The organism is Mesorhizobium sp. WSM4837, from assembly GCF_055811435.1.
Map to the genome: position 1 here is coordinate 57,672 of NZ_JBVVQE010000015.1, position 56,174 is coordinate 113,845.

49 protein-coding genes (2 of these 49 cut by a window edge) are annotated in these 56,174 nt (G+C 63.0%); 26 read left to right on the forward strand and 23 right to left on the reverse strand.

The window, feature by feature from the left end; translation table 11 throughout:
• From dnaE to AC0L3D_RS11285, 3 genes are all read left to right on the forward strand, one after another.
• On the forward strand, positions 1 to 1,835 hold the 3' portion of the coding sequence (gene dnaE, locus AC0L3D_RS11275) for a DNA polymerase III subunit alpha (RefSeq protein ID WP_473644399.1). It extends 1,645 nt beyond the left edge of the window; only the last 1,835 of its 3,480 coding nucleotides appear in the window; its start codon lies beyond the left edge, outside the window; its stop codon occupies positions 1,833 to 1,835.
• Between the two features lie 100 nt (positions 1,836 to 1,935).
• The gene (locus AC0L3D_RS11280) at positions 1,936 to 2,946 is read left to right on the forward strand and encodes a methyltransferase (RefSeq protein WP_473644350.1); all 1,011 of its coding nucleotides are present in this window, start codon (positions 1,936 to 1,938) and stop codon (positions 2,944 to 2,946) included.
• 103 nt (positions 2,947 to 3,049) lie between these two features.
• Positions 3,050 to 3,853 (forward strand): potassium channel family protein, encoded by an 804-nt coding sequence (locus AC0L3D_RS11285; protein WP_128168985.1) that lies wholly within the window; start codon positions 3,050 to 3,052, stop codon positions 3,851 to 3,853.
• Positions 3,854 to 3,956: 103 nt separating this feature from the next.
• On the opposite strand, the gene AC0L3D_RS11290 is transcribed toward AC0L3D_RS11285, so the two are convergent.
• Positions 3,957 to 4,838: a DMT family transporter gene (locus tag AC0L3D_RS11290; RefSeq protein ID WP_473531049.1), complete on the reverse strand. Its 882-nt coding sequence runs from the start codon at positions 4,836 to 4,838 to the stop codon at positions 3,957 to 3,959.
• A gap of 154 nt (positions 4,839 to 4,992) precedes the next feature.
• On the opposite strand from AC0L3D_RS11290, the gene AC0L3D_RS11295 reads away from it, so the two are divergent.
• Positions 4,993 to 5,499 carry a hypothetical protein gene (locus AC0L3D_RS11295; RefSeq protein WP_473476899.1) on the forward strand — a complete coding sequence of 169 codons (507 nt, stop codon included), beginning with the start codon at positions 4,993 to 4,995 and terminating at the stop codon, positions 5,497 to 5,499.
• A gap of 101 nt (positions 5,500 to 5,600) precedes the next feature.
• Here AC0L3D_RS11295 and AC0L3D_RS11300 read toward each other — a convergent pair whose 3' ends face one another.
• On the reverse strand, positions 5,601 to 6,929 hold the full coding sequence (locus tag AC0L3D_RS11300; protein WP_473644351.1) for a DNA polymerase IV: 1,329 nt from the start codon (positions 6,927 to 6,929) through the stop codon (positions 5,601 to 5,603).
• 68 nt (positions 6,930 to 6,997) lie between these two features.
• Here AC0L3D_RS11300 and AC0L3D_RS11305 point away from each other — a divergent pair, with 68 nt between their 5' ends.
• The 3 genes from AC0L3D_RS11305 to AC0L3D_RS11315 all read left to right on the forward strand — a co-directional run bounded on the left by AC0L3D_RS11305 (position 6,998) and on the right by AC0L3D_RS11315 (position 9,495).
• A complete protein-coding gene (locus tag AC0L3D_RS11305; RefSeq protein ID WP_128244814.1) occupies positions 6,998 to 7,573 on the forward strand; it encodes a GNAT family N-acetyltransferase in 576 nt (191 codons plus the stop codon).
• A gap of 123 nt (positions 7,574 to 7,696) precedes the next feature.
• A complete protein-coding gene (locus tag AC0L3D_RS11310) occupies positions 7,697 to 8,419 on the forward strand; it encodes a DUF6065 family protein (protein WP_473644353.1) in 723 nt (240 codons plus the stop codon).
• A gap of 581 nt (positions 8,420 to 9,000) precedes the next feature.
• The gene (locus AC0L3D_RS11315; protein ID WP_287228538.1) at positions 9,001 to 9,495 is read left to right on the forward strand and encodes a hypothetical protein; all 495 of its coding nucleotides are present in this window, start codon (positions 9,001 to 9,003) and stop codon (positions 9,493 to 9,495) included.
• Here AC0L3D_RS11315 and AC0L3D_RS11320 read toward each other — a convergent pair.
• Together AC0L3D_RS11320 and AC0L3D_RS11325 are read right to left on the reverse strand one after the other, a co-directional pair.
• Positions 9,477 to 10,268: an anti-sigma factor family protein gene (locus AC0L3D_RS11320; RefSeq protein WP_473644355.1), complete on the reverse strand. Its 792-nt coding sequence runs from the start codon at positions 10,266 to 10,268 to the stop codon at positions 9,477 to 9,479. The genes AC0L3D_RS11315 and AC0L3D_RS11320 overlap by 19 nt on opposite strands.
• Positions 10,265 to 10,807 (reverse strand): RNA polymerase sigma factor, encoded by a 543-nt coding sequence (locus AC0L3D_RS11325; RefSeq protein WP_473644357.1) that lies wholly within the window; start codon positions 10,805 to 10,807, stop codon positions 10,265 to 10,267. Before AC0L3D_RS11325 ends, AC0L3D_RS11320 begins: the two co-directional genes overlap by 4 nt.
• Before the next feature lie 125 nt (positions 10,808 to 10,932).
• Between AC0L3D_RS11325 and AC0L3D_RS11330 the strand changes: the two genes are divergently transcribed.
• Positions 10,933 to 12,357 (forward strand): S8 family serine peptidase, encoded by a 1,425-nt coding sequence (locus AC0L3D_RS11330; RefSeq protein WP_473644359.1) that lies wholly within the window; start codon positions 10,933 to 10,935, stop codon positions 12,355 to 12,357.
• 150 nt (positions 12,358 to 12,507) lie between these two features.
• A complete protein-coding gene (locus AC0L3D_RS11335; RefSeq protein WP_473644361.1) occupies positions 12,508 to 14,001 on the forward strand; it encodes a hypothetical protein in 1,494 nt (497 codons plus the stop codon).
• A 24-nt stretch (positions 14,002 to 14,025) separates the two neighbouring features.
• Here the strand turns inward: AC0L3D_RS11335 and AC0L3D_RS11340 are convergent, their stop codons facing one another.
• Positions 14,026 to 14,325, reverse strand: coding sequence for a DUF3572 domain-containing protein (locus tag AC0L3D_RS11340; protein ID WP_027156292.1), 300 nt, complete (start codon positions 14,323 to 14,325; stop codon positions 14,026 to 14,028).
• Positions 14,326 to 14,574: 249 nt separating this feature from the next.
• Here AC0L3D_RS11340 and AC0L3D_RS11345 point away from each other — a divergent pair, with 249 nt between their 5' ends.
• Together AC0L3D_RS11345 and AC0L3D_RS11350 are read left to right on the forward strand one after the other, a co-directional pair.
• Positions 14,575 to 14,931: a response regulator gene (locus AC0L3D_RS11345; protein WP_287247952.1), complete on the forward strand. Its 357-nt coding sequence runs from the start codon at positions 14,575 to 14,577 to the stop codon at positions 14,929 to 14,931.
• Positions 14,932 to 14,964: 33 nt separating this feature from the next.
• Complete coding sequence (locus AC0L3D_RS11350; RefSeq protein WP_023801084.1) at positions 14,965 to 16,338, forward strand: PleD family two-component system response regulator; 1,374 nt, start codon at positions 14,965 to 14,967, stop codon at positions 16,336 to 16,338.
• A gap of 389 nt (positions 16,339 to 16,727) precedes the next feature.
• Here the strand turns inward: AC0L3D_RS11350 and rpmG are convergent, their stop codons facing one another.
• The 7 genes from rpmG to topA form a co-directional block, all read right to left on the reverse strand.
• A complete protein-coding gene (gene rpmG / locus AC0L3D_RS11355; RefSeq protein WP_006201775.1) occupies positions 16,728 to 16,895 on the reverse strand; it encodes a 50S ribosomal protein L33 in 168 nt (55 codons plus the stop codon).
• A gap of 242 nt (positions 16,896 to 17,137) precedes the next feature.
• Positions 17,138 to 17,593: a YqfO family protein gene (locus AC0L3D_RS11360; protein WP_473644363.1), complete on the reverse strand. Its 456-nt coding sequence runs from the start codon at positions 17,591 to 17,593 to the stop codon at positions 17,138 to 17,140.
• Positions 17,594 to 17,698: 105 nt separating this feature from the next.
• Positions 17,699 to 18,874 carry an MFS transporter gene (locus tag AC0L3D_RS11365; protein ID WP_023801086.1) on the reverse strand — a complete coding sequence of 392 codons (1,176 nt, stop codon included), beginning with the start codon at positions 18,872 to 18,874 and terminating at the stop codon, positions 17,699 to 17,701.
• Between the two features lie 21 nt (positions 18,875 to 18,895).
• Positions 18,896 to 19,630 (reverse strand): NUDIX hydrolase, encoded by a 735-nt coding sequence (locus AC0L3D_RS11370; RefSeq protein ID WP_473644365.1) that lies wholly within the window; start codon positions 19,628 to 19,630, stop codon positions 18,896 to 18,898.
• Positions 19,631 to 19,703: 73 nt separating this feature from the next.
• Positions 19,704 to 20,156, reverse strand: coding sequence for a DUF983 domain-containing protein (locus tag AC0L3D_RS11375; protein WP_023801088.1), 453 nt, complete (start codon positions 20,154 to 20,156; stop codon positions 19,704 to 19,706).
• Positions 20,156 to 22,462, reverse strand: a complete 2,307-nt coding sequence (gene rnr, locus AC0L3D_RS11380) for a ribonuclease R (protein WP_023801089.1) — start codon at positions 22,460 to 22,462, stop codon at positions 20,156 to 20,158. Before rnr ends, AC0L3D_RS11375 begins: the two co-directional genes overlap by 1 nt.
• A 6-nt stretch (positions 22,463 to 22,468) precedes the next feature.
• Complete coding sequence (gene topA / locus AC0L3D_RS11385; RefSeq protein ID WP_128168997.1) at positions 22,469 to 25,108, reverse strand: type I DNA topoisomerase; 2,640 nt, start codon at positions 25,106 to 25,108, stop codon at positions 22,469 to 22,471.
• Positions 25,109 to 25,537: 429 nt separating this feature from the next.
• Between topA and AC0L3D_RS11390 the strand changes: the two genes are divergently transcribed.
• Positions 25,538 to 26,284: a cytochrome c biogenesis CcdA family protein gene (locus AC0L3D_RS11390; RefSeq protein WP_023801091.1), complete on the forward strand. Its 747-nt coding sequence runs from the start codon at positions 25,538 to 25,540 to the stop codon at positions 26,282 to 26,284.
• A gap of 68 nt (positions 26,285 to 26,352) precedes the next feature.
• On the opposite strand, the gene AC0L3D_RS11395 is transcribed toward AC0L3D_RS11390, so the two are convergent.
• Positions 26,353 to 28,035 (reverse strand): caspase family protein, encoded by a 1,683-nt coding sequence (locus AC0L3D_RS11395; protein WP_473644368.1) that lies wholly within the window; start codon positions 28,033 to 28,035, stop codon positions 26,353 to 26,355.
• A gap of 383 nt (positions 28,036 to 28,418) precedes the next feature.
• Here AC0L3D_RS11395 and glmU point away from each other — a divergent pair, with 383 nt between their 5' ends.
• From glmU to AC0L3D_RS11410, 3 genes are all read left to right on the forward strand, one after another.
• The gene (glmU, locus tag AC0L3D_RS11400; protein ID WP_473644370.1) at positions 28,419 to 29,780 is read left to right on the forward strand and encodes a bifunctional UDP-N-acetylglucosamine diphosphorylase/glucosamine-1-phosphate N-acetyltransferase GlmU; all 1,362 of its coding nucleotides are present in this window, start codon (positions 28,419 to 28,421) and stop codon (positions 29,778 to 29,780) included.
• Positions 29,781 to 29,937: 157 nt separating this feature from the next.
• Complete coding sequence (gene glmS / locus AC0L3D_RS11405; protein WP_027155143.1) at positions 29,938 to 31,761, forward strand: glutamine--fructose-6-phosphate transaminase (isomerizing); 1,824 nt, start codon at positions 29,938 to 29,940, stop codon at positions 31,759 to 31,761.
• A gap of 79 nt (positions 31,762 to 31,840) precedes the next feature.
• The gene (locus AC0L3D_RS11410; protein WP_128186074.1) at positions 31,841 to 32,599 is read left to right on the forward strand and encodes a DUF502 domain-containing protein; all 759 of its coding nucleotides are present in this window, start codon (positions 31,841 to 31,843) and stop codon (positions 32,597 to 32,599) included.
• Here the strand turns inward: AC0L3D_RS11410 and recG are convergent.
• A complete protein-coding gene (recG, locus tag AC0L3D_RS11415; protein ID WP_473644372.1) occupies positions 32,551 to 34,659 on the reverse strand; it encodes an ATP-dependent DNA helicase RecG in 2,109 nt (702 codons plus the stop codon). The two genes, AC0L3D_RS11410 and recG, sit on opposite strands and share 49 nt — an antisense overlap.
• A 310-nt stretch (positions 34,660 to 34,969) precedes the next feature.
• Here recG and AC0L3D_RS11420 point away from each other — a divergent pair, with 310 nt between their 5' ends.
• The 4 genes from AC0L3D_RS11420 to AC0L3D_RS11435 all read left to right on the forward strand — a co-directional run bounded on the left by AC0L3D_RS11420 (position 34,970) and on the right by AC0L3D_RS11435 (position 40,651).
• The gene (locus AC0L3D_RS11420; RefSeq protein WP_128169001.1) at positions 34,970 to 35,257 is read left to right on the forward strand and encodes an FAD assembly factor SdhE; all 288 of its coding nucleotides are present in this window, start codon (positions 34,970 to 34,972) and stop codon (positions 35,255 to 35,257) included.
• Positions 35,258 to 35,270: 13 nt separating this feature from the next.
• Positions 35,271 to 38,768: a transcription-repair coupling factor gene (mfd, locus tag AC0L3D_RS11425; protein ID WP_473644374.1), complete on the forward strand. Its 3,498-nt coding sequence runs from the start codon at positions 35,271 to 35,273 to the stop codon at positions 38,766 to 38,768.
• 307 nt (positions 38,769 to 39,075) lie between these two features.
• Entirely contained in the window at positions 39,076 to 40,449 is a 1,374-nt protein-coding gene (locus tag AC0L3D_RS11430) for a class II 3-deoxy-7-phosphoheptulonate synthase (RefSeq protein ID WP_091593609.1), read from the forward strand.
• A 73-nt stretch (positions 40,450 to 40,522) separates the two neighbouring features.
• A complete protein-coding gene (locus AC0L3D_RS11435) occupies positions 40,523 to 40,651 on the forward strand; it encodes a hypothetical protein (RefSeq protein WP_473644401.1) in 129 nt (42 codons plus the stop codon).
• Here AC0L3D_RS11435 and AC0L3D_RS11440 read toward each other — a convergent pair.
• Both AC0L3D_RS11440 and AC0L3D_RS11445 read right to left on the reverse strand, forming a co-directional pair.
• The gene (locus tag AC0L3D_RS11440; protein WP_473644376.1) at positions 40,648 to 41,436 is read right to left on the reverse strand and encodes an RES family NAD+ phosphorylase; all 789 of its coding nucleotides are present in this window, start codon (positions 41,434 to 41,436) and stop codon (positions 40,648 to 40,650) included. The genes AC0L3D_RS11435 and AC0L3D_RS11440 overlap by 4 nt on opposite strands.
• A complete protein-coding gene (locus AC0L3D_RS11445) occupies positions 41,396 to 41,770 on the reverse strand; it encodes an antitoxin Xre/MbcA/ParS toxin-binding domain-containing protein (protein ID WP_473644378.1) in 375 nt (124 codons plus the stop codon). Before AC0L3D_RS11445 ends, AC0L3D_RS11440 begins: the two co-directional genes overlap by 41 nt.
• A 235-nt stretch (positions 41,771 to 42,005) precedes the next feature.
• Here AC0L3D_RS11445 and AC0L3D_RS11450 point away from each other — a divergent pair, with 235 nt between their 5' ends.
• The 3 genes from AC0L3D_RS11450 to AC0L3D_RS11460 all read left to right on the forward strand — a co-directional run bounded on the left by AC0L3D_RS11450 (position 42,006) and on the right by AC0L3D_RS11460 (position 43,558).
• Positions 42,006 to 42,425 (forward strand): GFA family protein, encoded by a 420-nt coding sequence (locus AC0L3D_RS11450; protein WP_473644380.1) that lies wholly within the window; start codon positions 42,006 to 42,008, stop codon positions 42,423 to 42,425.
• A gap of 93 nt (positions 42,426 to 42,518) precedes the next feature.
• Positions 42,519 to 42,878 (forward strand): diacylglycerol kinase, encoded by a 360-nt coding sequence (locus AC0L3D_RS11455; RefSeq protein ID WP_091593617.1) that lies wholly within the window; start codon positions 42,519 to 42,521, stop codon positions 42,876 to 42,878.
• A 98-nt stretch (positions 42,879 to 42,976) separates the two neighbouring features.
• Positions 42,977 to 43,558, forward strand: coding sequence for a hemerythrin domain-containing protein (locus AC0L3D_RS11460; protein WP_473644382.1), 582 nt, complete (start codon positions 42,977 to 42,979; stop codon positions 43,556 to 43,558).
• 3 nt (positions 43,559 to 43,561) lie between these two features.
• On the opposite strand, the gene AC0L3D_RS11465 is transcribed toward AC0L3D_RS11460, so the two are convergent.
• A complete protein-coding gene (locus tag AC0L3D_RS11465) occupies positions 43,562 to 44,149 on the reverse strand; it encodes a DedA family protein (protein ID WP_473644383.1) in 588 nt (195 codons plus the stop codon).
• Positions 44,146 to 44,709 (reverse strand): DUF1003 domain-containing protein, encoded by a 564-nt coding sequence (locus AC0L3D_RS11470; protein WP_128169008.1) that lies wholly within the window; start codon positions 44,707 to 44,709, stop codon positions 44,146 to 44,148. Before AC0L3D_RS11470 ends, AC0L3D_RS11465 begins: the two co-directional genes overlap by 4 nt.
• A gap of 89 nt (positions 44,710 to 44,798) precedes the next feature.
• On the opposite strand from AC0L3D_RS11470, the gene AC0L3D_RS11475 reads away from it, so the two are divergent.
• The 4 genes from AC0L3D_RS11475 to gltX all read left to right on the forward strand — a co-directional run bounded on the left by AC0L3D_RS11475 (position 44,799) and on the right by gltX (position 51,372).
• Positions 44,799 to 45,512: a DNA-3-methyladenine glycosylase I gene (locus AC0L3D_RS11475; RefSeq protein WP_419693458.1), complete on the forward strand. Its 714-nt coding sequence runs from the start codon at positions 44,799 to 44,801 to the stop codon at positions 45,510 to 45,512.
• 145 nt (positions 45,513 to 45,657) lie between these two features.
• Positions 45,658 to 47,370, forward strand: coding sequence for an NAD+ synthase (locus tag AC0L3D_RS11480; RefSeq protein ID WP_473644385.1), 1,713 nt, complete (start codon positions 45,658 to 45,660; stop codon positions 47,368 to 47,370).
• Between the two features lie 522 nt (positions 47,371 to 47,892).
• Positions 47,893 to 49,698, forward strand: a complete 1,806-nt coding sequence (locus tag AC0L3D_RS11485; RefSeq protein ID WP_473644387.1) for an ABC transporter ATP-binding protein — start codon at positions 47,893 to 47,895, stop codon at positions 49,696 to 49,698.
• Positions 49,699 to 49,998: 300 nt separating this feature from the next.
• Entirely contained in the window at positions 49,999 to 51,372 is a 1,374-nt protein-coding gene (gene gltX / locus AC0L3D_RS11490; protein ID WP_473644389.1) for a glutamate--tRNA ligase, read from the forward strand.
• Here the strand turns inward: gltX and AC0L3D_RS11495 are convergent.
• From AC0L3D_RS11495 to AC0L3D_RS11515, 5 genes are all read right to left on the reverse strand, one after another.
• On the reverse strand, positions 51,290 to 52,441 hold the full coding sequence (locus AC0L3D_RS11495) for a DUF2865 domain-containing protein (protein WP_473644391.1): 1,152 nt from the start codon (positions 52,439 to 52,441) through the stop codon (positions 51,290 to 51,292). The two genes, gltX and AC0L3D_RS11495, sit on opposite strands and share 83 nt — an antisense overlap.
• A 326-nt stretch (positions 52,442 to 52,767) precedes the next feature.
• A complete protein-coding gene (locus tag AC0L3D_RS11500) occupies positions 52,768 to 55,110 on the reverse strand; it encodes an NADP-dependent malic enzyme (protein ID WP_473644393.1) in 2,343 nt (780 codons plus the stop codon).
• A gap of 364 nt (positions 55,111 to 55,474) precedes the next feature.
• Entirely contained in the window at positions 55,475 to 55,849 is a 375-nt protein-coding gene (locus tag AC0L3D_RS11505; RefSeq protein ID WP_473627829.1) for a PIN domain-containing protein, read from the reverse strand.
• Positions 55,849 to 56,067, reverse strand: a complete 219-nt coding sequence (locus tag AC0L3D_RS11510) for an AbrB/MazE/SpoVT family DNA-binding domain-containing protein (protein ID WP_287138542.1) — start codon at positions 56,065 to 56,067, stop codon at positions 55,849 to 55,851. Before AC0L3D_RS11510 ends, AC0L3D_RS11505 begins: the two co-directional genes overlap by 1 nt.
• A gap of 70 nt (positions 56,068 to 56,137) precedes the next feature.
• Positions 56,138 to 56,174, reverse strand: partial view of a hypothetical protein gene (locus AC0L3D_RS11515; RefSeq protein ID WP_473627862.1) — the 3' portion only. Its footprint extends 119 nt past the window's final position; 37 of the gene's 156 nt are visible here — the last part of the coding sequence; the start codon falls outside the window, past its right edge; it ends in the stop codon at positions 56,138 to 56,140.

The window sequence follows — 56,174 nt, forward strand, 5'->3', positions numbered from 1 at the left end:
TGCCGATGTACCGCGACCCGCGCTCCGACATGCCGGTCACCCAGTTCAACATGAAGTATGTCGAGCAGGCCGGCCTGGTGAAGTTCGACTTCCTCGGCCTGAAGACGCTGACGGTGCTGGAGACCGCGGTCAAGCTGATCCGCCGCCGCGGCATCGAGATCGATCTTGCCCATATTCCGCTCGACGACCCCGACACCTATGCCATGCTGTCACGCGGCGAAGTGGTCGGCGTGTTCCAGGTGGAAAGTGCCGGCATGCGCAAGGCGCTGATCGGCATGCGGCCCGACTGCATCGAGGACATCATTGCGTTGGTCGCGCTTTACCGGCCGGGCCCGATGGAGAACATCCCGACCTACAACGCCAGAAAGCATGGCGAGGAGGAGATGGCTTCGATCCATCCGAAGATCGACCATCTGGTGAAGGAGACGCAAGGCGTCATCGTCTACCAGGAGCAGGTGATGCAGATCGCGCAGGAGCTTGCCGGCTATTCGCTGGGCGAAGCCGACCTGCTGCGCCGCGCCATGGGCAAGAAGATCCGCGCCGAGATGGACAAGCAGCGCGAGCGCTTCGTCTCGGGGGCGATCGAGCGCGGCGTCGGCAAGCCGCAAGCCGACTTCATCTTCGACCTGCTGGCAAAGTTCGCCGACTATGGTTTCAATAAGTCGCATGCCGCCGCCTATGCGGTCGTCTCCTACCAGACGGCCTATCTGAAGGCGCACTACCCGGTCGAATTCCTGGCCGCGTCGATGACGCTCGACATGGGCAACACCGATAAACTCGCTGATTTCCGCCAGGATGCGCTGCGCCTCGGTATCGATGTCGTGGCGCCGTCGGTGATATCAAGCTTCCGCGCCTTCGAAGTCGCCGAGAACCGGATCTTCTATTCGCTGGCCGCGCTCAAGGGCGTCGGCGACGCGGCGGTCGAGCATATCGTCGCCATGCGCGGCGAAAAACCGTTCAAGAACCTCGCCGATTTTTGCGAAAGGGTCGACCCGAAGATCGTCGGCAAGCGCGTCTTCGAAAGCCTGATCATGGCCGGCGCGCTCGACTGCTTCGGTCACGACCGCGCCGCGATGATGGCGGGCGTCGAGCGGATGATGGGGCTGGCGTCGCTTGCGCAGCAGAATGCAATGTCGGGCCAGCACGACATTTTCGGCGCCTCGCTCGGCGCGCAGTCGCAGGCGCTCAACCTGCCGGCGACCGACCCGTGGCTTGCCGCCGACCGCCTGCACCGTGAATTCCAGGTGGTCGGCTTCTATCTCTCGGCGCACCCGCTGGACGAATACAAGGCGGCGCTGCAGAAGATGCGGGTGCAGACCTGGGCCGAGTTCTCGGGCGCCGTCAAACGCGGCGCTGCCGCCGGGCGGCTTGCCGGCACCGTCACCACCAAGCAGGAGCGCAAGACGCGCACCGGCAACAGGATGGGCGTCGTGCAGTTCTCCGACACGTCGGGCCAGTATGAAGCAGTGCTGTTTTCCGAAGGTCTGGCGCAATATCGCGACCTGCTCGAGCCCGGCCGTTCGGTGGTGGTCACAGTTTCGGCCGAGGACAGGCCCGAAGGCGTCAATCTGCGCATCCAGACGGTGCAGTCGCTGGAGGACGAGGCAAGCCGCATCCAAAAAGCCTTGCGTATCTTTGTCAGGGATGATCGGCCGGCGTCGGCGATTCAATCGCAGCTTACCCAGCGCGGCGACAGCCTGGTGAGCATTATCGTCATCAAGGACGAGGCGCAGGGCGAGGTCGAGATCGAACTGCCCAACCGTTACCGCGTCTCGCCACAGATCGCCTCGGCCATGCGGGCGGTGCCGGGCGTGGTGGAGGTGGAGTTGGTGTGAGCTAACGACCGTATTCCGCCAGGTCGCATTGCTCGGTGACGATGCCGCTGGTATTGTGGGCTCGGCGGCCTGGGTCTTTTGGCGGCCGGGGGAGTGCGTCATGGATGAGCGGGATGCCGCTGCCGAACTCCAGAAAATGGTCAATGGCTTCCAGGTATCTCAGGCGATATGCGTCGCCGCCACGCTGGGCATTGCAGACCATCTCAAGAACGGAAAACGCAGCAGCGGCGAACTGGCCGTGCTGACCAATACCCATCCGCAGGCGCTCTACCGGCTGCTGCGCGCCCTTGCGTCCGTCGGCGTGTTCCATGAAGCGAAAGACCGGTCCTTCTCGCTGACCCCGGTTGGCGGCGCGTTGCGATCCGACGTTCAGCATTCGGTCGCGTCGTGGGCAATTCTGGCCGGACGGCCGTATTTCCGTCAGGCATGGAGCGATCTGCTGCACAGTGTCAGCACCGGCGAAAACGCCTTTCGCCACGCTTATGGCAAGGGCGTTTGGGAATACCGGGCGGAGCATCCGGAAGAGTCCGTCGTTTTAGACCGGGCGATGACGGCCATGTCGCGTGGCGTCGCCGCTGCGGTGCTCGCGGCCTATGACTTCCGGCAGTTCTCCGTCGTTATGGATGTAGGCGGCGGGCAGGGCGCGCTGCTTGCCGAAATCCTCCGCCGCAATCCCGGCCAGCGCGGCATTCTATTCGATCAGCCGCAGGTCGTGGCGAAGGCCGACCCGGTCTTCGACGCCGCGGCTGTGGCCGATCGCTGCGACATCGTCGCCGGCGATTTCTTCGTCTCGGTGCCCGAAGGAGCCGATGCTATTGTGCTTAAATGGATCCTGCATGACTGGGACGACGACACAAACATCCGGATCCTGAAAAGCTGCCGCCGGGCGATTCGTCCAGAAGGCAAACTGCTGGTGCTCGAGAGCATTCTGGCGCCGCCCAATGAAGGCGCCGTCGCAAAATTCGGCGATCTGAACATGCTGGTCATGCCGGGCGGGCAGGAGCGCACGGCGGAAGAATTCAGGTTGCTGCTTGCGGCGTCGGATTTTCGGGTCGCCAATATCGTTGAAGCCGGACCTCGCATCAGCATCATCGAGGCGGAACCGGTCTGATTGCTTTCCGGGTCTGGAACGCTCCGGATGTTCTCAAGCCACAGCGGCTTGCCTCTGCTCTGCCCACTGGACGGCTGTCGCAGCGAGCGTTATCGCAGTCGTCATGAAGACGCCGAAAAGGGACGGAGTGCAGGATTTTTCAGCCTTGACGCGGCTGCGCGACACGCTGCGCAAACTCTATCACGGGCGCACGCCTGCGGCTTTCCGGTTTCAGCTGGCGGCTATTATCATCGACCTTGCCATCATCGCCTTCTTCATCGCCACACCGGTGATCCAGGAATCGTCCTCGTTCCTCTGGCTCGATTATTCAGTGGCAGCGCTTGTCGCCGCCGACATGATTGCCCGGCTGCTGGCGTCAAACGACATGCTGCGCCTGATGAAGCAGCCGACGTCGTGGGTCGACGGCTTCATCCTGCTGACGCTGCTGATGCCTTCGGCGCTGGCCAATTTGGGATTCCTGCGCATATTGCGGCTGTGGTCGCTGTCGCGCAGCGGCGCGCTGTGGCGGTTTTTCGAGATGCGCGGCCTCAAAAAATGGCGCGAGGCAAGCCATGCAGTCATCAATCTCCTGACATTCCTGTTTGTCGTCACCGGTTTCGTCTACACCTTCTTCTTCCGCACCGGGGCCGGTCTCGAAGGCTATGTCGATGCGCTGTATTTCACCGTCGCCACGGTGACCACGACCGGCTTCGGCGACATCGTCCTGCCGGGGATAGCCGGCAAGCTCACCGCGATCGTTACCATGATCATCGGCATATCGCTGTTCGTCAGGCTGGCACAGGCGCTCTTCCGTCCCAACAAGGTCTTCTTCCCGTGCCCGCAATGTGGCCTTCAGCGGCATGAAGCCGACGCCGTCCACTGCAAGGCCTGCGGGCATCTCCTCAACATACCCGACGAAGGCGACTGAAATGCGAGGCTAAGCGCGGTTTTGTGGAAACAAAACCGCGCGGTAGCTCTTTGCTTTAACGCATTTTGTCGGACGCCAAACGAAGCCGTTTGGCTGCAAAATGCTAAGACGCTGCCACTTCCGCTGGTTTGGTCGCCTTTTTCTGCAGATTAAGCAGATTGCCCAGCAGGATCAGCAAGGCGCCCCCGGCGGTGAAGGCGTCGATCTGCTCCTGATACAGCAGCCAGCCGATCAGCGCCGACAGCGGAACGCGCAAAAAGTCCATCGGCGAGATGACGGTGGCGTCGGCATAGGCGAGTGCACGCGCCATGCAGAAATGCGACGACATGCCGGTGAAGGCGATCAGCAGGATCCACGGCCACAGTTCGAGCGGCGGGTTGCGCCATTCGTAGAGCGCCGGGACAAGGCCGAGCACGGACTGGATGACCAGCATCCAGAAGATGATGGACACGACGCTGTCCGTCCGCGTCAGCGATTTGACCAGGACCACGGATATGCCGAAGCAGACCGCGGCACCCAGCACGACAACATGTCCCGGATCGACGGAGCCGACGCCCGGACGGACGATGACCAGCACACCGATCAGCCCGAGCACGATCGCTGCAAGTCTGGGCCGGCTTAGTCTTTCACCAAGAAAGCCGACCGCCAGAATGGCCGTCCAGATCGGCGTCGTGAATTCGATGGAGATCAGCACGGCCAGCGGGATCAATGTCAAGGCGTAGAGCCATGCCGCCTGGCCGACAAAATGGACGACGTTGCGGGCGATATGGGCGGTGGGGCGTTTGCTGCGCATCGCCGCAAAACCGCCTGACATCATCACCAGCGGCAGGAGGATGAACAGGCCGATCACCGATCGCAGCTCCAGCACCTGGAATACATTGAGCTCGGCCGTCGTGGCGCGGCCGGCGACCGACATCGTCAGAAACGATGCGATCGACAGCGCCATCCAGAACGCAGCCTTGGGGATCGAGGGCGAGGGTGCCATGCGCGCTATGTCGCAAGTCGGGACTTTCACCGCAACCGCTAGTCGACGCATTCGGCTGGGCCAGAGCGGCGCGTTGCAAAACGGTCATGTTGAGGGCGGAACTTGCCGTCACGGCGAACGTTGGTCCAACAGCCAGTTCAAGGGGAGAGATCCAATGAAATCATGTGCACGATTTGCACTGGCCGGCTGCCTGACGGCTGCCGCCGGCGCGGCTCATGCCGACGAGGCCGATTTTCTTCGCTCGTTCGAGGGGAATTTTGCCGGCAAGGGCACCGTCAAGGTAACCACCGAGGCGCCGACGGTGAACGTCTCCTGCCGCTTCAATTCCGACGCGACATCGAGTTCACTGTCGCTGGACGGCACCTGCCGCGGTCTCGTCGTGGTGACGCGCGCCATCAGTGCCGACCTGAAGTCCAGCGGGACGAAGTACACCGGCACCTATGTCGGATCCCGCACCGGGCCGGCGCAGCTCAGCGGCAAGCGCTCGGGCAATGCGATCAATCTCGGCATCCGCTGGGCGAAGAAGGTCAACGGCGATCGTACCGCGCAAATGACCGTCGAGAAAAACGGCGAGGACGGCATGCGGCTGACCGTTATCGACGTCGACCCAAAAACCGGCGAGCGCGTGACGACCAGCCGGATCGATTTGCGACGCATCTGAAGCGGCCTGATTTACTTTACCTTTTTGTTTGCGCGTGATCTTTCGGAAAACCGCTTTTCGCTTGCGCGGACCTTCGGTTCGGGGTCATGCTTAAACTAAAACTAGTCCTCGATCGGCTCGGGCGGGTGGGCATTGCGGCCCTTGCCGAAGGTGTAGCCGGTCTCCACCGCCTTGCGGCCGAACTTGCCGCGCAGCGTGTCGATCGCGCCTTCGGCCATGGCACGCTTGCGCGACTGGATATCGACGAGGTCGGGCGGATCGGCCTTTTCGTCCTTCGAGAGGTCGCTGACGCCGATGCCGAGCAGCCGGTATCTGGTGCCGTCCGCCTCCTTGCGCAGCAGCTCGAGCCCGGTCGAGAAAATGCGGTCGGCCAGCCGTGTCGGGTCGCCGAGCTGCCGGTTGCGCGTGCGGGTCTTGAAATCCTGCGTCTTCAGCTTCAGCACGACGGTGCGCCCGGCAATGCCGGATTTCTTCAGCCGCCCCGAGACTTTTTCCGACAGCGCTCTCAGCACCGAAACCAGTTCCTCGGGGGAGGCGATGTCGGTGTCGAAAGTGGTCTCCGCCGAGACGCTTTTCGCATCCTGGTCGGGGTGCACGCGGCGGTCGTCCTCGCCGCGTGAAAGATGGTAGAGCCGGTCGCCCATCACGCCGTAGCGGCGCATCAGGTCGCCGCGCTCCATGCGCTGCAACTGGCCGATGGTGCGGATGCCGTCGCGCTCAAGCGTGGCGGCGAAGGCTTTTCCCACCCCCCAGATCAGCGTCACCGGCTGCTCGGCCAGAAAGCCGGTCACCTCGGCCTCGCCGATCACCGAATAGCCGCGCGGCTTGCGAAAGTCCGACGCCACCTTGGCCAGGAACTTGCAGTAGGAAAGGCCTGATGAAACGGTGATGCCGATCTCTTTCTCCACACCCAACGCGAAGCGCGCCAGCACCACCGCCGGCGGCAAGCCATGCAGGCGCTCGGTGCCGGCAAGGTCCAGAAACGCTTCGTCGATGGAGATCGGCTCGACCAGCGGCGTCAGCGCCTGCATCATGGCGCGCACCTCGCGGCCGACGCGACCATATTTTTCCATGTCCGGCGGGATGACGACCGCTTCCGGACAGGCTTCGAGCGCCTTGAACATCGGCATCGCCGAGCGCACCCCGTGGACGCGGGCGATGTAGCAAGCGGTGGAGACGACGCCGCGCTTGCCGCCGCCGATGATCAACGGCCGGTCCTTCAGCGCCGGGTTGTCGCGCTTTTCGACCGCCGCATAAAACGCGTCGCAATCGATATGGGCGAGATGCAGCCGATAGAGCTCCGGATGGCGGGCCAGCCGTGGACTGCCGCAGCGCTCACAGCGCCGTGCCTCACCGCGCTGAAAGGTCAGGCAGTCGCGGCAAAAACCGTGATCGGGATTGTTGACAGGAACCGCCATCGCTGCGAACATAAAGAGAACAAAAGCAATGGTACGTCAGGACGGACGCCACGACAAGGCGGTGGGCCGGGAGAGAGTTCGTGAATACGACCATAGCGCCGCTGGTGCCCGAGCTTTGGGCGGATTTTGAAGATCTTTTCGGTAAGCAGGGTGCCTGCTACGGCTGTTGGTGCACACATTTCCGGCTGTCGCCGGCAGCGCGCCGCGCCGGCAACCGGGAACGCAACAAGGACCACATCAAGGCGCGGATCGAAGCCGGGCCGCCACCGGGCGTGCTGGCGTTCGAGGATGGCAAGGCGGTCGGCTGGATGCAGATCGGCCCGCGCGCCGACGTGCCCGAATGGAACAACAAGGGCAGGGGGTCGGCGCCGGTCGATCCCGCCGACGCCACCGATCCGGGCGTCTGGGCGATTTCCTGCTTCTTCATCCGCGTCAAGGCGCGCGGCCGGGGCGTGACGCACCGGCTGGTCGAAGGCGGCATCGAATTTGCTCGCCAGAATGGCGCGCGGCTGGTCGAGGCATGTCCGATCGACCTGTCGAAAGATTCGCGTTCGATCGGGCTGTTCGTCGGCTCGTCGCGGGTCTTCGAGAAAGCCGGCTTCGAGAGGCTGGTCGAGCGCAAGGCAGGCCGGCCGCTGATGCGATTGGTGCTTTAGACAATGCTGCTGTGCGCGCCGCGGCGACCGAACTATCGTCGTCGGCCTGCATATCAGACGCCCACCCGGGAATAAATCCGGCTACGGCCCGTTCCTCCTCGGATTTTTCCATGGAGGCCATCGATGTTTCATTTTTTCCAGACTTCCCAGAAGACCTCTCGCTCGATCCGGTTTTCCTGTCGGCCGGAAGATCATGGCGTCATCGCGCCGCCAGTGGCGGCCAAGACGGTCCTGCCGGATTGGTTCCGCAAACTGCCGCCGGTCGATGCGCAGCAAGCCTCGGCCACCAACAATGGCCTGACCGTCAAGCGCTGCATGCCGTTTCTCGACGCGATGACAACCGGCTGGATCCTGCCGCTCGCGGCGACCGTCCGCCTTGAGATCAAGGATGGCGGCAGCGCCGTCGATGCCGGCTGGGAGTTCGACAGGGTGATGGTGAGCAATCATGGCGCCCATCAGGTCGCCGGCAATCCGAAGGAACCGGCACCGCCATGCAAGTTTCACAATTACTGGTCGATCCGTACCCCGCCGGGCTGGAGTTGTCTGTTCCTGCCGCCGCTCAATCGGCCGGCTCAGGCTTTCGAATGCGTCGCCGGCATCGTCGATACCGACACCTATGCAGCCCACATCCATTTTCCGTTCTTTGCGACGGCGCCGGATGGCCTCTATGTCATCGAAAAGGGAACGCCGCTGGTCCAGGTCATACCGTTTCGCCGCGAAGATTCGGCGCTCAAGGCCGAAATCCAGTCGGAGACCGGAGCCGAGGCGACAGAGCGCGAAACGGTCTACCGCAACACGATTGCCAGCGAAGGCTGGTATCGCAAATGGGCCCGCGCGGCCCGCTAGGCTTTTCCCGGAGAAGAATACGAAAACGGGGCCGCTGGGCCCCGTTTCCTTGTGGATTGCCAAGCGCGGCTGATTTTCAAGTCGAAGCGCACCGCCGCTCAGAATAAAAGCGCTCTGTAGCGATCCTTCGCGCCCCCTCTGTCCTGCCGGACATCTCCCCCACTTGGGGGGAGATTGGCAGCTTCGCGGACAGCGTCCTTTTTGCAAGGTTTGTGATTGGCGAAATCAGTGATGAAGGCCAATCTCCCTCCTTGTGGGGGAGATGTCCGGCAGGACAGAGGGGGGCGCTGTCCCTCGGCGATCAAAGGTTCTGCACCGCAGCAGCGCTCCAAGGTAACGGAATGGATCCCAGGGTCTGCACCGCGTCGCTTCGCTCCTTGCTCCACCCTAAGATTACGAACTCGTGGTGGCCCATGCCAATCGCCAGCGAATGCGAAACGGGGGCCGGCCGGCCCCCGTTTGTCTGTGGATTGTTTTAGAGCGGCGGACACAAGTCGAAGCGCGCCGCCGCTCTATCGCCCGGCCCGCGTCAACGCCGCCAGTTGCGCGACCACCCGCGATCCGAACCGTTCGAGTTCGAGTTGGAGGAACTGTTCGACGATGAGTTCGAATTCGAGTTGCTCGAGGAATTGGAGCTGGAGTTCGAAGACGAGTTCGAATTCGAATTGCTCGACGAATTAGAGCTGGAATTCGACGAACCGTTGGACGACGAATTGGAGCTCGAATTTGAAGAGCTGTTGCCAGCGACGATGAAGGAGCCGTCGCTTTGGCTGGACATTGCCGCCGGCGGACGCTCGGTTTCCGGCGCCCCCGCGGGAGACTCCTTCGCCTGCGCCGTGGTGCTCGCGAGCGCTGCCATTCCTGCGACCAGAGTCGACTTGAGCTTCCAGTGTCTTGTCATGGTAGTTACTCCTTGTTTCAGACTGGACCGGCAGTTGCGGCCCGGCGGAGTAACGGGCGATCGCCGGCTTTATTCCATTCAAAGAAAGTTGGATTCCATTTCAGAGCAAGCCGGGCCAGAGCAAGCCGGGTCAGAGCGGGCCGGGCCGTCGCAGTTTCATTTCCGGTCCTTCTGACGGATCTCGTCCAGCGCCTTGACTTCCTCCTCGGCTGGCATCGGAGCGCCTGCTTCAATCGCCGAAAGATAGGCGTCGAGGGCTTCGGTCGACGAGGCCGGGGCATAGCCTCCGGCGTCGCCCGGCGCCACGACCGCGAAGCTGACGCGCCATTCGTCGCCGGAACGGCAGGCGACCGACATCACCGTGGAGCGGTCCTGCGAGTCGACTTCGAATTCGCGGCACAAATCCTGCGAATCGCTACGGAACGTAGCGATGGCCCGGAACCGGTCGCTGATCCCGGCGAGCTTGATTTCCTTGCCGGACTCGACCGTTTCAAGGGCTTGGGCCAGGCCCGGCCTGATGACGCCGGCAACCCACAAGCCGCCCTGCGTGCGTTCGTTGCTGCCTGCTGCCCAATAGCCGGCGAGCCCGCCGCCAATTGCCGCCGCGAGAGAGGCGGCAATTGGCAGCATCCATCGAGACCTCGAAGCAGGCCCTGCCAAGCGCCTGCTGCCGAAGGGCAATATCGATGCCGTCGCCGCTTTCTCGCCGGCACGCCTGGCCTCGATCATCTGCTCGACGGCCGCGACAAGTTTTTCGGGAATCGGCTCGTCGAGCAGCGGCTTCAGCGCGGCCTGCGCCTGCGCTCTGGTTTCGATGAACACAGCAATCCTGGCAACCAGACGGTCGTCCGTTTCCATCGCCTGCTCGATCCTGGCGACCATGTCCGGATCAAGCTCACCGTCGGCGAACCGCATCAGGATTTCGTCCGAAAAAGTTTCTTCGGTCATTTTGCAGCCCCTTTTGTGACCGGAGAACGGGTGGGCGCCGAAGATATTCCAGCCGCCTCCGCCAGATTCCTCCTCGCTCGGGCCAGCCTGCTCATCACCGTCCCGATCGGCACGGCAAGGACTTCCGCGGCCTCCTTGTAGGAAAGCTCTTCGACGCAGACCAGAAGCAGCACGTCGCGCTGGTCGGCGGCGAGCTCGCCTATGGCTTGCGCCACGCTGTTCAGCGCCAGCCGCGCCTCCATCTCGCGCTCACCGGAAACGCCGGCGATGTCATGGCGCTCGTCGATATCGTCCTGCGGGCCGGCGACCTTGCGCTTGCGGATGTCGTCGATCCACAGATTTCTCAGAATCTTGAACATCCACGCGTCGAAGCGCGTCCCTGGCTCGAAACGCTGCTCGTTGGCGAGCGCCCGTTCGCAGGCGCGCTGGACAAGATCGTCCGCGATGTCGCGGGACCGGCACAGCGCAATCGCGAACCGGCGCAGATTCGGCAGAAAAGCGACAAGCTGATCTTGGACGCGGTCGGCTTGTTCCGGCATGTTGCTCCAGGTTCTGGAATAAAGCGGCCCCGCGCCCGTTCCTCGCAAGGCTAGCTTATTGCCGGACAGCTCCGCTAGCCTCGCGACGTTGAAAATCGGCGACGGCCGGAAATGTGAGGGAGACCATGCGCACCACCTCCTGGTTGAGACCAAAAGCCCTGCTGCTTTTCTGGGTCGCCGTCGCATTGCTCGTCGATCCTCAGCCGCCGGGCGGCCAGCTGGCGCTCGGCGAGTTCGGACCAAGATCGGCGTTGGCCGATGACGACGGTGGCGGTGACGATGGCGGTGGTGATGACGGCGGTCGGTCCGGCGCTTCGCCCGGTGGGTCGCGAACGACGTCCAGCCGATCGACCGGCCCGAACCTGTTTCGCGCGCTGACGGATCGGTTTCTTCCGCGCCCGCCAAGGCGCAGCGGCAGGCGCGCGCAACGGCCAGCCGCCCCTTTGCCGTCTCGGGTACCGGACCAGATCGTGGCGACCGGGCTGAATTCGGCTGAGATCGGTCGGCTTCAGGCAACCGGCTTCACCGTACTGGACCGTGCCGACATTCAGCTTCTTGGATCGGAGCTGATTCGGCTGCGCATTCCACCCAACATGCCGCTGGAGGCTGCGCGCGATCTTGTCATTGATGCCGCTCCGCAGTCGACGGCAGATTTCGTGCATTACTACCGGCCCGGACAGGAAGCTGAATGTGCCGGGCCGCACTGCGCCGCCGCGGGCTTGATCGGCTGGCCGGCCGGTAGCGGACTGCCAGCCGGCTGCGGTGGCAATGTCACGATCGGCCTTATCGACACCGCGATCAATCCTGCGCATGACGCCTTCTCGAAAGGCCGGGTCGAAGTTCTTCGCCTGTCGGACGACGGCGTTCCCGAGTCCGGCCGCCAGCACGGCACCGCCGTCGCGGCCCTGCTTGTCGGCGGCGCCGACAGCCGTACTCCCGGCCTGCTGCCGCACGCCAGGCTCATCGCGGTCGATGCGTTTCATCGGGGCGATCGCCAGGATGACCGCTCGGACGCCTACGATCTGCTTCGCGCGCTCGACCTTCTTTCGGCGCGCGGCGTGCAGGTGACGAATATGAGCCTGTCGGGTCCTGCGAATGCGCTTCTCGAGCAGGTTGTCCGAAGACTCTCCGAACGCGGCATGGTGATCGTCGCCGCCGCCGGCAATGGCGGCCCAAAAGCCGGGCCTGCCTATCCGGCGGCCTATGCTGAAGTGATCGCGGTGACGGCGGTCGACCGCATGAAACGCCCCTACAGGCGCGCCGGCCGCGGCGAGCATATCGACCTGGCCGCTCCCGGCGTCCAAGTGTGGACGGCCGCGTCGGTCAGCGGCGCACGGCCGAAGACCGGCACCTCCTTCGCCGCGCCCTTCGTCACCGCAGCCGCTGCCTTGATGAAATCTGCAAACGGCAACGCCACCGCAGCCGACATTCAAGACGCGCTCGGCAAGTCGGCGGAAGATCTCGGCGCGCCGGGCAAGGACGACGTCTTCGGCTGGGGCCTGCTCAATGCCAGCGCCGCTTGCCTCGTCACGTCGAAGAAGGCGACCTGAAGCTCCACTGTCGATGCCGGAGGATAGCGCGGAGGGCGAAGGCTGGTTATAGACCGGCTTCCAGCCCCAACGAGGGGATTGCACCCCGACGGTTTCTGATTACGGTTGCGGCTGGAGTTTTTACCACAGAAACAGCAACGGAGATTCTGCGTGAATCGTGTTCTGCCGGCCGTCTTTGTCCTCGCGCTCAGCGCGCCTGCCTTCGGCCAGACCGTCGACGGCGAGGGTGCCAAGCAGCTCTCCGAAAATCTGTCCCGCTATTTCGGCAGCAAGGCGATCGACAGCGGCTTCCTGAAGGTTTCGGTGGAAGGCGACGCCTATAAACTCGCCGTCGACTTCAAACCTGTCGTCGACCTGCTGGCGGCGCAGAATTCCTTCAAGTTCGACTTCAGCCCCTACGCATTGCTCGTCAAGCCGGGCAGCAACGGGACATGGAGCGTCTCGGCGGACGTGTCGCAAAGCGGGTCCTTCGAGTTCAAGGGGCCAGAGGGCCCGCAGAGCATGCAGTTCTCGATTACAGACGGCAAGTTTTCCGGCGTCTACGATCCCGAACTGGCGGCTTTCACCAGCGCCACACAGTCGATTGCCGGGATGACGATGAATTCCCGGGACGCCGTGCAGCGCGCCAAGGTGAGCACCGGCGCCGGTACGGCCACCATGAACGCAAGCAAAGCTGCGAATGGCGGCGTCGATTTCACCGCGACGCAGACGCTCGCCGATTTCGCCGAGGCGCTCGACTTTGACGATCCCAAGAGCGGGCTGAAATTCCCGCTCACGATCAAATCGCCAAACCTGTCGGTGAACGCGACCGGCAAAGGCGTGCGGACCAGGCCGCTTCTCGATCTGCTGGCATTTGCCGTCGCCAATGAAGACGAGGCCAGACTGAAGGCCAACCAGGCGCAGCTCAAATCGCTCCTGCTCGCCGCGCTGCCGCTGTGGGAGCGGCTCGACGGAACCTACGGGTTCAAGGATCTCACCGTCGAAAGCCCGGTCGGGCTTTTCGGGGCGACTGAGCTGGACACAGGCTTCGGGACCGACGGCATCGCCCAGAACGGAGCAATCAACTACTCGATCAGGGCCGCGGGACTGAAGATCCCTGACAATCTCGCGCCCGCCTGGAGCACGGCGCTGCTGCCGACCGATGTCAATCTGAGTTTCGGCGGCGCCAATATCGATCTCGACAGCATGGCGAAGAAGGCGATCGAAGCCTTTGATCTGAACAAGAATCCACCGCTGCCGGCCGACTTCGGCGACACCTTGACCGATGATTTCATGGCCAAGATGCCGAAATTTGTCATCGGCCACAGCACGGTGAAAAACGGCGATATGGAAATCGCGATGGAAGGCGAGATGACGTTCGCCGGCATGAAGCCGGAGGCCAATGTGACCATCGATATCGCAGGCTATGACAGGATCGTGGAAAGCCTGCAGGCGGCAGCGAAGTCGGAGCCGGAAGCCGCGCAATATGTGCCGGTGGCGCTTGCGATCAAGGGATTCGGCAAGACGCTGCCGGACGGCCGCATCGAATGGGTCGTCAACGGCAAGCCGGACGGTTCGGTCACCGTCAATGGTGTCATGGTGAAGCCGGCCGATCCGGTTGCGAATGATGAAGGCGACGACGGCGAAGAAGAAGCGACGCCGTAGACGTTTTCGCGATCCGATCGTCGCTTATATCGAATGCTCATGGTCGTCGTCGCCAAGCGGCAGCGCCCGCAGCGCCTTGCCGACGGAAGCCGGCGGCGTGCCGGTTTCCGCCGCGAACCGCATGAGCGTCGGCTCGTGGGCGAGGATGAACTGCAGCACGCCGGCCAGGAATCCCGGCTCGCCGGCGGCCTGGCGGATCGAATGCGCCTCGATGCCGGTGATCGCCAGGAAGCGGGGCAGAAGTTCCGGATCGGCGGCGACGAAGCCCAATGCCTTCACGGCAATGGTTTCCGCTTCCTCGCGCATTGACCCTGGGTTTGCCATCACTACCTTCTTGTGGGTTGAATGAGTCTGTTTTTGGCAGTAATCGCAAGCGTCGCCTGCGGCAAGCCATCTGTCTCTGCAATGCGGAGTTCGCGGTGAAATCCGAAGCTTTTCCGGCAGCCGGTTTCCGTTTCGTCAATTATCTCGCGGTAGAGTTGAGCAGGGTTTGGTGCGTACCGGCGAGGGCGCATGGCGGCATCCTTCGAGCGGAAGGCAGGCCGGGACGGGAATTTGATGCCTAAGAAGGTCATGATCGTCGAGGACAACGAGCTCAACATGAAGCTCTTTCGCGACCTCATTGAAGCGAGCGGTTACGAGACGGTACGCACGCGCAACGGTCTGGAAGCGCTGGATCTGGCGCGACTGCACAAGCCGGACCTCATTTTGATGGACATCCAGCTGCCCGAAGTGTCGGGGCTGGAAGTGACCAAATGGCTGAAGGAGGACGACGACCTCCATGTTATCCCGGTCATTGCCGTCACCGCATTTGCGATGAAAGGCGATGAGGAGCGTATCCGCCAGGGTGGCTGCGAAGCCTATATTTCCAAGCCGATCTCGGTGCCGCGTTTCATCGAAACCATCAAATCCTACCTGGGCGACGCCTGATGCGCCCTTCCAGCCGAGCCGGAGCATTATGAGATGACTGCACGGATCCTCGTCGTCGACGACATCCCTGCCAATGTCAGGCTGCTCGAGGTCCGGCTGCTTGCCGAATATTTCGAGGTGCTGACCGCCACCAACGGGCCGGACGCGATCGAGACCTGTGAAAACGGCAAGGTCGATGTCGTATTGCTCGACGTGATGATGCCTGACATGGACGGGTTCGAAGTCTGCCGCCGGCTGAAGAGCGATCCGGCGACGTCGCACATCCCGGTTGTCATGATCACCGCGCTCGACCAGGTTTCGGACCGGGTGCGCGGCCTCGAGGCCGGTGCGGACGATTTTCTGACCAAGCCGGTCAACGATCTGCAATTGATGACCCGCGTCAAAAGCCTGGTCCGGCTGAAGACTTTGACCGATGAGCTGCGCCTGCGCGCCTCGACCACGCGCAATATCGGCATTGAGGAGCTGTTGAGCCGCAACTTCGCGTCCGCGGACACCACGCCGAAGGTTCTGCTGATCGACGAGCGCAAATCCTCCATTGAGCGCGTCCAGAAGATGCTGCGCAGCAGCGCCGACCTCGACATCGCCACCGATCCGCATGCGGGCTTCTTCCAGGCCGCCGAGACGCCCTATGAATGCGTGATGATCTCGACGGGTTTTGCCGATTTCGATCCGCTCAGGCTCTGCTCGCAACTGCGTTCGCTCGATCGCACCCGTTTCGTGCCGATCATCCTTCTGGCGGAGCAGGGTGAGGAGGGACGCATCGTCCGCGGCCTCGAGCTTGGCATCAACGATTATCTGATGCGTCCGATCGACCAGCATGAATTGACCGCGCGGCTGCGCACGCAGGTGCGCCGCAAGCGCTACAACGACCAGTTGCGCGCCAGCGTCACCCAGACCATCGAGATGGCGGTGACCGACCCGCTGACGGGATTGCACAATCGCCGTTACCTCGACAGCCATCTGCAGACACTGTTCGACCGCGCCGTGGCGCGGCGGCGGCCGCTGTCGGTTATGATCACCGATCTCGACCGCTTCAAGACCGTCAACGACACGCATGGCCATGACGGCGGCGACGAGGTGCTGCGCGAATTCGCGCGGCGGCTGCGCAAGAATGTGCGCGGCATCGATCTCGCCTGCCGCTTCGGTGGCGAGGAGTTCGTCGTGGTGATGCCGGACACGGACGGCGCCGTCGCCGAAAAGGTGGCGGAGCGGATTCGCGCCGAAATCGCCCAGATGCCGTTTGCCGTCGGTCAGGACGGCAAGACGATCGAGGTTACCGTCAGCGTCGGCGTGTCGTCGGTGCTGAAGGGTGTCGACTCGGTTGCCGGGCTGATGAAGCGGGCCGACCTCGCGCTCTACGAAGCCAAGAGCGCCGGCCGCAACCGGGTCGTCGCCAAGGCGGCGTAAAAGTCTGATTATCCTGTCAATGTGACAGGGTTAGGAATTTACCTTAACGCGAGCGATTCGCCGGGGCTTGGTTAAGAAATTGTTGATTTTCACAGGCTGTTGCGCAAATGTGCAGGCCAATGACGGGATCGGCGCCGGGGTAGATCGCCGGATCGATCCGAAGAATACCCCATGATTCAGGTCCGCCGCATCTCCTGGGTCCGTGGGGTCGGCCGGCCGGCGCTGGCACATAGTGGCCTCCTCGTACCGCTGCCAAACGCCGGCCGGCCCCCAAACCTCAAAATGACATCAAGTCTCTGCGCCAAGCATTGGAAATGCTGGACTTTTCGAGCGTTGAAAACAAAAAAGCCGCCCACGGGGCGGCGTTTTTGTCTAGGCAGGAAAGCAGATTACTTGATCTTGGTTTCCTTGAACTCGACGTGCTTCTTGGCGACCGGATCGTATTTGCGGAACGACAGCTTGTCGGTCTTGGTGCGGCTGTTCTTGCTGGTGACGTAGAAGAAACCGGTGTCGGCGGTCGACAGAAGCTTGATCTTGATGTTTGCGGCTTTGGCCATTGTATCAGTCCATTATGTTCGTGGAGTCTTGGCCGCTGGAGCACGGGAAAACACCCGGACGCGGGAAACTTGGCGCGACACATAAACAACGCGCCCGGAAAGTCAACCCTGTGAGGCGACCTCTTCCTTCTCCCCTTGTTGGAGAAGGTGGATCGGCGCGTAGCGCCGAGACGGAAGAGAGGTGTTGGACAGAGTGCCGCCAGTGCCAAGCTGGAGCACCCCTCATCCGGCCGCTTGCGATTCTACGCATCTTCTTTAACTGGGGCGGTCTTCTTCCAGTCTCCCGTGGTGTTCCGCCAGCGGTTCGGGTTGGAGCGGTCGTCCAATCCCTTGGAGCGGCTGGCGAGGATCGGCTGGATGCGGATCACCGGCTCCTGATAGGTGTGGACCTGGAAGATCGCCTCGACGATGCGGGCGGCCAACGCCTGGTCGTCGGGCAGTTCGAACGACACTTCCACCGTGCCATGCCGTCGGCGCAATTCGGTCTCGGCGCCGGCAGCAGCACCTTCGAGCGCCCGGTAGCGCTCGATGCCGTGCGCCGACTGGTAGGCATTGCTGTCGTATTTGCCCATGGTGAGCGGGGCGATCGCGACCACCGCTTCCATGATACGGTCGACATCGGAAGCCGGCGCCTGGAAGGTCACAAGCAGCAGCAATTCCATCCGCAGCGATTTCGTTTCAAACCCGGAGTCGATCATGGCGGCATCCTCAATTTCGTGGCGTGTTGCTGACAATCTACCCAGGTGCTGCTGACACGGTTATGTCAGCAGCCTTGCGCCACCTGAGGCATCGATCGGGTCTTTCTACAGGATTTTTCGGATGAGCCTGGCGCCGACCAGCGCGATATAGAAGGCGAAGAACAAGCCGAGCGCCCAGCCGAAACCGGAGGGGCCGAAAAGGTCCATGCCGATGCCGATCGCCTGCGGGCCGAGCACCATGCCGACACCGTAGCAGAGCACGAAGGCAGCGTTGGCCGAGGCCAGGTCGTGGCCGGAAAGCTGCGAGCCGAGATGGGCCAGGCCGATCGTGTACATGGCCGCGACGACGCCGCCCCAGACGAACAGAAGCGCCGCCATCAGATGCCAGTTCTGCGCGAAGTGCGGCATGAAGATGGTGCCGGCAAGCCCGATGGTTGCACAGGCCAGAAGCAGATAACGGCGGTCGCTGACCCGGTCGCTGATCATGCCGAGCGGGATCTGCAACAGCACGTTGCCGAGGCCGATCATGGTGAGCAGCAGGGCGGCATCGGCCTCGGAGTAGCCGATGCGGTTGCCATAGACGGGAAACAGCGCAAAGCCACCGGTCTCGACCGCGCCGAACACCAGCACCGCAGCGGTCGCCGTCGGCACCAACCAGATGTAGCGCAGGAAGTTGCTGGTTTCGCCGTTGGAGACGATCGTCGGGCTCTCGTTGCGGGCCGCCAGAACTGGAATGGCGGCCAGCGTCACCAGCGCCATGATGACGCCGAAGGGCAGGAAGCCAGCGCTGCCGAGTTGGGCGAACAGCCACGGCCCGGCGGCAAAGCCGAGCGACAGCACGGTGGCGTAGATGCCGAGGACGAGACCGCGCCGGTGCGGCGGCGCCGATGTGCTGATCCAGAATTCCGACAGGATGAAAAGCACCGTCAGCGCGATGTGCAGCAGGACGCGCAACGGAAACCACATCCAGAAGTCCGGTGCGAAATGGAAGCCGACAAAGGCCAGCACTCCGGTGGCGATCATGGCGAGCATCGTCCTGGCGACGCCGAACCGCATCGCCAGCGGGGTGGCGAGCGGTGCGCCGGCGATCGAGGCCAGGCCGGCGACAGCGGTGTTGAAGCCGATCATCGACGCCGAATGGCCGCGCGTTTCGAGAATGACGCTGAGCAGCGGCATGCCGAGGCCGATGGCGATACCGACGACGCTGATCGACGAGATCGCCGCGATCATTGGCAGCCAATGGACGCGTTCTTCGACCTCTTGCTGGGTATCGACTGTCATGGGATGTGAATGCTCTATGTTCTACAGAATTTCGCGAACGAAGCGATTGCCGACAAGCCGGTAGAACGGCACGGAACCACCGGGGCGCAGCAGCGGATCGTCGACGAGCCGCTTTTCCAGCTCCCCCAGGATAGCCCTGGTGATGTCGGGCACATCAGCTTCTCTGGCCTTGGCGAGCGGCAGCCAGACCAGTTCCTCCAGCTCGTTGGTCGGACCGCCGTCCGGCAGCTCCACGGCGACGTCTCCGCGCCAGGCGCTGAAGAAGCGCGTGTCGAAGCGCCGCACCCGGTTGGGCGGGGTGATGGCGCGCGCGATGAAGCGCAGCGCTTCCAGCGACGGTCTTACGCCGTGCTCGGCGAAACCCTGCCAATCGCGCCTGGTCGTGGCGAAGGCGCCCTTCTGGCCGATCAGCAGGCCGGCTTCTTCATAGGTCTCGCGAATCGCCGACAGGGCGATGGCGCGGGCGCGGGCCGGGCTGGTGCGGCCGACGCCGGCAGTCAGCCTCGCCTGCTCCTCAGGGTGCAGCGCTGTGGCAACGGGAATTCGGCTGTCGGCCGGATCGGTACGGCCACCGGGAAAGACGAATTTCCCCGGCATGAAGGCGTGACGGGCGTGGCGCCTGCCCATCAGCACCAGGAACTCGGCGCCCTTGCGGTCGAGCAGGATCAGCGTCGCGGCGTCGCGCGGGCGTATAGGCCTGGCGTCGAGCGCGATCGGCTCAACCTTGTCGACTTCCGCCTTGGTCATAACGTCCATGCGCACGACCTAGCGGAATCTTCTTCGATGCGAAAGTGGCGTCCAGCCATGCCGATTTGCGCCAGCCTCGGTTTCAAGCCTCGGGATGCGACTCGATCTGATCTTCTTCCCCGCCGAAGCCGTGCATATAGAACGCCCATTGCAGGCCGATGACGGCGCCCTTGACCGGCTGCAGCAAGACGATCGCCATGAGGATGGTCAGCGGCACCCAGATGGCGACGTGCTGCCATGTGGACAGAGTGGAGGCCGCTTCGACACCCATGAAGGCGCCGAGCACGATGTGGCCGACGATGGCCACCACCAGGTAGGCCGGCAGGTCGTCGGCGCGGTGGTGATGAAGCGCCTCGCCGCAATGATCGCATTTGTCGACGGTCTTGACGAAGGCGCGAAACAGCTTTCCCTCGCCGCAATGCGGGCAACGGCCAAGCGCGCCACGCTTCATCGCCGTCCACAGCGGGCGGGCGATCCGGCCCGAGTGCTGTTGGCCGCCGAAAACCTGTTCGTTCTTTTTCAGATCGCTTGGCATTACCGTCTCCTGCCGCGCGAGCCTGGACGCGATTGCGACGCACGGGCGCGGCCCTTGGCCTTGTGAAACGACCGTTTGGAGCCGGGCAGCGGCTTTGGGTCGGTCAGCATCTCGAAACGCATCGCGCCGGCCATAGGCGCCACCTCGATCAGGCGAACCTCGACGCGGTCGGCAAGCTGATAGCCCTTGCCGGTGCGTTCTCCGAAAAGCGATCGGGCAGTTTCGTCGTATATATAGTAATCGCCGCCCAGACTTGACACCGGAATGAAACCATCTGCGCCATACTGCGGCAATTGGACAAATAGTCCCGATTTGGTGACGCCCGAAATGCGTGCATCGAAGCGATCGTCGACACGCTCTGCCAGATAGGCGGCGATCAGCCGGTCGACCGTGTCGCGCTCGGCGGCCATGGCGCGGCGCTCGGTGGCTGAGATCAGCGCAGAAACTTCTTCCAGCCGCTCCGCTTCATCCTGCGTCAGTCCGCCTTCACCGAAGCCGAGCGCGGCAATCAGCCCGCGATGCACGATCAGGTCGGCATATCTGCGGATCGGCGAGGTGAAGTGCGCATAGCGTTTCAGGTTGAGGCCGAAATGACCGATATTGCTTGGCGAATATTCGGCCTGCATCTGCGTGCGCAGCACCACCTCGTTGACCAGCCCCTCATGGTCGGCGCCGCGGACGCGATCCAGGATGCCGTTGAACTGGTTTGGCCGCATCTGGGCGCCGCGCGCCAGCGAAAGGCCAAGCGTCTGCAGGAATTCACGCAGCGATTCCTGCTTGGCCAGCGAAGGTGCGTCATGGATGCGGTAGACCAGCGCCTGTCGTTTCGCCTCCAGCGTCTCGGCCGCCGCGACATTGGCCTGGATCATGAATTCTTCGATCAGCTTGTGCGCGTCGAGCCGCTCCGGCACGACGACGCGGTCAACGGTGCCGTCCTCCTTGAGCAGGATTTTCCGCTCCGGCAGTTCGAGCTCAAGCGGCTGGCGCGTCTCACGACCGCGCTTCACCACGGCATAGGCGTCCCACAGCGGCTTCATCACCGTGTCGAGAATCGGGCCGGTCTTGTCGTCCGGCGCGCCGTCGATCGCGGCCTGCGCCTGGCGATAGGCGAGTTTTGCCGCCGATTTCATCATGATGCGGTGGAACGAATGCCTGAGCTTGCGGCCATCGGCCGAGAAGGTCATGCGGACCGCCAGCGCCGGGCGGTCCTGGCCTTCGCGCAGCGAACAAAGGTCGTTGGAGATGCGCTCCGGCAGCATCGGCACGACGCGATCCGGGAAATAGACCGAGTTGCCACGCTTCAGCGCCTCGCGGTCGAGCGCGGTGCCATAGCGCACGTAAGCGGCGACATCGGCAATCGCCACGGTAACGACCACGCCGCCGGGGTTCTTCTCGTCTGGATCTGCTGTCGCGAACACGGCGTCGTCATGGTCCTTGGCGTCGGCCGGATCGATGGTGATCAGCGGCAGGTCGCGCCAGTCTTCGCGGCCGGCCACCGTCGCCGGTTTGACCGCCTCCGCCTCGGCGATGACGTCTGCCGGGAAAATATGCGGAATGTCGTGCGCGTGGATGGCGATCATCGAGACCGCCTTTTCGCTGGTCAGCGAACCCAGCACCGCCAGCACCTTGGCCCTGGGCAGCCCGTAGCGGGAGGCCCGCGCCGGCTCGACCTCGACCAGATCGCCGTTCTTGGCGCCGTTCTGGAATTCCTTGTCGACGACCAGCTCCGGCTGGCGCCTTTCGACAGGCTCGATGCGGAAGGTACCGTCCTGCAGCACGCGAAAAACGCCGAGAACAGCATCGGTGCGCTTCTCGAAGATCTTCATCACCCGCCCGGTATAGGCAGGGCCGGTCGCATCATCGGTTGGAAAGGTCTTGGCCAGCACGCGGTCGCCAATGCCCGGTGTCGGGCCGCCGCCGCCGCGCGACACGCGTATCGCTATGACAGGAGGCTCGCCGTTGCCCACCGCTTCGGTTGGGTGCGCCAAAAGCACGCCGTCGGCATCGCGGCCAAAGATGTCGAGCACGGCGACATGGGCGAGGGAGCCGACGCGGGCGAGCCGCTTGCGCTCCTTGGTCAGCAGGCCTTCATCCTGCAAGTCGCGCAAAACGTCCTTCAGCCAGATACGGTCCTCGCCGCGCAGTGCGAACGCCTTGGCGATGTCGCGTTTGCCTGAGCGATCCGGATTTTCGGCGATATAGCGTAGGATTTCGTCGCGGGACGGCCGGTAATCATCCTTGACCTTGGCCCGGGTGTCGGCGGTGCGCAGATCGCCATGACTTCTTCCGGATACCCTGCGCGCCACGATGCACTATCCCTTTTTGTTGGCCACTTTCTTGGCCGCCATTTTTTGGGCCGCCGGTTTTTTGGCCGCAGGCTTTTTGGCAGGTGCGGCCGCTTTGCGGAAGGGCTTTCTGCCGCCATTGCCGCCCTTGGCTTCCTTTTCGGCAATCAGCGCCACCGCGTCTTCGATCGTCACCGACTGCGGGTCCTTGCCCTTCGGCAGCGTCGCATTGACCTTGCCGAAATTAACATAAGGCCCGTATTTGCCGTCACGCACGACGATCTTGCCGCCGCCCGCCGGATGCTCGCCAAGTTCCTTCAAGGCGGCGGGCGTGCCGCCATTGCGACCGCCGGGGCCTTTCAACTGCTTCTCGGCGATCACCGACACGGCGCGGTTGAGACCGATCGAGAACACGTCCTCGATGTTGTCGAGATTGGCGTAGGTGCCGTCATGCAGCACGAACGGACCGTAGCGCCCCAGCCCGGCCGAGATCATCTTGCCGGATTCCGGATGCTTGCCGACGTCGCGCGGCAGCGACAGCAGGGCGAGGGCTTTTTCGTGGTCGATCGAATCGACGGTCCAGCCCTTGGGCAGGCTGGAGCGCTTGGCTTCCTTGCCGTCGCCGCGCTGGACATAGGGCCCGAAACGACCACTGCGCAGCGTGATTTCCTCCGCTGTGTAGGGGTCCTTGCCCAGCACCTTGGTGCCATCCTCGCCATTGCCGTTTTCGGCATTGGGGTTGGCGGCGTCGCCGAGCTGGCGGGTGAAGGAGCATTCGGGATAGTTCGAGCAGCCGACAAAGGCGCCGAATTTGCCGAGCTTCAGCGACAGGTTGCCGGTGCCGCATTTCGGGCAGATCCGCGGATTTGAACCGTCTTCCCGTGCGGGAAACACCAGAGGCGCCAGTTCCTCGTTGAGGGCGTCGAGCACGTCGGTGACGCGCAATTCCTTGATGTCGGCGACGGCGCCTGAAAAATCCTTCCAGAAATCGCGCAGCACATCCTTCCAGGCGAGCTTGCCGTCGGAAATCTCGTCGAGTTTTTCCTCGAGCGAGGCGGTGAAGTCATATTCGACATAGCGCTCGAAGAAGCTCTCGAGGAAGGCCGACAACAGTCGGCCCTTGGCCTGCGGCAACAGCTTGCGCTTGTCCATGCTGACGTAGTCGCGGTCCTCCAGCGTCTTCAGGATCGCCGTGTAGGTCGACGGCCGGCCGATGCCGAGCTCTTCCAGCTTCTTGATCAGCGAGGCTTCCGAATAGCGCGGCGGCGGTTCGGTGGTGTGCTGGGTGGCGTTGATGGCCTCGCGGTCGAGCTGTTCGCCGGCACGGATCTCGGGCAGACGGCGGTCTTCCTCGTCTTCCGCATCCTCGTCCTTCTGGTCGGTATAGGCGGCAATGAAGCCATCGAAGCGAACGACCGAACCGACGGCGCGAAGCTCCGCGCTGCGGGCGCCGTTGACCGCCTCGATTTCGACCGTGGTGCGCTCGATCTCGGCTGGCTGCATCTGGCTGGCGATGGCGCGTTTCCAGACAATCTCGTAAAGCCGCGCCTGGTCGGCATCGAGATATTGCCTGACCGAAGCCGGCGTGCGCATGAAGTCGGTCGGGCGGATGGCTTCGTGCGCTTCCTGGGCGTTCTTGGCCTTGGTGGTGTAGTTGCGCGGCTTTTCGGGCAGGTATTTTGGGCCGAACTCTTTTGCGATCGCATCGCGCGCGGCTGATATCGCCTCGGGCGCCATCTGCACGCCGTCGGTTCGCATATAGGTGATCAGGCCGGTGGTCTCGCCGCCGATGTCCATGCCTTCATAGAGCCGCTGCGCCACCTGCATGGTGCGGCTTGCCGAAAAACCGAGGCGCGAGGAGGCGGCCTGCTGCAGCGTCGAGGTGGTGAAGGGCGGGCCTGGATTGCGCCTGGTCGGCTTGGCTTCGACCGACAGCGCCTTGAAGGTCGCGCCATCCAGCATCGCCTTGATGTCGTCGGCCTGCGCCTTGTTCGAAATGTCGAGCTTTTGCAGTTTCTTGCGATCGAAGGCGGTCAGCCGCGCCTCGAAATTATCCTTGCGCGGCGTGCCGAGAATGGCGGCGATCTGCCAGTATTCCTCGCGGATGAAGCGCTCGATTTCCAATTCGCGGTCGCAGACGAGGCGCAGTGCCACCGACTGGACGCGGCCGGCGGAGCGGGCGCCCGGCAGCTTGCGCCACAGCACGGGCGACAGCGTGAAGCCGACGAGATAGTCGAGCGCGCGGCGGGCGAGATAGGCGTCGACCAGCGGCGCATCGATCTGGCGCGGATTGGCCATCGCTTCCAGCACCGACGATTTGGTGATGGCGTTGAAGACGACGCGGCTGACCGGCTTGTCCTTCAGCGCGCGCTTCTGCTTCAGCACTTCCAGAACATGCCAGGAAATGGCTTCGCCCTCGCGATCCGGGTCGGTGGCGAGGATCAGGCCGTCGGCGTCCTTGACCGCCTTGGCGATGTCGGCAAGACGTTTGCTCGAGGCGGTGTCGACAGCCCAGGACATGGCAAAATCCTCGTCCGGACGCACCGAGCCATCCTTGGCCGGCAGATCGCGGACGTGGCCGAACGAGGCCAGGACCTTGTAGTTCTTTCCGAGGTACTTGTTGATTGTCTTCGCTTTGGCCGGCGATTCGACGACGACGACGTCCATGAGGTCTCATATCAGCTGTGGTGCGGCAGAAGAATTCCGCTGCGCGCGACGAAATCTCGTATAATTGTCGCTCACATGGCCGTGCTTTTGCATCCGGTCAAGGGGAAGCGCCCAAAATGCAGTCCTGCTTTGAGCGCGCAACCTAGGGATGCGTCATGTGATATCCGCTATCCTGGATAGGGAGAGCGGCTGCCCTGATCGTTGGACAAACCGGCAATGAATCCGGGAGAACGGGACAAATACTTCCGCCGATATAAGAGAAACATCGATCACGCGCCAGCCCTGGTTTGAAGAGACGGGCGGCATGATGCGACGTTGACGGGCGAGACAGGCGTGGCAAGCGGCCGTCTGCGACTTGCCACGCGATGGTGATTGGCGGATCGGCGCGGTCGCGGCTATATGGCAGCGCAAACCATCAGGAGTTCGGGAATGGCGTTGGATATCGGCTATGTCAGCGCGGTCGGGGCGGGGGCGATCTCGTTCCTGTCGCCTTGCGTGCTGCCGCTGGTGCCGCCCTATCTCTGCTATATGGCCGGCGTGTCGGTCGATGATTTCCGCGGCAATGCCGGCGTCACCGCCAAGGCCGACGCACGCGGCGCGCTGCTTTTTGCCTCGATCGCCTTTGTTCTCGGCTTCTCGACCGTCTTCGTGGCGCTGGGCGCCGGCGCCTCGACCATTGGCCGGCTGCTGCGCGTCTGGCAGGAGCCGCTGGGGATGGCGGCTGGCGTGCTGATCATCCTGATGGGTCTGAACTTTCTCGGCATATTGCGCATCCCGATGCTGTCGCGCGAGGCGCGCTTCCAGTCGCAGGGCAAGCCGGCCAGTATCGTTGCCGCCTATGTCATGGGACTGGCCTTCGCCTTCGGCTGGACACCCTGCATCGGACCGGTGCTGGGGCCGATCCTGACGCTGGCCGGCGGCCGCGAGACGGTCGGCGAGGGCGCGGCTCTGCTTGCCGCCTATTCGCTTGGCCTCGGCATACCGTTCCTGGTCGCGGCGCTGTTTTCCGGCGCCTTCATGCGCTTTCTCGCAAAATTCCGCGTCCATCTCGGCCGCGTCGAAAAGGCAATGGGCGCGCTGCTGGTCGTCGCGGGCGTGCTTTTTCTGACCGGCGGCGTGCAGGCTGCATCCTACTGGCTGCTGGAGAATTTCCCGGTGCTGGGGCAGTTGGGGTAGGTCTGTACCCGCAAACCCATGCTGGCCCACAGAATTTGACCTATACTCAATCTGCGACAAAGATACTGCTACTGAATTGGTGCCATTTTGTCTATTTCAACAACGCCTGCACACTCTCCGCCTACATGGTAGAATTTCCCTTTACCTCTGTTACCGTTTATCTTTCCGTTTAAAATATTGCTTTCTTTTTTCCCCTCGTGAACAAAGCGATGTATTATTCTTAAGGTGCCATCGCTCGCGATTTTTCCTTCCCACTTTGGGGCAGAAATCTTACCGCTTTTGATCGAAACATTTGCTGTAATCTCCCGCCACCCGCACAACGAATTGGTGGCACGTCTCGTCAAAGCCCATCTTCCGTCGAAAGCACTTAAACCGGCAGACCCTGCACCCGTGCAACGACCCTCTCGTGCCTCCATTCCGTCAGCACAAAGAAGGGGGCAGACCCTAGCCCGAATTGCTTTCAGCCCTTTTAGAAGGTCGCCCGTCGGCTCGACCGACGCGAGCTTAATCCCTTGCCGCTTCGCATAGTCGTTCAAAGCTTTCTGGCTGGCGGAACCCCATTTTCCGTCGACCTGGCCAGTAAGGCATCCGATTCGGGCCAACTCCCTCTGGGTGGAAAGAGCAAGTTCGCCGGAGCCATCAGAATCTACTGAAGACCTCTCCGGTTGGACTTCCGGATTGGGATGTTCAAGCCTGGCGACGGTCTTGACGTCGTCTGAAGCCTTTGCGACAGGCCTCCCTTGCACGCGATCTTGTTCTGCCTTTTGTCGTTCAGTCGCCTGCCGTTGCAAATCGACCCGACTGTTTATTGCGTCGATCTTTAACTTGGCTAGGGCTACAAACGCGCCATTCGGATATTGCTGTAGGTACGCTTGAAAGAAACTCTTGTCCGCCGAGTCCTTGATCGTTTCCCAATAAGCGATCTCAACCGCATTGTCAGGCCCGACTGGTACCGGCGTGCGGGCGGATTCCGCCTTCGGCTCCTGAATCGGGAGAGGATTCAACACCACATCGCCCGTGAGCGAGGAATTGTCCCATGGAACTTGCTTTCCATACGTCGCTTCGAGCACATCTCGTCGCACATGAACGAGGTCGCGGGTGATATCCTGCCCCGGCGTGCCGAGGTGCCTGAGCAATGCAGTTGTGAAGGGGGAGTTTCTACCTGACCCGTCGAATGCCACGTTGCCCGGCTGCGTTGCGAATGCGATGAGAGAACCGACACCGCTGCCAAGCTTGGCTAGACCCCGACCCACAGAACCGGATCGTGTTCCCATCGACCGGGCAAGATTCTCGGCGAGCGGGTTGTCCCGGCAGGCATCGAGGAAGACAAGATTGACCTTAGAAGCGCGCTCCATCGCCGCAAGAACAAGGTCCATCGGCAGTGTCTCGAAATCGAGGTCGTCATAGGACGACAGGTGAGCATCCACAGGCGCCATATAATTGTTGCCGTTAACCTGCAGGCCATGCCCGGAATAATAGAACAGCGCAATGTCCGCCCTATCGAGCTTCTTGGTAAAGTTCCGTATCGTGACACGCATCCTGGCCAAATCGAGATCCAGACCGGTCACTACCTCGAAGCCCAAATCTTTCAATTTGGCGGTCATGTCGCTGGCATCGTTCGTGGGGTTAGGAAGTCCGTGTACGTTTTGGTACGCCGAATTACCCATCACCAGCGCAACGCGCCTATCTGCGAGCGCATCCGCCGAAACAGCTGTAAACAATAAGATGAGGATAAAACGAACGCTGCGCATGGCAGGAACAACTCCCCCCGAGCGAACGTATCAGATGCTAATATAACGGAAAAGACCTATCACTGGCAGGAAATGGCCAGATCATTGCCCATGCTTCCACGTAAGGAGCGTAAGTCGTGCAGGGTGGCTGTTTGAATTCATTCCATCTCCGATGCCAATTTCCGCGCAAACGCCAAGGCTTGGCGGCTGCAGCCGCTGCAAAAGCTGAAACCGGAGATGTAGGGTAACCACCTGATCGCCCGCCTAGACCTACTGATCAAAAGTCAGTTGCTCGACCACCTCACCGGAATTTAACCGCATTGGTGCAGCATGGCGCCAAATGCTAGTGAAATTCTGGGCTAGACATGCCTTGATTCCCAACCCTCTTCATACGGTCGCATTCCATGAGCCAGAGAACCTGCCTGTCCGTCATTCTCGCCGCCGGCGAAGGCACGCGCATGAAAAGCGCCGTGCCAAAAGTGCTGCACCCGATCGCTGGCCTGCCGATGGTCGCCCATGTCGTCAAGGCTGCGGAAGCCGCAGGCAGCGGCGATCTGGCGCTGGTGATCGGCCATGGCGCCGACGAGATGCGCAAGGCCACGCAAAAGTTCGCGCCGAAGGCGGAGACCTTCGTCCAGGACAAGCGGCTCGGCACGGCGCATGCCGCGCTGGCGGCTCGCGATGCGATCTCAAAGGGTTACGACGACATCCTCGTCATGTTCGGCGATACGCCGCTGATCGATCCGGAGGTGCTGACGGCTGCGCGCCTGAAGCTGACTGATGGCGCTGCCGTCGTTGTGGTCGGCTTCCGCAGCTCAAATCCGTCCGGCTATGGCCGGCTGATCGAAAAGGGCGGCAAGCTCATCGCCATCCGCGAGGAAAAGGACTGCACCGACGAGGAGAAGAAAATCACCTTCTGCAATGGCGGGCTGATGGCGGTTGCAGGCAAGCACGCGCTGCAGCTGCTCGACCAGGTCGGCAACGACAACGCCAAGGGCGAATATTACCTCACCGACATCGTCGAGATCGCAAGCGGGCAAGGCCTTAATGTCATCGCCGCAGAAGCCGGCTTTGAGAATGTGCTCGGCATCAACAACCGTGCCGAACTCGCTGCGGCGGAAGGCATCTGGCAGGCGCGCCGGCGGCGCGAAGCCATGCTCTCCGGGGTTTCCCTCATCGCGCCCGAAACCGTATTCTTTTCATACGATACCGAGATCGGCGCCGATACGATCGTTGAGCCCAATGTCTGGTTCGGACCGGGCGTGACAATCGCCACCGGCGCCAGGATCCATGCCTTCAGCCATATTGAGGGCGCCACGATCGCTTCGAATTGCGATGTCGGCCCGTTTGCACGGCTGCGGCCGGGCGCCGATCTCCGGCAAAAAGCCAAGGTCGGCAATTTCTGCGAGGTCAAGCAGGCGACGGTCGAGGAGGGCGCCAAGGTCAATCACCTGACCTATATCGGCGATGCCCGCGTCGGCGCCGGCGCCAATATTGGCGCTGGAACCATCACCTGCAATTATGACGGCTACTCGAAATTCTTCACCGACATCGGCGAAGGCGCCTTCGTCGGCTCGAATTCGTCGCTGGTGGCGCCTGTCACAATCGGCAAGGGCGGCTACGTCGCTTCGGGCAGCGTGATCACCGAAAGCGTGCCCGACGATGCGCTCGCCTTCGGCCGCGCCCGCCAGAGGACGCTGCCTGGCAAAGGCAAGGAATTGCGCGAGCGTTTTGCTGCGGCTGCGGCGGCCCGGAAAAAAGGCTAGCCTGGCTGCTGTAACCGGATTGCAAGAGCGCCCTGTCATGGTGCATTTGTGCAGAACCGTTCCGGCTGATACGGAACGAAGCGCAATGTGATTTTTGCGGCAGCCCGGCCAACCCTAAATGGCGCCGGGTTTTCAGCCGGAATCGAGGGCAACGTCTATGTGCGGCATCGTCGGAATTGTCAGTCACTCGCCGGTCGCGCCGCTCATCGTCGATGCGCTGAAAAGGCTCGAATATCGCGGTTATGATTCGGCCGGCGTCGCCACTGTCGAGCACGGCCAGCTGGCGCGTCGCCGCGCCGAGGGCAAGCTGATCAATCTCGAACGCCGGCTGAAGGACGAACCGCTCGACGGCATGATCGGCATCGGCCACACGCGCTGGGCGACGCACGGCGTGCCCAACGAGACCAATGCGCATCCGCATTTTTCCGACGGCGTCGCCATCGTCCACAACGGCATCATTGAGAATTTCGCCGAATTGCGCGACGAGCTGATGCGCGACGGCTACACATTTTCATCGCAGACCGATACCGAGGTCGTCGCACATCTGGTCGGGCGCGAACTGGCCAGGGGCCTGCAGCCGGTCGAGGCCGCGCACCAGGCGCTGAAGCGGCTGGAAGGCGCCTTTGCGCTGGCCATCATGTTCAGGGGCGACGAGGATCTCATCGTTGGCGCGCGCAACGGCCCACCGCTGGCCGTCGGCCATGGTGATGGCGAGATGTTTTTGGGCTCCGACGCTATCGCGCTTGCCCCCTTCACCAATTCGATCACCTATCTGGAGGATGGCGACTGGGCGGTGGTGCGCCGCAACGACGTCGCCATCTTCGACATGGACGGCAACAAGGTCGACCGCAAGCGCCAGCAGTCGCTCAGCACCAGCTTCATGGTCGACAAGGGCAACCGGCGCCATTTCATGGAGAAGGAAATCCATGAACAGCCCGAGGTGATCTCGCACACGCTGGCGCATTATGTGGATTTCGTTGGCGGCGTCTCGAAGCCGCTCGACCTGCCGTTCGATTTCGCCAAAATCGACCGGCTGGCGATTTCGGCCTGCGGCACTGCCTATCTGGCCGGCCTGATCAGCAAATACTGGTTCGAGCGCTATGCGCGGCTGCCGGTCGACATCGATGTCGCTTCGGAATTCCGTTACCGTGAAATGCCGCTGTCGAAGACAGACGCCGCCTTCTTCATCTCGCAATCGGGCGAGACCGCCGACACGCTGGCCTCGCTGCGCTATTGCCGCAAGGCGGGCATGAAGATCGGCGCGGTCGTCAATGTCCGCGAATCGACGATGGCGCGCGAATCCGACGTCATCCTGCCGACGCTGGCCGGGCCGGAGATCGGCGTCGCCTCGACCAAGGCCTTCACCTGTCAATTGTCGGTGCTGGCCTCGCTTGCCGTGCGGGCGGGCGTGGCGCGCGGAACGATTTCGCAGGAACAGGAGACGACGCTGGTTCGCCAGCTGTCGGAAGCGCCACGCTATGCCAACCAGGTCCTGAAACTCGACGGCCAGATCGAAAAGGTTGCGCGCGACCTCTCGCACTACAAGAACGTGCTTTATCTTGGCCGCGATACCAATTTCCCGCTGGCCATGGAAGGGGCGCTGAAGCTCAAGGAAATCTCCTATATCCATGCCGAGGGCTATGCTGCCGGCGAGCTGAAGCACGGGCCGATCGCGCTGATCGACGAGAACATGCCGGTGATCGTCATTGCCCCGCATGACCGCATTTTTGAAAAAACCGTGTCGAACATGCAGGAAGTGGCGGCGCGCGGCGGCAAGATCATCCTGATCACCGACAGCAAGGGTGCCGCGCACGCCACGGTGAAGACGATGGAGACGATCGTGCTGCCGGACGTGCCGGAAATCATCTCGCCGATCATCTACGCGCTGCCGATCCAGATGCTGGCCTATTTCACCGCGGTGTTCATGGGCACCGACGTCGACCAGCCGCGCAACCTGGCGAAATCGGTGACTGTGGAATAGGCGTGGTTTAAAAAATTCGCAGTTCCAAAGCCGGATGCGGTTCATTAATGTCGCGCCGCAACCAGCGCTGCGGTGAACCATGTCCGATGCTTCCAAGACCTCAGGCATGACCCGGCTGCGGAATTACTTCCTGACAGGCTTTGTCGTCTGCGCGCCGCTGGCGATCACTGCCTACATCGCCTGGTCGTTCATCGGCTGGGTCGATTCCTGGGTGAAACCCTATATTCCGGCGCGCTACAACCCCGATAGCTATCTGCCGGCGCCGGTTCCGGGATTCGGGCTGATCGTCGCCTTGATCCTGATCACCCTGATCGGTTTCCTGACCGCCAATATCGTCGGCCGGGCTATCGTCCTGTTCGGCGAGCGGCTGCTCGGCCGCATGCCGCTGGTGCGGGGCATCTATGGGTCGCTGAAGCAGATCTTCGAGACCGTGCTGTCGAACAAGGGCGACATGTTCCGCCAGGTCGGGCTGGTCGAATACCCGCGCAAGGGCGTCTGGTCGCTGGTCTTCGTTGCCAGCGAGAAGGAAACCGAGATCAACCAGAAGCTCGACCAGGAGGGAGATCCGCTGATCGCGGTGTTCATGCCGTGCACGCCCAACCCGACCACCGGCTTCCTGATGTATGTGCCGAAATCCGATATCGTGCTGCTCGACATGACGATCGAGGACGGCGCCAAGCTGATCGTTTCGGCCGGGCTGGTGGCGCCGGCGGTCAAGACGAAAATGGTAACGTTGAACGGCAAGCCGATCGGCGGCCAGATCGGCAATCCGCCTGTGGATGCCGAGCCTCAGCCGGCGCGCAAAAGCCGCACCGCCTCGTCGCGGCCGAACAAATAGAGCAGCATGCGAAGGGCGGCGCCGCGTTCGGATTGCAGTTCCGGATCGCGCGACAGGATCAGCCGCGCGTCGTCGCGAGCCGCTTCGAGCAGATCGGCATGCGCCTCGATGCGCGCCACCTGGAAGCCAGGTGTGCCGGACTGGCGGGTGCCGAGCAACTCGCCTTCGCCACGCAGCTTCAGATCCTCCTCGGCGATGCGAAACCCGTCCTCGGTCTCGCGCATCACTGACAGCCGGCGCGTTGCCGTCTCGCCGAGCGGGTCCTTGTAGAGCAGCACGCAGGACGACGGTTTTTCGCCGCGCCCGACCCGGCCGCGCAACTGGTGCAACTGAGCGAGGCCGAAGCGCTCGGCATGCTCGATGACCATGATCGTCGCATCCGGCACATCGACGCCGACCTCGATGACAGTGGTGGCGATCAGGATGCGTGTCTCGCCGGCCTTGAAGGCGCGCATCGCCTCGTCTTTTTCGGCGCCCTTCATGCGCCCGTGCACCAGGCCGATCCGGCCGCCGAACAGGGGCTTGAGCGAGGCAAAACGGTCCTCCGCCGACATCAGCTTGATCTCTTCGGATTCCTCGACCAGCGGACAGATCCAGTAAATCTTCTGGCCGTCGGCGACGGCGTCGCGCATGCGGCCGACCAGTTCGTCGAGCCGCTCGAGCGGCAGGGTCACGGTGCGGATCGGTTGGCGCCCGGCTGGTTTTTCCGTCAGCTTCGACACATCCATGTCGCCGAAAGCGGTCAGCACCAGCGTGCGCGGGATCGGCGTCGCCGTCATCACCAGCATGTCGGGCGCGTCGCCCTTGGCGGTGATGGCCAGCCGCTGGTGGACGCCAAACCGGTGCTGTTCGTCGATGACGGCGACGACCAGGTCGTGGAACGTCACCGTTTGCTGGAACAGCGCATGGGTGCCGACGACGATGTCGATCTCGCCATTGGCCAGACTGGCCAGCGTCTCGGTGCGCTCGTGGCCCTTTTCGCGCCCGGTGAGGATGGCGATGCGCAGGCCGGCTTGTTCCGCCAAAGGCGCAATCGTCGCAAGATGCTGGCGCGCCAGGATTTCGGTCGGCGCCATCAATGCCGCCTGGCCGCCGGCCTCGACAGCGCGCGCCATGGCGAGCAGCGCGACAACCGTCTTGCCGGAGCCGACATCACCCTGCAGCAGGCGCAGCATGCGTTCGGGGTCACCGAGGTCGGCATTGATCTCGGCAAGCGCCATTTCCTGCGAATCGGTCAGCGAATAGGGAAGGGCGGCACGCAGCTTTTCGACGATGCGGCCGTCGCCAACCAGCGGCCGGCCGGACAAGCGGCGGACTTTTGCGCGCACCAGCGCCAGCGACACCTGGCCCGCCAGAAACTCGTCATAGGCGAGACGCCGCCAGGCCGCGCCGTCGACGGACACGTCGATCGGGTCGGCGGGATTGTGGATGCGGGCGAGCGCATCACCGAAGGCGGGAAAGCTGCGGCGGCGCAGAAACTCACCCTCCTGCCATTCCGGCAGCACCGGCAAGCGAGCGAACGCCTGGCCGATTGCCCGGCGCAGCACTTTTCCCGAGAGGCCGGCAGTGAGCGGATAGACCGGCTCAACCAGCGGCAGGTTTTCCGCTTCGCTGGCCAGCGCGATGTGGTCGGGATGAACCATGGTCGGGCGGCCGTTGAACCATTCCATGCGGCCGGAGACCACGACATGCTCGCCCTCCGGCATCGCCTTTTCGAGATAGGCGGCATGCGCATGGAAGAAGGTCAGCGCGATCTCGCCGGTGTCGTCATGGGCGTAAACCCGGTACGGCACCGATCGGTTGCCGCGCGGCGGCGGCTGGTGGCGATCGATCCGCACCTCCAGGGTGACGATCGCGCCTTCAGCCGAACCGGCGATGCCCGGCCGGTTGCGGCGGTCGATCACCGAATGCGGCAGCACGAACAGAAGATCGCCGGCACGCGCGGGGCGATCACCGAGATCGGCCGGCACGATTTTCTCGATCAGTGCGCCGACCTTCGGCCCGACGCCGGCAAGCGAGGTGATCGGGACAAACAGCGGATCGAGGAGGGAAGGTCTCATGGGTGAGAGGACATGTGATGTCGGCGCTCACCCCCCTCTGGCCTGCCGGCCATCTCCCCCTCAAGGGGGGAGATCGGCAGCTTTGCCGACAGCGTTCCTTCTACAGCCTTGGAGATTTGCGAAAGCAGAAACAACATCCGATCTCCCCCCTTGAGGGGGAGATGTCCGGCAGGACAGAGGTGGGTGCCTGGGCCGATGTTGTCAGGAGTGTATGTCACACCGGGATGTTAGACACCCACCGGGCCGTTGCAAGGCTGACACCGCGCTCTATCCACGCTATATGCGCCGCTTCAGGCAAGGATGCTGGACGATGACCGGAACGAGACGATCAAGCGAGGGGCTCGACGCCCGCCGCCGCAAGCTTCTGTTTCGATCCTGGCATCGCGGCATGCGCGAAATGGACCTTATTCTCGGCAGTTTCGCCGACGCCGAGATCGGCGCCTTGACCGGCGACGAACTCGACCAATATGAGAGGCTCCTCGAAATTGCCGACACCGAATTCCTGCCCGTGATCACCGGCGAGCGGCCGATTCCGGCTGACATCGACTGTGCCGTCCTGCAAAAAATCCTGGCGTCGCGCCAGGCGATGACATTCTGAAATACGTGATTCCATGAGCCTGATCCCCACAATCGGCCTGCCGAAAGGCCGCGCCGGCCAGTTCATCGTCGACGGCGTCGCCGACGGTTACGAAGCCTTCGCGCTGGTGCAGGCGGCGCACGAGATCGCGCCCGACAAGCCGGTGCTGTTCGTGGCGCGCGACGGCCAGCGCCTGCCTTCGATCGTCGAGGCGCTTTCATTCGCAGCGCCTGGCCTGCCGGTGCTCGAACTGCCGGCCTGGGATTGCCTGCCCTATGACCGCGTTTCGCCCGGCTCGGATGCCGCGGCGCGGCGGCTGGACGCGCTCACCGCGATGATCGCGTTGGCAAAAAACCCGCACCGCGCCGTCATCCTGACCACCGCCAACGCGCTGCTGCAGCGCATTCCGCCGGCAAGCCTTGTCGAGGCGCAGACATTTCACGCCAAACCCGGCAACCAGATCGACATGAACGCACTGGCGTCGCGGCTGGAGATATCAGGCTTCGAGCGGGTGCCAACCGTGCGCGGCGTCGGCGAGTTCGCCGTGCGCGGCGGCATTCTGGACCTGTTCGCGCCGGGCTGGACGGAAGCGCTGCGGCTCGATTTCTTCGGCGACACGCTGGAATCGATCCGCGTCTTCGACGCCGCCACGCAGCGCACCACCGGCCAGCGCAAGTCGATGGCGCTGCAGGCAATGAGCGAAGTGGCGCTGACGCCGGAGACCATCAGCCGCTTCCGCCGCTCCTACATCGACGCTTTTGGCGCGCCCTCGCGCGACGACGGGCTGTATGCGGCGGTCAGCGAGGGACGGCGTTTCGCCGGCATGGAGCACTGGCTGCCGTTCTTCTACGAGCGGCTGGAGACGGTGTTCGACTATCTGCCGGACACGCCTGTCGTGTTCGATCATCTGGCGCATGAGGCGCTGGCGGAGCGCCATGCGCTGATCCTCGACCATTACCAGGCGCGCAGGAAGCAGGCCGACGGCGCGCTGAAGGACGCCGTCCCCTACAAGCCGGTGCCGCCCGACCTGCTTTATCTGTCGCCGGAAAACCTCATCGCCTCGCTTGGCCCGCGCGAGGCGATCGACTTCACGCCGTTCGACGCGCCCGACGCCGGCGCCAGGAAAATCTTCCATGCCGGGTCGCGGCATGGCCGCAGCTTCGTCGAGGAACGCGCCGACCCCAACGTCAACGTCTTCGACGTCGTTGTAAAACACATCGCCGACGAGCGCGCCGCCCGCCGTCGCGTCGTCGTCGCCGGCTGGACCGAAGGTTCGCTCGACCGGCTCGGCCAGATCCTGGCCGAGCATCATCTCGGCAACCTCGAGCCGGTGGCTACGCTGGCCGAGGCGGAAAAGCTCGAACCGGGGCAGGCCGGACTTGCCGTGCTGCCGCTCGAATCCGGCTTCGAGACCGAGAAACTGGTCGTCGTCGCCGAGCAGGACATTCTGGGCGACCGGCTCATCCGTCGCTCGAAGCGCAAGAAGCGCCCCTCCGATTTCATCGCCGAGGCCTCGGCTTTGTCCTCCGGCGACATCGTCGTCCATAGCGACCACGGTATTGGCCGCTTCATCGGGCTGCGCACCATCGAGGCGATCGGCGCACCGCATGATTGTCTCGAAATCCATTACGCCGGCGACGACCGGCTGTTCCTGCCGGTGGAGAACATCGAGCTTTTGTCGCGCTATGGCTCGGATTCGACTGAGGCGACATTGGACAAGCTTGGCGGCGGCGCCTGGCAGTCCAGAAAAGCGCGGCTGAAGCGGCGGCTGCTCGACATGGCCGGGCAGTTGATCCGCATCGCCGCCGAGCGGCATATCCGCGCTGCCCCTTCGCTGGTGCCGGCAGGCGGTCTCTATGACGAATTCGCCGCGCGGTTTCCCTATGAGGAGACCGACGACCAGCAGACGGCGATCGATTCGGTGATGGGCGACCTGGGCGCCGGCAAGCCGATGGATCGGCTGATCTGCGGCGATGTCGGCTTCGGCAAGACCGAGGTGGCACTTCGCGCCGCCTTCATTGCGGCGATGGAAGGCTTTCAGGTCGCGGTGGTGGTGCCGACGACGCTGCTGTCGCGCCAGCATTTCAAGACCTTCTCGCAGCGCTTCTCCGGCCTGCCGATCCGCGTCGCCCAGGCCTCGCGGCTGGTCGGCGCCAAGGAACTGGCAGAGGCCAAGAAAGGCATCGCCGACGGCACCGTCGACATCGTCATCGGCACTCACGCGCTGCTCGGCTCGTCGATCTCGTTCAAGAATCTCGGCCTGTTGATCATCGACGAGGAACAGCATTTTGGCGTCAAGCACAAGGAACGGCTGAAGGACCTGAAGAGCGACGTGCATGTGCTGACGCTGTCGGCAACGCCGATCCCGCGCACGCTGCAACTGGCATTGACCGGGGTGCGCGAACTGTCGCTGATCGCCACGCCGCCGGTCGACCGCCTGGCTGTGCGCACCTTCATCTCGCCCTTCGACCCGCTGGTCATCCGCGAGACCCTGCTGCGGGAACGCTACCGCGGCGGTCATTCCTTCTATGTCGTGCCGCGCATCAGCGATCTGGCGGAAATTCATGATTTCCTTCGTGAATCCGTACCCGAGCTAAAGGTGGCTGTCGCTCACGGCCAGATGCCGCCCGGCGAGCTCGACGACATCATGAACGCCTTCTACGACGGCCAGTACGATGTGCTGTTGTCGACGACCATCGTCGAATCCGGCCTCGATATCCCGACCGCCAACACGCTGATCGTGCATCGCGCCGACATGTTCGGCCTGTCGCAGCTCTACCAGCTGCGCGGCCGCGTCGGCCGCTCCAAGGTGCGCGCCTATGCGCTGTTCACGCTGCCGGCCAACCGCAAGCTGACCGATACCGCCGAGCGCCGGCTGAAGGTGCTGCAGTCGCTCGACACGCTCGGCGCCGGTTTCCAGCTCGCCAGCCACGATCTCGACATCCGCGGTGCCGGCAATCTTCTGGGCGAGGAACAGTCCGGCCACATCAAGGAGGTCGGCTTCGAGCTCTACCAGCAGATGCTGGAGGAGGCCGTTGCCGAGGTCAAGGATTCCGGCGAGGTGCAGGATGGCGGCTGGTCGCCGCAGATCGCCGTCGGCACGGCGGTGATGATCCCCGAAAGCTATGTTCCGGACCTGCAGCTGCGGCTGGCGCTCTACCGCCGCCTCGGCGATCTCGAAAACACCGAGGAGATCGACGCTTTCGGCGCCGAGCTCATCGACCGCTTCGGACCGCTGCCGGAGGAAGTGAAGCATCTCTTGAAGATCGTCTTCATCAAGGCGCTGTGCCGCAAGGCCAATGTCGAAAAGCTCGATGCCGGACCAAAGGGCGTCGTCATCCATTTCCGCAAGCGCGAGTTCTCCAACCCCGTCGGGCTGGTCACCTTCATCGGCGAGCAGGGTTCGCTGGCCAAGATCCGGCCGGACCACAGCGTCGTTTTCGTCCGCGACTGGCCGACACCTGAAAAGCGGCTGGCCGGTTCAGCGGTCGTCATGACGCAGCTGGCAAGGCTGGTGGAGAAGGCGGCTTAGCGCGGCTCAGCCGGCTCCCCCTTCTCCCCTTGTGGGAGAAGGTGGCCGCGAAGCGGCCGGATGAGGGGTGTTCCAGCTTGGCAAAACCGTGCTCCGGCCAACACCCCTCATCCGTCTTGGCGCTGCGCGCCAATCCACCTTCTCCCACAAGGGGAGAAGGAAAGACAGGCGGCGAGCTTGCGCCATTCGCCACCACCGAAATTCCGGTCTAGAATAGGAAATCGGCTTCGTGTATGGAGCCGCGACCCCCGTATTGGGGCGAAATGGCGGGCTATAACACCCGCTGGAAAGAATTTTGGGTGCAACGATGACGAAATGGTCGCCGAATTCGTGGAGAGCAAAGCCGATCCAGCAGGTTCCTGCCTATCCGGATCTTGCCGCGCTGAAGAACACGGAAGCCCAGCTCGCCACCTTTCCACCGCTGGTTTTTGCAGGTGAGGCACGCAAGCTGAAGAAGCAGCTTGCGACCGTCGCTGCCGGTGACGCATTCCTTCTGCAGGGCGGCGATTGCGCCGAGAGTTTTGCCGAACATGGCGCGGACAACATCCGCGACTTCTTCCGCGTCTTCCTGCAGATGTCCGTGGTGCTGACCTTCGCCGGCGCGCAGCCGGTGGTGAAGGTCGGCCGTGTTGCCGGCCAGTTCGCCAAGCCGCGCTCGTCGGACGCCGAGACCAAGGGCGGCGTGACCCTGCCCAGCTATCGCGGCGACATCATCAACGGCATCGAGTTCGACGCCAAGTCACGCATTCCCGATCCCGCACGCCAGGAGATGGCCTACCGCCAGTCGGCGGCGACGCTCAACCTGTTGCGCGCTTTTGCGCAGGGCGGCTACGCCAGCCTGGAGAACGTGCATCAATGGATGCTCGGCTTCGTGTCCGACAGCCCGCAGGGCGAGAAATACGAGTCGCTCGCCAACCGCATCACCGAGACGATGGACTTCATGAAGGCTGTCGGCATCACCTCGGAGACCAATTACGCGCTGCGCGAGACCGACTTCTACACCAGCCACGAGGCGCTGCTGCTCGGCTACGAGGAGGCGCTGACCCGCGTCGATTCGACCTCGGGCGACTGGTATGCAACCTCCGGCCACATGATCTGGATCGGCGATCGCACCCGCCAGCCCGACCATGCCCATGTCGAATACTGCCGTGGCATCAAGAACCCGCTGGGCCTGAAATGCGGCCCGTCGCTGACGCCGGACGGCTTGCTGCAGCTCATCGACCTGCTCAATCCGGAAAACGAGCCCGGCCGGCTGACGCTGATCGCGCGCTTCGGCTCCGACAAGGTCGCCGAGCATCTGCCGAAGCTGGTGCGCGCAGTGCAGAAGGAAGGCCGCAGCGTGGTGTGGTCGTCGGACCCGATGCATGGCAACACGATCGAGGCCGCCGGCTACAAGACACGGCCGTTCGACCGCATCCTGAAGGAGGTGCAGAGCTTCTTCGAGGTGCATCGCGCCGAAGGCACGCATCCGGGCGGCATCCATATCGAGATGACCGGCAAGAACGTCACCGAATGCACCGGTGGCGCCCGCGCCATCACCGCCGAGGAATTGCAGGATCGCTACCACACCCATTGCGACCCGCGCCTCAACGCCGACCAGGCGATCGAACTGGCGTTCCTGGTGTCAGACCTGCTCAAGAAGAGCCACCCGGTTCAGCACAAGCAGGCCGTCAACGGCTGATTTCAGTCACCATCGATCAGATCTTGCCGCGCATCTGGCACGCTCCGGTCTGATCGATGAGTACCGGCTATACATCCACCCGGTCGTGCTTGGCGGCGGCAAGCCGTACTTCCAGTCCGGCCTGTCGCTGACCTTGAAGCCGCTCGGTAAGGAAAGCCTTACCCAGGGCGTGACGCTGCTGCGCTACGCACCCGCCGGCTAGCGCCCGCGCTCCCAGCGCAGTCCGTCGAGCCGGGGATCGGCGGCAAACGCCGTCCTCGAAAACTCGATCCGCCTTTGCGGGAACTCGCAGATCGCCTGCACGCCGAAGGCGCCCAGCCTGATGCGCCAGGTATGGGGTTCCAGCGGTTTCGGCTTGGCAAAGCCGCTGCATGCCAGCAGCGCCACGTTAGCGCCTTTCGGGTCGCGCACGGAGCGATAGCGGATCGCCTCCAGCCCGGCTTCGCGCGCGACATCGGCAATATTTTGGCAGGCCGCATAGTCGGTCGGGTGCGTCCACGCCGCCGCGTCGCGGTCGAGCGGCGGCCGCGTCAGGTCGATCACCTTTGTGCTGCGTATCGCTGCGGCGAAGGCGGTGTATTCGGCGGCGTCGCGTGGCCACGGCGTAGCCGGCGATTCGGCGAAGAACAGCAGGCGGTAAAAAGCCATTTCGGAAACGGCGGTCATAATGGTTTCCGCCGCATAGTAGACGCCCTTGGTCCGGCCGGCGCGGCGGAAGCGCGAACCGTGCGGGTAGATCGAGCCGTAGCGGAAGGGCGTTGCCAGGAGATAATGCAGATGCCGGCATTCCAAGGGGATTTGCGGCTTGGTTTCCTCGATCAGGTCTTCGAGGACGGCCTGCTCGTCGAGCGTGTCAACGACTTTCAATGTCGAGACGCGGTGCTGCGCCTCGACCATGCGCCAGTATTTGCCGTCGAGCCCATACTTGCCACCTCGTTTGGCGGCTTCAGACGAGAGCGCGTCGGGAGTCCAGATAGGCGATGACATCGACAAGCCCTGATATCGTCACGATTTTTTCGAGCGGGGTGCCATCGAAGGCCGTGTTGGCATTCTTCAGCCATGCCCGGGCGACGGTCTCGTCGCCGCCGACAATGGCGTCGAGCGAGCGGAACAGGCGGACGAACAGCACGGCAAGCTCGAACGGCTTGGTTCCACGCTCCAGCAGGAATTCCTGCCTGCGCATGCGCGAAACCGTGGCTTCCGAAACCCCGATGATGGAGGCCAGCATCCTGGCGGTAATGTCCAGCAGGTCGGCGGCGCGCAGCGTCGCCTTAGTCAGCACTGCATTTTCGGCCGTGTTGGCAGGGAGATTGGGTTGCATTGTCGGCAGCGTCTCCTTTCTGATGAAAATATAGCGCACAAAAATTCATATGGAAAGATATTGCTTTAACAATTGGCGGAGCGTCGAGAGGCTGTTGGCGCGGCCTGCCGCTTTCTCCAAACCGTGCTGTGCGGAACACGCCCGTCGAATGTCGCATTCGCTTGAGCACGGCCGCTGCAAAACTGGAATCCTGGCAAGGGACGCCGAGGATCACGGCTGCGTCGGGAGGCCCGAGATGGACAACACACATAGCGGCTCTTGCCTGTGCGGGGCTGTGCGGTTCAAGACGCGAGGGGACTTGCGCGGCGTCATCTACTGCCACTGCTCGCAATGCCGGAAGCAGAGCGGGCATTTCTACGCTGCAACCAATGTTGCCAACGCAGACATCACGATTATGGGCGCGGAAAGCATCACCTGGTACCAAGCATCGTCGTTTGCCAGGCGCGGTTTCTGCAAGACATGCGGCTCGTTGCTGTTCTGGAAGCCGCAGGATGATGAATATGTTTCGGTTCTCGCCGGACTGTTCGACAAGCCCACCGGACTTCAGGGCCAATGCCACATATTCGTCGGCGACAAGGGCGACTACTACACGATCGACGATGGGCTGCCGCAGTTCGAAAAGTCGACGCCGTCGATCAAGGTCGCCGATGAGTGACAAGCTCGCCGGCAAATGATTTTGCAGCGATCGCCTTATTCCCTTGATCCGGCCATTGCGCTATCCCCTGCCGGTGATTCGGAAAGGTTTGGCATGCAGCGGCTGATCGATGCTTTCTACAATTCAGTGCGGGCATTTCGCAAATTGGCTTCCAGCGAAAAAGCTTTCCAGCAGGAGCTGATGCTGCTCGTGCTGGCGCTGCCGCTCGGCTGGTTTGTTTCGGTGTCGTGGCGCGGCTATGCGCTGCTGATCGGCGCGGTGCTGCTGCTGATCATGGTCGAAGTGCTGAACACCGGCATCGAGGCCGCATGCGATGCGTTCAGCCGGGAGTTCAACGTCGATATCCAGCTCGCCAAGGACTGCGGTTCGCTGGCGGTGCTGATTTCGGTGGTGATCGTTGCCGGCGTCTGGGGCATCGCCATCATCGAGCGAATCATGGGGCTACCGATCTAGCCATCAAACCCCTACATGCCGGTCACCACAACCTGATCCCATGATCTGTTCCGAAACCCGGTATCCACTTTCCGGAATCATGGTCTGAGGAGACCGGCATGACCGCCGATTCCCTGCTGCTCGAACGCGCAGGCCTGCCGGACGATTTGCGCTGGCTGGCTGAAAAATACCCGCGCGAGGTCTGGCATGGCCACGCCAATATCCATGGCATCGCCACTATGTGGCTGCAGCGGCACGACATGTTCCGCGAGCTCGGCGGCATGCTGACCAACGGCACTGACGACTATCGCGAGGGCCGGCTGACGGCGCCGGAGTTCGCGCGCTGGTTCGCGCCGCGGCTCAATCATTTTCTTGGGCACCTCGACGGCCACCATAATGTCGAGGATATCCATTATTTTCCGGTCTTCGCCAAGGCCGAGACCCGGCTGAAGCGCGGCTTCGAGATTCTCGATGCCGATCATCATACGATCCATGAAGGGCTGGAGCGCAATGCCGAGGCCGCAAACGCTTTCATCCGCACGCTAAGCGAGAGCGAGGACAAGCAGCGCTTTGCCGCCGATGCCTATGCCGACGAGAACAGCCGGCTGATCGCCATGCTGACCCGGCATCTTGCCGACGAGGAAGACCTGATCATCCCGCTGATCCTTGATCGCGGCGACCGGGCGCTCGGCATCGACTGATCCTCACGTCTCCTTGCTGCGCTCCTTCTTGGCAATGGTGTGAGCGATGAACCAGGCGAGGATCGCTGCTGCCAGGCCAATCGCCAGGGCGATCAGCAATCGCTCGTGACGGACCAACGCCTGGCCGACGATGCGCTCCGCGCCCAGCCCGAACACATAGCCGATGGTGGTGAACAATCCGGCCCAGACCATCGATGAAATGGCGTTGAGAATGACAAAGCGCGTCACGGCCATGCCGGACAATCCGGCCGCGATGCCGCCGACAAGGCGCAGGCCATAGATAAAGCGGTTCGTCAGCACGAAAATGTCGGGATGGGTGGAGACAAGACGATAGGCGTGGCTGAAACCCGGGCGGCCCTTCAGTTTGACCACGAACGGATGGTCGGCGAAGCTTCGTCCGAGGATAAAGAAAAAGCTGTCGCCGGCAAAGGCGCCGATGGCGGCCGCCAGGAACGCCTGCCACAGGACGAAGACATGCTGATGCGCGAAAAAACCGCCGAGGAGGGCGGCACTTTCGCCCTCGGCGACACAGCCCAGAAAGACGGCAATCAGCCCATATTGCTCGATGAGATTGTGGATGGCATCCGTCATGAAGGCGTCCGCTGCTTCGACAGGATCTCGTCGATCCGCTTCACCTGTTCGGCCAGCTGCGCGATCTCGTCGCGCATGCCAACGATCTGGCTGTGGCGCAGTTCGTCCAGCTTCTCATGCAGCGCCATGATCTCGATCTCGGCCTTGAGATTGACCTCGTAGTCGTGGGCGGCGTCGATGCGGTCGCGCTCGGCCTGGCGGTTCTGCGCCATCATGATCACCGGCGCCTGCAGCGCAGCGACCATCGACAGGATAAGGTTGAGGAAGATGAAGGGATAGGGATCGAAGGCGTCACGCGACAAAAGCCAGGCATTGCCTGACGTCCACAGGATCAGGAAGGCGATGAAGACCAGGATGAAGGACCACGAACCGCCGATCCGGGCGATGGTATCGGCGAGGCGGTCGCCAAACGTCTGGTGAAAAGCGACGGCCTTGTTGGTGTCCTTCGCGATCGTGGTGCGTTCGAGCGTGCTTTGCAGCACCTGGCTCTCGACCTGGCTTAGGCCATCCGGCCTTCGCCGCAGCCAGCGGTTTGCCAGATCTTCGATCGTCTTGTTCATTGTCGCCTCCGTCGTCAGCGTCCGCATAGACCTAGAGGCTGCCGGTTCGCGCGGGAAGTGGTAGATTGACGCGACAGGGTGAGGAAACAATGATGGATTTTCAGAAAATCCGCGCCCGCGCGGCCAAACGCAAGGGCGGGGAAGCGGTGCTGGCGTCGCTGCTGGGGCCGATGCCCGACAATGCCGCGGTGGCTGACATTTCCGATGACCGCATCCTGTCGACGATGGCCGAGCGTGTTTTCGCCGCCGGTTTCGTCTGGCGCGTCATCGAGCAGAAATGGCCGGGTTTCGAACAAGCGTTTCTCGGCTTCGAGCCGAAGCGGCTGTTGTTCCAGCCTGACGATTTCTGGCACGAGCTGACGGCAGACGAGCGCATCGTGCGCAATCCGCAGAAGATCAAGGCGGTTCGCGACAACGCGGCTTTCGTCGAGCTTGTGTCGAAGGAGCACGGCGGCTTTGGCAGGTTCCTCGCCGACTGGCCAGAAGACGACCAGGTTGGACTGATGGCCTATCTCGGCAAGCATGGCAGCCGGCTCGGCGGCAATACCGGCCAGTATTTTTTGAGGTGGCTGGAGTGGGACGCCTTCATCATCTCAGGCGACATGGCGGCCGCACTGCGCGACGCCGGCCTGGACATCGCCGAACACCCGACCTCGAAGCGCGATCTCGACAAGATCCAGAACCAGATCAATGCCTGGGCGGCGGACACCGGGCTGCCGCGCCGGCATATTTCGCGCATCCTGGCGATGTCGATCGGCGAAAACCATTCGCCGCAGGCATTGCGCGAATATATGGGCGAATAGGACGCGATCGGTATCCGGCGGTCCGATCGGTCTTACGAATGACATGTGTCATACGGTCTGACACGAATGACCTAGGTCATTCGGTCTGGGGTGGTCCAAGCAAACGCCATTGCCCGGCCAATTCTGTCGCGCTAAGTCAGCAGGCATGACCGACAAGACCGCTTCCGACATATTGCGCATCGCCGTCGCCCAGCTCAATCCAACGGTTGGCGATGTCGCCGGCAATCTCGCCAAGGCGCGCGAGGCGAGGGCGGATGCCGCTCGCCAGGGCGCCGACATCGTGCTGTTCACCGAGCTTTTCCTTGCTGGGTATCCGCCCGAAGACCTGGTGCTGAAACCGGCGTTCCTGAAGGCCTGCGAGCGGGCGGCGCAGGATTTCGCTGGCGATACTGCCGATGGCGGGCCTGGCTTCATCATCGGCACCCCGCTGAAGCGCAAGAGCGGCACGCACAATTCGATCATCTTTGCCGATGGCGGCAAGATCCTTGCCGAGCGCTACAAGCTCGATCTGCCGAACTACGGCGAATTCGACGAGAAGCGCGTCTTCCAGGCCGGCCCTGAAATCCAGGGGCCGGTCAATTTCCGCGGCGTGCGCCTGGGGATTCCGATCTGCGAAGATATTTGGGGCGATGTCGGCGTCTGCGAGACGCTGGCCGAAAGCGGTGCTGAAATCCTGCTGGTGCCGAACGGCTCGCCCTATTATCGCGGCAAGGTCGATGTTCGCCACCAGATTGTCATCCGCCAGGTCATCGAATGCGGGTTGCCGATCATCTATGCCAATCAGCTTGGCGGCCAGGACGAACTGATCTTCGACGGCGCGTCGTTTGCCATCGGCGCCGACAAGACGCTGGCCTTCCAGATGAGCCAGTTCGAGGAAACGGTCAACGTCACCACCTGGAAGCGCCGCGCCGCCGCAGGCGCGCAACTTGGAAATGGTCCTGATGGCTGGGTCTGCTCCGAAGGACCGATGTCGAAAATCCCGGAAAAGGAGGAGGCCGATTACCGCGCCTGCATGCTGGGCCTGCGCGACTACGTCAACAAGAACGGTTTCAGGAATGTCGTGCTCGGTCTTTCCGGCGGCATCGATTCGGCGATCTGCGCCGCACTTGCCGTCGATGCGCTCGGCGAGGAGCGGCTGCGCGCCGTGATGATGCCTTACCGCTACACCTCGAAGGACTCGCTCAAAGACGCCGAGGATTGCGCCCGCGCGCTCGGCTGCCGTTACGACACCGTGCCGATCTTCGAGCCGGTCGAGGGATTCCTGCATACGCTGACGCAGCTTTTCGAGGGAACCAAGGAAGGCATCACCGAAGAAAACCTGCAGAGCCGCGCGCGCGGCACCATTTTGATGGCGATCTCCAACAGGTTCGGCTCGATGGTGGTGACCACCGGCAACAAGAGCGAGATGTCGGTCGGCTACGCCACGCTCTACGGCGACATGAATGGCGGCTTCAACCCGATAAAAGACCTCTACAAGATGCAGGTCTATGCGCTGGCGCGCTGGCGCAATACGCATGTGCCGCCGGGTGCGCTGGGCCCATCCGGCGAGGTGATCCCGAACAACATCATCGACAAGGCGCCGTCGGCGGAACTGCGCGAGAACCAGACGGATCAGGATTCGCTGCCGCCCTATCCGGTGCTGGACGACATATTGGAGTGTCTGGTCGAGAACGAGATGGGTGTCGACGAAATCGTCACCCGCGGCCACGACCGGGCAACGGTGACGCGCATCGAGCACCTGCTCTACATTGCCGAATACAAGCGCCGGCAGGCAGCGCCGGGCGTGAAGATCACCAAAAAGAATTTCGGCCGCGACCGCCGTTATCCCATCACCAACCGGTTCAGGGACGGCGGATAGATCGCCGTTTTTTGCTCCTGTGAAAATGGCTGCCGCGAGGAAGTGCACAACCCGCGATTGTTGCAAAATCGCCTCACCAGTTGGACCAGATGCGCTTTCGGCAACCTGCTGGCTTGGCGCGGCGTAGACGCGTCTCTATAACGGCGTCTCCGCGATCCCTACGCATCGGCCTGAAAATCGGAATCGATTTTCAGAAAGCACGATGCGCAGATTCAAGAAGTTAGAGCGTACTTCGTGCGTCCGAATGGACGCACGTCGCTCTAATGGGAGGACCGAATGCCAGGATTTGACATCGTTATGCGAGGCCGCGAAGCCTAGGTCTCAGAGGGCGCGCCGGAAGGTTTTTCAGCTTCACGGCCAGGCAATCTGACAGCAGGCATTCGTCGATGCCGGTCGCCGCCCGTATTCGGGCGAGCCGCCAATATGCCGAACCTCCCGCATTCCTGGGCACTAATTCGCCCAACGCGGTTTTCTCAACTTCGACCTTACCGGGACCGGGCTCGTTTGCGCCCGAATGACATCATGGCTCGTTTTCAGATCGATTTGCGCGCCGGCGCCTTTCGCAGCGTCCTTGGCTTCACGCTCAGTCATTGGCGGCGCCAGCCGTGGCGGCTTTCGCTCATCATGGGCACATTCCTGCTGTCGACCTTGGCCGACGTGCTGACGCCGCTCTATTCCGGCCGGCTGGTCGACGCCGTCGCCAGCAGTGCTGCGGCCGACGATGTCGCCTGGGACGCGGCGATGGCGGCCTTTTCGATGCTGGTGGCGCTGGCGCTCACCGGTGTCGTGCTGCGCAACCTCGCCTTCATGGCCATCGTCGAATTGACCCTGAAGATGATGGCGGGTATCGCCGCCGACGCCTTCCACCGGGTCCAGCGTTTCTCCACCGACTGGCACGCCAACAGCTTCGCCGGATCGACCGTGCGCAAGATAACCCGTGGCATGTGGGCGCTCGACCTGCTCAACGACACGATCCTGATCGCGCTGCTGCCGTCCGTCGTCATGCTCGTCGGCTCGACGCTGCTGCTCGGCTGGTTCTGGCCGCTGATGGGTGCTGTCGTCGCCGCAGGCTCGGTGCTGTTCATCGCGGTGACGGCGCTGCTGTCGCTTGGCTATATCGCGCCCGCGGCAAGGCTTGCCAATGCTTGGGACACGCGCCTTGGCGGCTCTCTGGCCGATGCGGTGAGCTGCAACGCCGTGGTCAAGGGCTTTGGCGCCGAGGAACGCGAGGAAACACGCCTCGCCAAGGTCGTCGCCAGATGGCGCGCCCGCACGCGCCGCACCTGGGTGCGCGGCACCATCAACGGCACCACGCAAGGATCGATGCTGCTGCTTCTGCGAACAGCGGTGATCGGATTTTCGCTGCTTTTGTGGGCGTGGGGGCAGGCGAGCGCCGGCGATGTCACCTTCGTGCTGACCTCGTTCTTCGTGCTGCAAGGCTATCTGCGCGATATCGGCACGCACATCCGCAATTTGCAGCGCTCGATCAACGACATGGAGGAACTGGTCGACTTCCAGTTCGAGCCGCTCGGCATCGAGGATGTGCCCGGCGCCAGGCCGATCCGCATCACCGACGGCCGCATCAGCTTCGACAACGTCACCTTCCATTATGGCAGCCACCGACTGCCGCTGTATCGCGACTTTTCGGTGGACATCGCGCCGGGCGAGCGCGTCGGGCTGGTCGGCCATTCGGGTTCGGGCAAGACGACCTTCGTCAAGCTGATCCAGCGGCTTTACGACGTGAACGCGGGAACGATCCTGATCGACGGCCAGGATATTTCCGGGGTGGCGCAGGCGTCGCTGCGCGGGCAGATCGCTATCGTCCAGCAGGAGCCGATCCTGTTCCACCGGTCGCTGGCCGAAAACATCGCCTATGCCCGGCCGAGCGCGACGCAGGCCGAGATTGAGCGTGCCGCACGGCTGGCAAGCGCGCACGACTTCATCATCGATCTGCCGAAAGGCTATGGCACGCTGGTCGGCGAGCGCGGCGTGAAACTATCGGGCGGCGAGCGCCAGCGGGTGGCGATCGCGAGGGCTTTCCTCGCCGATGCGCGGATCCTCATTCTGGACGAGGCGACGTCGAGCCTCGATTCGGAATCGGAGGTGCTGATCCAGCAGGCGATGGAGCGGTTGATGGTCGGCCGCACGACGCTGGTCATCGCGCACCGGCTTTCGACGGTGCGAGCGCTTGACAGGCTTCTGGTGTTCGATCGCGGCCGCATCGTCGAGGAGGGCTCGCATGATCAGCTGATCCGGCTGCAAGGCGGCATCTACCGCCGGCTGTTCGAGCGCCAGGCGCTCGAATTGACCAAGGGGCTGGCGATCTGACGACTTGCAGCGCCGCGCGCGTCCAACAACTTTGAATCTGCGCATCATGCTTTCCGCAAATCGGTTCCGATTTTCGGGCCGATGCGTTAGAGCGACGTGCGTCCACTTGGACGCACAAAGTACGCTCTAACAACTTTGAATCTGCGCATCGTGCTTTCCGAAGATCGGTTCCGATTTTCGGGCCGATGCGCTAAACGCGCGGCGCTGCCGCCTTTTCATCGCCTTCGTCATGTCTTATGTCTGCGGCCAAGCGCGGGGGCGTGTCTTGTCAACAGCAAAACCATCCGGTACGCCCCATTCATGACAGTTACCGTCCGTTTCGCCCCATCACCCACCGGCCGCATTCATATCGGCAATGCGCGCACTGCGCTGTTCAACTGGCTGTTCGCCATGAACAACAAGGGCCGCTTCATCCAGCGCTTCGACGACACCGACGTCGCACGCTCGACGCAGGAGTTCTCCGACGCCATCCTCTACGACCTGCATTGGCTTGGCATCTTTCCCGACGCCACGGAATACCAGTCACGGCGCTTCGAGATCTACGATGCGGCGGTGGAGAAATTAAAGGCGGCGCGCCTTCTCTATGCCTGCTACGAAACACCGGAAGAGCTTGATCTCAGGCGCAAGGTGCGCCGCACACGCGGCCTGCCGCCGGTCTACGGCCGCGAGGCGCTGACGCTGACGGCCGAGCAGGTCGCCGAATACCAAGCCGATGGCCGCCGGCCGCATTGGCGCTTTCTGCTGCCCAATTTCACCAGCGATCCGCTGCAGCCGGAGCGCACCGAAATCCACTGGAACGATCTGGTGCGCGGCGAGGAAACCGTCGACCTAGCCTCGCTTTCCGACCCGGTTCTCATGCGCGAGGACGGCACCTATCTCTATACTCTGCCTTCGGTGGTCGACGACATCGAGATGGGGATCAGCCATGTCATCCGCGGCGACGACCACGTCACCAATACCGGCGTGCAGTTGGCCTTGTTCCAGGCGCTGGGTGCCGAGCCGCCGGTGTTCGGCCACCACAATCTGTTGACCACCGCATCGGGCGAGGGCCTGTCGAAGCGGAGCGGCGGGCTGTCCATCGAAAGCCTGCGCGAGACCGGCATCGAGCCGATGGCGGTCGCCTCGCTGGCGGTGCTCGTCGGCACCTCGGAAAACGTCGCCGCCGTGCAGACGATGGCTGAGCTTGCCGAGCGATTCGATCCGGCGGCGACATCGAAATCCCCGGCCAAATTCGATCCGGACGAGCTTTTCGTGCTCAATCGCACGCTGCTGCACCATATGCCGTTTTCCGAGGCGCGCGACCGGCTGATCGTGCTCGGCATTTCCGGCGAACAGGCGGAGCCGTTCTGGCTGGCGGTGCGCGGCAATCTCGACAGGTTGGCCGACGCCGCAATCTGGTGGCGCACACTTCGCGACGGCCCGCAGGAGCAGCCGGACTTTTCCGACCCCGACCGCGAGTTCCTTCGCCATGCGTTCGACCTTTTGCCGGAAGACCCCTGGAACGGGTCGGTCTGGAACGAGTGGACCGGCAGGATCAGGGAAGCAACCGGCCGCAAGGGCAAAGCGCTGTTCACGCCGCTCAGGCTGGCGCTTACGGGCCAGCCCTCGGGACCCGAGCTTGCAGATCTGTTGCCGCTGCTGGGTCGGGAAGGAACGTTGGCCCGACGACCCTGACCTTGCGCTGTTCCGGCGGCGGCAAGGTCGTCGGCGAGGGTTTTGCGGCACGGGGCTCGATGGCTTCGAGCCGGCCTTCGCCATTGGCCAAACTCGCGGGGTCGGCGGGGTCAGGCTGTTCCGGGCCTGGCGGGTTGCCGGCAATGATCTCGAAATTTCGCGCGGCGTTGCAGCCGCAGGCCGGCGGACGCGCGGGCTGCTTGTAGAGATAGGCGGTCGGCAGCTCGCTGTAGGGCCTGCCGGTTACCGAAGACGTCATGCCGCCCGAGTCGTCGCCAAAGCCGCGCGCATAAAACACCTGCATCTCGGTGCCGGGGCAACTCGAATCGCAGTTCTTCTGGTCGCGCTCGAAATCGCCCAGCGAGGCGGCGTTCGACATCGAGAAGAAATAGCCGTCGCAGGTGCGCACGCACATGGTGCGGAATTCGCCGTGCGGCTGGCCCATGTCGTCGCCATTATCGAGCATAGTGCGGATGTCGCGCGGACCCATGGCTTGATCGGGCTCTTCAGGCCGGTCGGACGCGCCGGGTCCAATTGCGTCGCTGCCCAAAAGCTGGTCGAGCAAGTTTTTCTCGCCGGTTCCACGGCTGGCGTCGCGGCCCGGTGCCGGCTTTGGCGGCGCCGCATCATCGCGGCAGCCATTGGCGTCGAGCGAAGCCAATATGCGTGCGCGATTGCGGTGCGAGCCGTCGCCGGCGAGTTCAGCGCGCGTGGCTTGCAAGCCGTCGAGATTGGCTGCCATGCGATCGATGGTGGCGTCGAGTGTGGCGCATGCGTTGGCGTTGCGGCGCGACAGCGAAAAGCCGCAGCCGGCGCGGCTGGATTGGCTGACGGCCTTTGAAATCTGCTGGCGCTGCCGCACGATTGCATCGTCATATTTCCTGAGCAGGGCTGGCTTGGTGCCGCCACCGCGCGAAGCGGCCGCGAGATCGGCTTCCAGCTGCCGGCAAACACCGGAGGCGGCCTGCAGTTCGGTGGCGGCAAAGGCTGATAGCGCCAGGGCACCGAGCAGCGCTGCGGCACGCGTCAGTTTTAGCGGTTTCTCGCCCCGGGCGTTGGTGCTCCTCACCTGCCTGCCGGCATCCTCTCCCCGTATAGGGACGGGGAGAGGGGCGCTTTTGTCACCGGTTTCGCTAATCACCAGCGTCGCAGTAAGGAAGCCGAGACTGCGGCCAGCCCCCTTCTCCCCGTTACTATACGGGGAGAAGTACCCGGCCCACCCTCCGCAGCTGCAGCGCAGCTGCTGCGGAGGACGGGCAGGGCGATGAGGGGCGGCGCCGCCTTTGACAGTTGATGCGGCGGCATGCGTCAGCTTCCACCTCGCGCCCATCCGGAACTCCGCTTGCCTCGTCGGTTGCGAAGGTTACCGCGTCTGCGGTTAACTGTTCATTTAGCTTACCGCGAAAGGCCGGTTTCGCCCAGACTTACGACCGCCTGCGCCTTGTGGGCCGCTTCGACCACCGCGAGCGCCGTCATGTTGACGACGCCGCGTGACGTCACCGACGGCGTCAATATATGCGCCGGCCTGTCGGTGCCGAGCAGGATCGGGCCGACATGCAGCGCGTCCATCATCGCGCGCAGCGCAGTGAGCGTGATGTTGGCCGAATCGAGATTGGGGAAGACCAGCAGATTGGCTTCGCCCTTCAGCCGCGAATGCGGATAGACGCGCTGGCGCAGCGGCTCCGACAGAGCCGAGTCGGCATGCATCTCGCCGTCGCATTGCAGGTCCGGCGCGATGCGCGCCAGGATCGCCGCTGCCTGCCGCATCTTGAGCGCGCTTGGCGAATCGCGCGAGCCGAAATCCGAATGCGACAGCAGGGCGGCCTTGGGCTCGATGCCGAAGCGCTGGATTTCCTCGGCCGCCAGCACCGTCATCTCGGCGATCTCCTCGGCGGTCGGATCGACGGTGACATGGGTGTCGGTGAGGAAAATGATGCCGCGCTGCGAGATCAGCATCGAAAGCGTCGACAGGTCGTGATCCTTGATGCCGGCGCGCGGGCCGATGATCAGGGTGACATTGCGCAAATGCCGCTCGAACCGTCCTTCCAGGCCGCAGACCATGGCGTCGGCGTCGCCACGCTTGAGGGCAAGTGCGGCGATCACCGTGTTGTCGGTGCGCACCATGGTGCGCGCGGCCTCCGTCGTCACGCCACGCCGGCCGGCGAGCTCGATCAAAAGGTCGACATAGTGGCGATAACGCGGATCGTCCTCGGGATTGATCAGGCCGAAATCGACGCCCGGCTTGATGCGCAGCCCGTAGCGTTTCAGCCTGACTTCGATGACATGCGGACGGCCGATCAGGATCGGCTCGGCGATGCCTTCCTCCAGCACTACCTGGGCGGCGCGCAGCACGCGCTCGTCCTCGCCGTCGGCATAGATGACGCGCTTGGCGCTCGACGTCTTGGCCATCGTGAACACCGGCTTCATGACCAGGCCGGAGCGGAAGACGAAGCGGTTGAGCGTGTCGATATAGGCGGCAAAATCGGTGATCGGCCGTGTCGCGACGCCGGTGTCGCAGGCTGCCCTGGCCACCGCCGGCGCGATGCGCAGGATCAGCCTGGGATCGAACGGCGAGGGGATCAGGAAATCGGGCCCGAAGATCGGCGTTTCGCCGGAATAGGCGCGGGCGGCGACGTCAGACGGTTCCTCGCGGGCAAGGGCTGCGATCGCCCGCACCGCAGCCATCTTCATCTCTTCGTTGATGGCGCTGGCGCCGCAGTCCAGGGCGCCGCGGAAAATGTAAGGAAAACAAAGCACGTTGTTGACCTGGTTGGGAAAATCGGAACGGCCGGTGCAGATCATGGCGTCTGGTCGCGCCGCCCGCGCCGCTTCCGGCATTATCTCGGGGTTGGGGTTGGCCAAGGCCAGGATCAGCGGTTTTGGCGCCATGTGCTGGAGCAATTCCGGTTTCAGCACGCCGGCGGCCGAAAGGCCCAGGAACACGTCGGCGCCCGGCAGCACATCGGCCAGCGTGCGCGCCTCGGTGTCCTTCACATAGGGGTCCTTCCAGCGGTCCATTTCGTCGACGCGGCCCTTGTAGGCGACGCCGAAACGGTCGGTGACCCAGATGTTTTCGATGGGCGCGCCGAGCAAAACCAGCAAGTTGAGGCAGGCGAGGGCCGCTGCCCCGGCGCCAGAGGTGACGATCTTGATGTCGGAGATCGTCTTGCCGGCAAATTCCAGCCCGTTGAGCACGGCGGCGGCGACGATGATCGCGGTGCCGTGCTGGTCGTCGTGGAAGACCGGTATGGCCATGCGGGCCTTCAGCCGTTCCTCGACCTCAAAACATTCGGGCGCCTTGATGTCCTCGAGGTTGATGCCGCCGAAGGTCGGCTCCAGCGCCGAGATCGTCTCGACCATCCGCTCGATGTCAGGCGCGTCGATCTCGATGTCGAAGACGTCGATGCCGGCGAATTTCTTGAACAGCACCGCCTTGCCTTCCATCACCGGCTTGGAGGCCAGCGGGCCGATATTGCCGAGGCCGAGCACCGCCGTACCATTGGAGACGACACCAACCAGATTGGCGCGCGCCGTGTAGTCGGCGGCGGCTGCCGGATTGTCGCGGATTTCCAGACAGGGCGCCGCGACGCCCGGCGAATAGGCAAGCGCCAGATCGCGCTGGTTGCCGAGCGGCTTTGTCGCCTGGATTTCAAGCTTTCCAGGGCGTGGGTGCTTGTGGAAATAGAGGGCGGCTTCGTCGAGGTCCGACCGGGCTGCTTTTTTGTTTTCGCCTTGCATGCCGGCCGCTCCTCAGTCCGTTTGCTGTTTTGAGTTTTGAGTCTCTTAGCATGCAGCCGAGGCTTTTCGAGAGGTGATATGTCGCAAAGTGCGGCCTTTGGGTTCGCATAGCGTCCCGCTGCGTGGTCCCATTGAAATGCTGGACGCGGGGCGGCGCGCTGCGGCGAGCTACGCCGACATCCAGTTTGAATGTCTGCAATGGGTGGAAAACGACCTTCACGCGCGAGCCGCATCGAATACGAGCGCGCTTCTGTTCGCTTGGGCAAAGGAGAAAATTCTACGTCTTGACCGACGTGCCGAGTTTTCTCACGCCCTCGGTCGAGAGCCGGAGCCGACATCACCCCGCGGTCCAACAATGTCAGCGCTAGATCATTTCGATGAGGGTGACGACTGGCAGGCTCTCGAAATGCTTGTCGCAAGTCAGGAGCGTCGCGTCATGCGCCCGAGCGGTCGCGAAAATGATCGCATCTGCGGTCGCCAATTTGTGCTTCCGGCAGGCTTCGGCGGCCGCTAGGGCGATTTCCGTGTCAAGCGGGACCACCGTACAGACCTGCGTAAAGGCGATGGTCTGATCGGCTTTGTCTTCGCCTACTTCGCGAGTGAGCCATTTTGCGAGTTCCAACTGCACAATGGTCGGAACGAGCCAGTCGGCTTGCTCGGGCAGATGCACTGCCACCTGCTCTCCAGTCGGAGAGCCTATCAGCCATTCGATCCAAGCGGAGGTATCGACGAGCACCATCAGAAACGGTCCGACCGGTCGCGATATTCCGTCGCCGAAGCGCCCTTCGCCAGCCCCTTCAGCGCTTCCCGCTTCGGCACAGGGACGAGTAGCACGCCCGTTCCCTTCGGGATGAAGGCAAAGGTCAAACCCGCTTCCCAATGCTGGGCGGTCCGGATCGCCTTGGGGATCGATATCTGGAACTTCGAGGACAGGGTTGCAGTCTCCGGCATTATCATACCCTCACTTGATCGATGCGCCAAACGTAAGACGCAATGAGGGCCAATGCAAGGAGCTTACGGCAGCCGTCTAGTCTCGGATTTCGAGACAGGGCAGCGCCACGCTT

What these genes read in the sequence shown, in the direction of transcription:
- topA (WP_128168997.1), bottom strand. Translation starts at nt 25,108, where the DNA reads ATGGACGTCGTCGTCGTCGAATCGCCGGCCAAAGCGAAGACAATCAAC.
- AC0L3D_RS11440 (WP_473644376.1), bottom strand. Translation starts at nt 41,436, where the DNA reads ATGTCATCGCCTATCTGGACTCCCGACGCGCTCTCGTCTGAAGCCGCC.
- glmU (WP_473644370.1), top strand. Translation starts at nt 28,419, where the DNA reads ATGAGCCAGAGAACCTGCCTGTCCGTCATTCTCGCCGCCGGCGAAGGC.
- gltX (WP_473644389.1), top strand. Translation starts at nt 49,999, where the DNA reads ATGACAGTTACCGTCCGTTTCGCCCCATCACCCACCGGCCGCATTCAT.
- AC0L3D_RS11485 (WP_473644387.1), top strand. Translation starts at nt 47,893, where the DNA reads ATGGCTCGTTTTCAGATCGATTTGCGCGCCGGCGCCTTTCGCAGCGTC.
- AC0L3D_RS11320 (WP_473644355.1), bottom strand. Translation starts at nt 10,268, where the DNA reads ATGACCGAAGAAACTTTTTCGGACGAAATCCTGATGCGGTTCGCCGAC.
- AC0L3D_RS11365 (WP_023801086.1), bottom strand. Translation starts at nt 18,874, where the DNA reads ATGACAGTCGATACCCAGCAAGAGGTCGAAGAACGCGTCCATTGGCTG.
- AC0L3D_RS11480 (WP_473644385.1), top strand. Translation starts at nt 45,658, where the DNA reads ATGACCGACAAGACCGCTTCCGACATATTGCGCATCGCCGTCGCCCAG.
- AC0L3D_RS11475 (WP_419693458.1), top strand. Translation starts at nt 44,799, where the DNA reads ATGATGGATTTTCAGAAAATCCGCGCCCGCGCGGCCAAACGCAAGGGC.
- recG (WP_473644372.1), bottom strand. Translation starts at nt 34,659, where the DNA reads ATGAGACCTTCCCTCCTCGATCCGCTGTTTGTCCCGATCACCTCGCTT.
- AC0L3D_RS11340 (WP_027156292.1), bottom strand. Translation starts at nt 14,325, where the DNA reads ATGGCAAACCCAGGGTCAATGCGCGAGGAAGCGGAAACCATTGCCGTG.
- glmS (WP_027155143.1), top strand. Translation starts at nt 29,938, where the DNA reads ATGTGCGGCATCGTCGGAATTGTCAGTCACTCGCCGGTCGCGCCGCTC.
- AC0L3D_RS11465 (WP_473644383.1), bottom strand. Translation starts at nt 44,149, where the DNA reads ATGACGGATGCCATCCACAATCTCATCGAGCAATATGGGCTGATTGCC.
- AC0L3D_RS11390 (WP_023801091.1), top strand. Translation starts at nt 25,538, where the DNA reads ATGGCGTTGGATATCGGCTATGTCAGCGCGGTCGGGGCGGGGGCGATC.
- AC0L3D_RS11280 (WP_473644350.1), top strand. Translation starts at nt 1,936, where the DNA reads ATGGATGAGCGGGATGCCGCTGCCGAACTCCAGAAAATGGTCAATGGC.
- AC0L3D_RS11510 (WP_287138542.1), bottom strand. Translation starts at nt 56,067, where the DNA reads ATGATAATGCCGGAGACTGCAACCCTGTCCTCGAAGTTCCAGATATCG.
- AC0L3D_RS11420 (WP_128169001.1), top strand. Translation starts at nt 34,970, where the DNA reads ATGACCGGAACGAGACGATCAAGCGAGGGGCTCGACGCCCGCCGCCGC.
- AC0L3D_RS11410 (WP_128186074.1), top strand. Translation starts at nt 31,841, where the DNA reads ATGTCCGATGCTTCCAAGACCTCAGGCATGACCCGGCTGCGGAATTAC.
- AC0L3D_RS11455 (WP_091593617.1), top strand. Translation starts at nt 42,519, where the DNA reads ATGCAGCGGCTGATCGATGCTTTCTACAATTCAGTGCGGGCATTTCGC.
- AC0L3D_RS11360 (WP_473644363.1), bottom strand. Translation starts at nt 17,593, where the DNA reads ATGATCGACTCCGGGTTTGAAACGAAATCGCTGCGGATGGAATTGCTG.
- AC0L3D_RS11295 (WP_473476899.1), top strand. Translation starts at nt 4,993, where the DNA reads ATGAAATCATGTGCACGATTTGCACTGGCCGGCTGCCTGACGGCTGCC.
- rpmG (WP_006201775.1), bottom strand. Translation starts at nt 16,895, where the DNA reads ATGGCCAAAGCCGCAAACATCAAGATCAAGCTTCTGTCGACCGCCGAC.
- AC0L3D_RS11350 (WP_023801084.1), top strand. Translation starts at nt 14,965, where the DNA reads ATGACTGCACGGATCCTCGTCGTCGACGACATCCCTGCCAATGTCAGG.
- AC0L3D_RS11310 (WP_473644353.1), top strand. Translation starts at nt 7,697, where the DNA reads ATGTTTCATTTTTTCCAGACTTCCCAGAAGACCTCTCGCTCGATCCGG.
- AC0L3D_RS11325 (WP_473644357.1), bottom strand. Translation starts at nt 10,807, where the DNA reads ATGCCGGAACAAGCCGACCGCGTCCAAGATCAGCTTGTCGCTTTTCTG.
- AC0L3D_RS11375 (WP_023801088.1), bottom strand. Translation starts at nt 20,156, where the DNA reads ATGCCAAGCGATCTGAAAAAGAACGAACAGGTTTTCGGCGGCCAACAG.
- AC0L3D_RS11450 (WP_473644380.1), top strand. Translation starts at nt 42,006, where the DNA reads ATGGACAACACACATAGCGGCTCTTGCCTGTGCGGGGCTGTGCGGTTC.
- AC0L3D_RS11330 (WP_473644359.1), top strand. Translation starts at nt 10,933, where the DNA reads ATGCGCACCACCTCCTGGTTGAGACCAAAAGCCCTGCTGCTTTTCTGG.
- AC0L3D_RS11445 (WP_473644378.1), bottom strand. Translation starts at nt 41,770, where the DNA reads ATGCAACCCAATCTCCCTGCCAACACGGCCGAAAATGCAGTGCTGACT.
- AC0L3D_RS11470 (WP_128169008.1), bottom strand. Translation starts at nt 44,709, where the DNA reads ATGAACAAGACGATCGAAGATCTGGCAAACCGCTGGCTGCGGCGAAGG.
- AC0L3D_RS11430 (WP_091593609.1), top strand. Translation starts at nt 39,076, where the DNA reads ATGACGAAATGGTCGCCGAATTCGTGGAGAGCAAAGCCGATCCAGCAG.
- AC0L3D_RS11500 (WP_473644393.1), bottom strand. Translation starts at nt 55,110, where the DNA reads ATGCAAGGCGAAAACAAAAAAGCAGCCCGGTCGGACCTCGACGAAGCC.
- mfd (WP_473644374.1), top strand. Translation starts at nt 35,271, where the DNA reads ATGAGCCTGATCCCCACAATCGGCCTGCCGAAAGGCCGCGCCGGCCAG.
- AC0L3D_RS11300 (WP_473644351.1), bottom strand. Translation starts at nt 6,929, where the DNA reads ATGTTCGCAGCGATGGCGGTTCCTGTCAACAATCCCGATCACGGTTTT.
- AC0L3D_RS11370 (WP_473644365.1), bottom strand. Translation starts at nt 19,630, where the DNA reads ATGGACGTTATGACCAAGGCGGAAGTCGACAAGGTTGAGCCGATCGCG.
- AC0L3D_RS11345 (WP_287247952.1), top strand. Translation starts at nt 14,575, where the DNA reads ATGATCGTCGAGGACAACGAGCTCAACATGAAGCTCTTTCGCGACCTC.
- AC0L3D_RS11290 (WP_473531049.1), bottom strand. Translation starts at nt 4,838, where the DNA reads ATGGCACCCTCGCCCTCGATCCCCAAGGCTGCGTTCTGGATGGCGCTG.
- AC0L3D_RS11505 (WP_473627829.1), bottom strand. Translation starts at nt 55,849, where the DNA reads ATGGTGCTCGTCGATACCTCCGCTTGGATCGAATGGCTGATAGGCTCT.
- AC0L3D_RS11460 (WP_473644382.1), top strand. Translation starts at nt 42,977, where the DNA reads ATGACCGCCGATTCCCTGCTGCTCGAACGCGCAGGCCTGCCGGACGAT.
- AC0L3D_RS11395 (WP_473644368.1), bottom strand. Translation starts at nt 28,035, where the DNA reads ATGCGCAGCGTTCGTTTTATCCTCATCTTATTGTTTACAGCTGTTTCG.
- AC0L3D_RS11285 (WP_128168985.1), top strand. Translation starts at nt 3,050, where the DNA reads ATGAAGACGCCGAAAAGGGACGGAGTGCAGGATTTTTCAGCCTTGACG.